General features: G+C 72.3%; 50 protein-coding genes and 2 pseudogenes (2 of these 52 only partly in view). 21 read left to right on the top strand and 31 right to left on the bottom strand.

What is annotated here, in order from left to right; translation table 11 throughout:
- Both LG395_RS28795 and dxr read right to left on the bottom strand, forming a co-directional pair.
- Window positions 1-144, bottom strand: the 5' end (the start) of a protein-coding gene (locus LG395_RS28795) for a M50 family metallopeptidase (RefSeq protein ID WP_225811722.1). 1,158 nt of this gene lie to the left of the window's left edge; 144 of the gene's 1,302 nt are visible here — the first part of the coding sequence; it begins with the start codon at window positions 142-144; the stop codon falls past the left edge of the window.
- Window positions 141-1,412 (bottom strand): 1-deoxy-D-xylulose-5-phosphate reductoisomerase, encoded by a 1,272-nt coding sequence (gene dxr, locus LG395_RS28800; protein WP_171152351.1) that lies wholly within the window; start codon window positions 1,410-1,412, stop codon window positions 141-143. Before dxr ends, LG395_RS28795 begins: the two co-directional genes overlap by 4 nt.
- A 171-nt stretch (window positions 1,413-1,583) precedes the next feature.
- Here dxr and LG395_RS28805 point away from each other — a divergent pair, with 171 nt between their 5' ends.
- Window positions 1,584-2,042, top strand: a complete 459-nt coding sequence (locus tag LG395_RS28805) for a lamin tail domain-containing protein (protein WP_171152353.1) — start codon at window positions 1,584-1,586, stop codon at window positions 2,040-2,042.
- A 6-nt stretch (window positions 2,043-2,048) separates the two neighbouring features.
- Here the strand turns inward: LG395_RS28805 and LG395_RS28810 are convergent, their stop codons facing one another.
- Window positions 2,049-3,995 (bottom strand): acyl-CoA dehydrogenase family protein, encoded by a 1,947-nt coding sequence (locus tag LG395_RS28810; protein WP_225811723.1) that lies wholly within the window; start codon window positions 3,993-3,995, stop codon window positions 2,049-2,051.
- Window positions 3,996-4,250: 255 nt separating this feature from the next.
- On the opposite strand from LG395_RS28810, the gene LG395_RS28815 reads away from it, so the two are divergent.
- Window positions 4,251-5,264: a LacI family DNA-binding transcriptional regulator gene (locus tag LG395_RS28815; RefSeq protein WP_225811724.1), complete on the top strand. Its 1,014-nt coding sequence runs from the start codon at window positions 4,251-4,253 to the stop codon at window positions 5,262-5,264.
- Between the two features lie 298 nt (window positions 5,265-5,562).
- Here the strand turns inward: LG395_RS28815 and LG395_RS28820 are convergent, their stop codons facing one another.
- From LG395_RS28820 to LG395_RS28835, 4 genes are all read right to left on the bottom strand, one after another.
- A complete protein-coding gene (locus LG395_RS28820) occupies window positions 5,563-5,853 on the bottom strand; it encodes a hypothetical protein (RefSeq protein ID WP_225811725.1) in 291 nt (96 codons plus the stop codon).
- Window positions 5,854-6,005: 152 nt separating this feature from the next.
- Window positions 6,006-7,451, bottom strand: a complete 1,446-nt coding sequence (locus LG395_RS28825; RefSeq protein ID WP_225811726.1) for an aldehyde dehydrogenase family protein — start codon at window positions 7,449-7,451, stop codon at window positions 6,006-6,008.
- A 166-nt stretch (window positions 7,452-7,617) separates the two neighbouring features.
- Window positions 7,618-9,195 carry a PucR family transcriptional regulator gene (locus LG395_RS28830; protein WP_171152360.1) on the bottom strand — a complete coding sequence of 526 codons (1,578 nt, stop codon included), beginning with the start codon at window positions 9,193-9,195 and terminating at the stop codon, window positions 7,618-7,620.
- 107 nt (window positions 9,196-9,302) lie between these two features.
- Window positions 9,303-11,450 carry an ATP-binding protein gene (locus LG395_RS28835; RefSeq protein WP_225811727.1) on the bottom strand — a complete coding sequence of 716 codons (2,148 nt, stop codon included), beginning with the start codon at window positions 11,448-11,450 and terminating at the stop codon, window positions 9,303-9,305.
- A 278-nt stretch (window positions 11,451-11,728) separates the two neighbouring features.
- On the opposite strand from LG395_RS28835, the gene gabT reads away from it, so the two are divergent.
- Entirely contained in the window at window positions 11,729-13,063 is a 1,335-nt protein-coding gene (gabT, locus tag LG395_RS28840; RefSeq protein WP_171152361.1) for a 4-aminobutyrate--2-oxoglutarate transaminase, read from the top strand.
- A 401-nt stretch (window positions 13,064-13,464) separates the two neighbouring features.
- Window positions 13,465-14,100: pseudogene (locus LG395_RS41725) on the top strand (phosphatase PAP2 family protein); the annotation flags it as partial.
- Here LG395_RS41725 and LG395_RS28850 read toward each other — a convergent pair.
- From LG395_RS28850 to LG395_RS28885, 8 genes are all read right to left on the bottom strand, one after another.
- A complete protein-coding gene (locus LG395_RS28850) occupies window positions 14,042-15,850 on the bottom strand; it encodes a chitinase (protein WP_225811728.1) in 1,809 nt (602 codons plus the stop codon). The pseudogene LG395_RS41725 and the gene LG395_RS28850 overlap by 59 nt on opposite strands.
- A gap of 85 nt (window positions 15,851-15,935) precedes the next feature.
- Window positions 15,936-16,394 carry a hypothetical protein gene (locus LG395_RS28855; protein WP_171152363.1) on the bottom strand — a complete coding sequence of 153 codons (459 nt, stop codon included), beginning with the start codon at window positions 16,392-16,394 and terminating at the stop codon, window positions 15,936-15,938.
- A gap of 167 nt (window positions 16,395-16,561) precedes the next feature.
- Window positions 16,562-17,992 carry an NAD(P)/FAD-dependent oxidoreductase gene (locus LG395_RS28860; RefSeq protein ID WP_225811729.1) on the bottom strand — a complete coding sequence of 477 codons (1,431 nt, stop codon included), beginning with the start codon at window positions 17,990-17,992 and terminating at the stop codon, window positions 16,562-16,564.
- A gap of 55 nt (window positions 17,993-18,047) precedes the next feature.
- Window positions 18,048-18,848: an ABC transporter permease gene (locus LG395_RS28865; RefSeq protein ID WP_225811730.1), complete on the bottom strand. Its 801-nt coding sequence runs from the start codon at window positions 18,846-18,848 to the stop codon at window positions 18,048-18,050.
- Entirely contained in the window at window positions 18,849-19,778 is a 930-nt protein-coding gene (locus tag LG395_RS28870) for an ABC transporter permease (RefSeq protein WP_171152369.1), read from the bottom strand. It abuts the gene before it with no gap.
- Window positions 19,778-20,947, bottom strand: coding sequence for an ABC transporter ATP-binding protein (locus LG395_RS28875; protein WP_171152371.1), 1,170 nt, complete (start codon window positions 20,945-20,947; stop codon window positions 19,778-19,780). Before LG395_RS28875 ends, LG395_RS28870 begins: the two co-directional genes overlap by 1 nt.
- A gap of 5 nt (window positions 20,948-20,952) precedes the next feature.
- Entirely contained in the window at window positions 20,953-22,200 is a 1,248-nt protein-coding gene (locus LG395_RS28880) for a polyamine ABC transporter substrate-binding protein (protein WP_171152372.1), read from the bottom strand.
- A 50-nt stretch (window positions 22,201-22,250) separates the two neighbouring features.
- Window positions 22,251-23,786 carry a gamma-aminobutyraldehyde dehydrogenase gene (locus LG395_RS28885; protein ID WP_225811731.1) on the bottom strand — a complete coding sequence of 512 codons (1,536 nt, stop codon included), beginning with the start codon at window positions 23,784-23,786 and terminating at the stop codon, window positions 22,251-22,253.
- A 208-nt stretch (window positions 23,787-23,994) separates the two neighbouring features.
- On the opposite strand from LG395_RS28885, the gene ybiA reads away from it, so the two are divergent.
- Window positions 23,995-24,558 carry a riboflavin biosynthesis intermediates N-glycosidase gene (gene ybiA / locus LG395_RS28890; protein ID WP_225811732.1) on the top strand — a complete coding sequence of 188 codons (564 nt, stop codon included), beginning with the start codon at window positions 23,995-23,997 and terminating at the stop codon, window positions 24,556-24,558.
- Window positions 24,559-24,764: 206 nt separating this feature from the next.
- On the opposite strand, the gene LG395_RS28895 is transcribed toward ybiA, so the two are convergent.
- Entirely contained in the window at window positions 24,765-25,700 is a 936-nt protein-coding gene (locus tag LG395_RS28895; protein ID WP_225811808.1) for a DUF4190 domain-containing protein, read from the bottom strand.
- Between the two features lie 185 nt (window positions 25,701-25,885).
- On the opposite strand from LG395_RS28895, the gene LG395_RS28900 reads away from it, so the two are divergent.
- The 3 genes from LG395_RS28900 (at window position 25,886) to LG395_RS28910 (ending at window position 29,084) form a co-directional block, all read left to right on the top strand.
- Window positions 25,886-26,953: an adenosine deaminase gene (locus tag LG395_RS28900; RefSeq protein ID WP_225811733.1), complete on the top strand. Its 1,068-nt coding sequence runs from the start codon at window positions 25,886-25,888 to the stop codon at window positions 26,951-26,953.
- Between the two features lie 20 nt (window positions 26,954-26,973).
- Complete coding sequence (locus tag LG395_RS28905) at window positions 26,974-27,660, top strand: glycerophosphodiester phosphodiesterase (RefSeq protein ID WP_225811805.1); 687 nt, start codon at window positions 26,974-26,976, stop codon at window positions 27,658-27,660.
- Between the two features lie 272 nt (window positions 27,661-27,932).
- Complete coding sequence (locus LG395_RS28910) at window positions 27,933-29,084, top strand: serine hydrolase domain-containing protein (RefSeq protein WP_225811734.1); 1,152 nt, start codon at window positions 27,933-27,935, stop codon at window positions 29,082-29,084.
- Between the two features lie 29 nt (window positions 29,085-29,113).
- On the opposite strand, the gene LG395_RS28915 is transcribed toward LG395_RS28910, so the two are convergent.
- Complete coding sequence (locus LG395_RS28915) at window positions 29,114-29,647, bottom strand: hypothetical protein (protein ID WP_225811735.1); 534 nt, start codon at window positions 29,645-29,647, stop codon at window positions 29,114-29,116.
- 31 nt (window positions 29,648-29,678) lie between these two features.
- Complete coding sequence (locus LG395_RS28920) at window positions 29,679-30,323, bottom strand: nitroreductase family protein (RefSeq protein ID WP_171152382.1); 645 nt, start codon at window positions 30,321-30,323, stop codon at window positions 29,679-29,681.
- A gap of 87 nt (window positions 30,324-30,410) precedes the next feature.
- On the opposite strand from LG395_RS28920, the gene LG395_RS28925 reads away from it, so the two are divergent.
- The 6 genes and pseudogenes from LG395_RS28925 (at window position 30,411) to LG395_RS28955 (ending at window position 35,992) form a co-directional block, all read left to right on the top strand.
- Window positions 30,411-31,160, top strand: a complete 750-nt coding sequence (locus LG395_RS28925) for an IclR family transcriptional regulator (protein WP_225811736.1) — start codon at window positions 30,411-30,413, stop codon at window positions 31,158-31,160.
- Between the two features lie 227 nt (window positions 31,161-31,387).
- Window positions 31,388-31,672, top strand: a pseudogene (locus tag LG395_RS41920) (hypothetical protein); the annotation flags it as partial.
- Window positions 31,673-31,792: 120 nt separating this feature from the next.
- Window positions 31,793-32,773 carry a GNAT family N-acetyltransferase gene (locus LG395_RS41265; RefSeq protein ID WP_263983182.1) on the top strand — a complete coding sequence of 327 codons (981 nt, stop codon included), beginning with the start codon at window positions 31,793-31,795 and terminating at the stop codon, window positions 32,771-32,773.
- Window positions 32,774-32,850: 77 nt separating this feature from the next.
- Entirely contained in the window at window positions 32,851-34,155 is a 1,305-nt protein-coding gene (locus LG395_RS28945) for an extracellular solute-binding protein (RefSeq protein WP_225811737.1), read from the top strand.
- Window positions 34,149-35,108: a carbohydrate ABC transporter permease gene (locus LG395_RS28950; RefSeq protein ID WP_225811738.1), complete on the top strand. Its 960-nt coding sequence runs from the start codon at window positions 34,149-34,151 to the stop codon at window positions 35,106-35,108. Before LG395_RS28945 ends, LG395_RS28950 begins: the two co-directional genes overlap by 7 nt.
- Window positions 35,105-35,992: a carbohydrate ABC transporter permease gene (locus LG395_RS28955; RefSeq protein WP_225811739.1), complete on the top strand. Its 888-nt coding sequence runs from the start codon at window positions 35,105-35,107 to the stop codon at window positions 35,990-35,992. The genes LG395_RS28950 and LG395_RS28955 overlap by 4 nt, the downstream gene beginning before the upstream one ends.
- Before the next feature lie 28 nt (window positions 35,993-36,020).
- Here the strand turns inward: LG395_RS28955 and LG395_RS28960 are convergent, their stop codons facing one another.
- On the bottom strand, window positions 36,021-37,100 hold the full coding sequence (locus tag LG395_RS28960; RefSeq protein WP_225811740.1) for an ABC transporter substrate-binding protein: 1,080 nt from the start codon (window positions 37,098-37,100) through the stop codon (window positions 36,021-36,023).
- Window positions 37,101-37,159: 59 nt separating this feature from the next.
- Window positions 37,160-38,599 carry a gamma-aminobutyraldehyde dehydrogenase gene (locus tag LG395_RS28965; protein WP_225811741.1) on the bottom strand — a complete coding sequence of 480 codons (1,440 nt, stop codon included), beginning with the start codon at window positions 38,597-38,599 and terminating at the stop codon, window positions 37,160-37,162.
- 170 nt (window positions 38,600-38,769) lie between these two features.
- On the opposite strand from LG395_RS28965, the gene LG395_RS28970 reads away from it, so the two are divergent.
- The 7 genes from LG395_RS28970 to LG395_RS29000 all read left to right on the top strand — a co-directional run bounded on the left by LG395_RS28970 (window position 38,770) and on the right by LG395_RS29000 (window position 45,478).
- Window positions 38,770-39,291: an Lrp/AsnC family transcriptional regulator gene (locus tag LG395_RS28970; protein WP_132788813.1), complete on the top strand. Its 522-nt coding sequence runs from the start codon at window positions 38,770-38,772 to the stop codon at window positions 39,289-39,291.
- Window positions 39,292-39,310: 19 nt separating this feature from the next.
- The gene (locus LG395_RS28975; protein ID WP_171152395.1) at window positions 39,311-40,675 is read left to right on the top strand and encodes an aspartate aminotransferase family protein; all 1,365 of its coding nucleotides are present in this window, start codon (window positions 39,311-39,313) and stop codon (window positions 40,673-40,675) included.
- A gap of 191 nt (window positions 40,676-40,866) precedes the next feature.
- Window positions 40,867-41,607, top strand: a complete 741-nt coding sequence (locus tag LG395_RS28980; RefSeq protein WP_171152396.1) for an ABC transporter ATP-binding protein — start codon at window positions 40,867-40,869, stop codon at window positions 41,605-41,607.
- Window positions 41,589-42,932: a hypothetical protein gene (locus LG395_RS28985; RefSeq protein ID WP_225811742.1), complete on the top strand. Its 1,344-nt coding sequence runs from the start codon at window positions 41,589-41,591 to the stop codon at window positions 42,930-42,932. The genes LG395_RS28980 and LG395_RS28985 overlap by 19 nt, the downstream gene beginning before the upstream one ends.
- Window positions 42,933-43,028: 96 nt before the next feature.
- On the top strand, window positions 43,029-43,436 hold the full coding sequence (locus LG395_RS28990) for a VOC family protein (RefSeq protein WP_171152399.1): 408 nt from the start codon (window positions 43,029-43,031) through the stop codon (window positions 43,434-43,436).
- A gap of 35 nt (window positions 43,437-43,471) precedes the next feature.
- Window positions 43,472-44,596 (top strand): LOG family protein, encoded by a 1,125-nt coding sequence (locus LG395_RS28995; protein ID WP_225811743.1) that lies wholly within the window; start codon window positions 43,472-43,474, stop codon window positions 44,594-44,596.
- A gap of 177 nt (window positions 44,597-44,773) precedes the next feature.
- Window positions 44,774-45,478: an LAETG motif-containing sortase-dependent surface protein gene (locus tag LG395_RS29000; protein ID WP_171152402.1), complete on the top strand. Its 705-nt coding sequence runs from the start codon at window positions 44,774-44,776 to the stop codon at window positions 45,476-45,478.
- A 60-nt stretch (window positions 45,479-45,538) separates the two neighbouring features.
- Here the strand turns inward: LG395_RS29000 and LG395_RS29005 are convergent, their stop codons facing one another.
- The 11 genes from LG395_RS29005 to tsf all read right to left on the bottom strand — a co-directional run.
- Window positions 45,539-46,336, bottom strand: a complete 798-nt coding sequence (locus LG395_RS29005) for a maleylpyruvate isomerase family mycothiol-dependent enzyme (protein WP_225811744.1) — start codon at window positions 46,334-46,336, stop codon at window positions 45,539-45,541.
- Between the two features lie 24 nt (window positions 46,337-46,360).
- On the bottom strand, window positions 46,361-47,380 hold the full coding sequence (locus tag LG395_RS29010; RefSeq protein ID WP_225811745.1) for an ABC transporter ATP-binding protein: 1,020 nt from the start codon (window positions 47,378-47,380) through the stop codon (window positions 46,361-46,363).
- Entirely contained in the window at window positions 47,381-48,982 is a 1,602-nt protein-coding gene (locus LG395_RS29015; protein ID WP_225811807.1) for an ABC transporter permease, read from the bottom strand.
- A 47-nt stretch (window positions 48,983-49,029) separates the two neighbouring features.
- Complete coding sequence (locus LG395_RS29020; RefSeq protein WP_225811746.1) at window positions 49,030-50,103, bottom strand: thiamine ABC transporter substrate-binding protein; 1,074 nt, start codon at window positions 50,101-50,103, stop codon at window positions 49,030-49,032.
- Between the two features lie 211 nt (window positions 50,104-50,314).
- Window positions 50,315-51,421, bottom strand: a complete 1,107-nt coding sequence (gene rlmN / locus LG395_RS29025; protein ID WP_171152408.1) for a dual-specificity RNA methyltransferase RlmN — start codon at window positions 51,419-51,421, stop codon at window positions 50,315-50,317.
- A 352-nt stretch (window positions 51,422-51,773) separates the two neighbouring features.
- Entirely contained in the window at window positions 51,774-51,962 is a 189-nt protein-coding gene (locus LG395_RS29030; RefSeq protein ID WP_171152409.1) for a hypothetical protein, read from the bottom strand.
- A gap of 41 nt (window positions 51,963-52,003) precedes the next feature.
- The gene (locus tag LG395_RS29035; RefSeq protein WP_225811747.1) at window positions 52,004-53,500 is read right to left on the bottom strand and encodes a cytochrome P450; all 1,497 of its coding nucleotides are present in this window, start codon (window positions 53,498-53,500) and stop codon (window positions 52,004-52,006) included.
- 262 nt (window positions 53,501-53,762) lie between these two features.
- The gene (locus LG395_RS29040) at window positions 53,763-54,908 is read right to left on the bottom strand and encodes a phosphatidate cytidylyltransferase (protein ID WP_225811748.1); all 1,146 of its coding nucleotides are present in this window, start codon (window positions 54,906-54,908) and stop codon (window positions 53,763-53,765) included.
- Entirely contained in the window at window positions 54,908-55,465 is a 558-nt protein-coding gene (gene frr, locus LG395_RS29045) for a ribosome recycling factor (protein ID WP_014675285.1), read from the bottom strand. Before frr ends, LG395_RS29040 begins: the two co-directional genes overlap by 1 nt.
- Window positions 55,466-55,640: 175 nt before the next feature.
- Entirely contained in the window at window positions 55,641-56,399 is a 759-nt protein-coding gene (gene pyrH / locus LG395_RS29050; protein ID WP_171152412.1) for a UMP kinase, read from the bottom strand.
- 215 nt (window positions 56,400-56,614) lie between these two features.
- Window positions 56,615-56,959, bottom strand: partial view of a translation elongation factor Ts gene (gene tsf, locus LG395_RS29055; protein WP_103811156.1) — the final stretch only. The gene runs 492 nt beyond the window's last position; 345 of the gene's 837 nt are visible here — the last part of the coding sequence; its start codon lies beyond the right edge, outside the window — the gene reads right to left on this strand; its stop codon occupies window positions 56,615-56,617.

Genomic DNA, 56,959 nt, shown 5'->3' on the forward strand with positions numbered 1-56,959 from the left:
CGGGCCGAAGCCGACCATGTACTGCGGCACGCGGATGCCGAAGAGTTTGGCCGTGGACAGGTGCCCCAGCTCGTGCCACGCGATGGAGACGAGCAGGCCGACCGCGAAGACCACTATGCCGAGGATGAACATCAAGGTCGTCATGCACGCGCCTCCGCGGTCGCCGTCGTGGCTGTGAGTTCGCGGGCCCGGGCCCTCGCCCAGGTCTCCGCTTCGAGGACGTCCGACACCGTGAGTGAGGTTCCCGTGACCGGGGTGCCGTGCTCCTCCACCACCCGGGTGACGGTATCCATGATCCCGTTGAAGGGCAGCGCGCCGCTCAGGAAGGCCGCGACGCACTCCTCGTTGGCGGCATTGAACACCGCCGGGGCCGTGCCCGCGAGCCGCCCCACGTGCCGGGCGAGGTTCACCGAGGGGAAGGCCTCGTCGTCCAGCGGGAAGAACTCCCAGGTGGACGCCTTGGTCCAGTCGAACGCGGGGGCCGCGTCCGGGACACGTTCGGGCCAGCCCAGTCCGATGGCGATGGGCCCGCGCATGTCGGGGGGCGTCGCCTGGGCGATCGTGGATCCGTCGGTGAACTCGACCATCGAGTGGACATACGACTGCGGGTGCACGACCACCTCGATGCGGTCGAAGGGAAGGTCGTAGAGGAGGTGGGCCTCGATGACCTCCAGGCCCTTGTTGACCAGGGTCGCGGAGTTGACGGTGATGACCGGGCCCATCGCCCACGTGGGGTGCGCGAGGGCGTCCGCGACGGTGACGTGTGCCAGTTCGTCCCTGGTCCGGCCGCGGAAGGGGCCGCCGGAGGCGGTGACGACGAGCTTGCGGACGTCGGCCCGGGTGCCGGCGGCGAGCGCCTGGAAGAGGGCCGCGTGCTCGGAGTCCACCGGGATGATCTGGCCCGGCTTCGCGAGCGCGGTGACCAGCGGGCCGCCGACGATCAGCGACTCCTTGTTGGCGAGCGCGAGGGTGCGGCCCGCCTCCAGGGCGGCGAGGGTGGGCGCGAGGCCGATGGAGCCGGTGATGCCGTTGAGCACCGTGTGGCACTCGGAGGCGGCGACCTCGGTGGCCGCGTCCGGTCCGGCGAGGATCTCGGGCAGCGGCTCCGCGCCGCCGTACTCGGCGGCGAGCGCCTCGCGCAGCGCGGGGACGACGTCCTCGCGTGCGACCGCCACGGTCCGCACCCGCAGCCGGTGCGCCTGCTCGGCGAGGAGCGCCACCCGGCCGCCGTTCGCGGACAGGGCGGTGACCCGGAAGCGGTCGGGGTTGCGCAGCACGAGGTCGATGGCCTGGGTGCCGATGGATCCGGTGGAGCCGAGGACCACCACGTCCTTGGGGCCGCCGCCGGGGGCGGGGTCGTAGACGAGGTGCGGGTCGGCGAGGGGGGCCGGACGGGCGGGACTGTCGGTCATCCCCCCATTGTGGCGGCACGCGGTGACGGCCCGGACAGCGCGTCCCCCGCGCGGGTGCGTTCAGCGGATCGTGAACACATGGTGAAGATCATGTGATAACACTTCAGTCCGGGCCGGTCGCCGACCGGCCCGGCCACGACTTCGCGGACGACATCCTGGGGGGATCTCTCCATGCGTACTGTGCGCATACGCGCTGCCCTGCCCGCCCTCGCCGGCGCGGCCCTGCTCACCGGCACCCTGCTCAGCACCCCGGCCGAGGCCGCCGGGGGCGTGCGGATCCACCACGTGTGGTTCGACAGCCCCGGCACGGACAACCGGTCGAACAAGAGCCTGAACGCCGAGTGGGTGCAGCTGAAGAACACCGGCGGCTCGGCGGTCTCGCTCAAGGGGTGGGTGCTGAAGGACGCCTCCAACCACAAGTACGTCTTCGGCAACGTCAAGATCGGCGCCGGGAAGTACCTGAAGGTGCACACCGGCAGCGGCTCGGACACCGCGTCGGACAAGTACCAGGACCGCCGTGCCTACGTCTGGAACAACGACAAGGACACGGCGACCCTGACCAAGGCGAGCGGCAGCAAGGTCGACACCTGCTCCTGGACGACGCGGGACCCGAGCGACAAGTACTGCTAGGCCGTGTCAGTGGGCCTGGCTCCCGAAGGGACGCCGGGCGTTCTCGCGGGCCGAGGGGCCGGGGGCCGCGTCCGCGATCCACGGCCCCTCGCCCGACGGGTCGAGGATGCCCTCCTCCAGCCAGGTGTAGGCCCCGCCGAGGACGTGCCTGACCACCTTGCGGTCCAGGTCGTCGGTGTTGGTCCACAGCCGGGCGAAGAGTTCGTCCACCCGGATGCGGGCCTGGCGGCAGAAGGCGTCGGCGAGCTGGTAGGCCTCGCGGCCGTGCTCGCCCTCGCGCCACAGCCGCTCGGCGCGGACGCAGGCCGCGCTCATCGCGAACAGCTCGGCGCCGATGTCCACGATCCGGCCGAGGAAGCCCTGCTTGGTCTCCATCCGGCCCTGCCAGCGGGACATGGCGTAGAACGTGGACCGGGCCAGCTTGCGGGCCGTGCGCTCGACGTAGCGCAGGTGCCCGGAGAGGTCGATGCCGTGCTTGAACTCGCCGTACGCCGTCGGCAGCTGCCCCGGTCCGGCGACCAGCTTCGGCAGCCACTTGGCGTAGAACACGCCCGCGTTCGCGCCCGCCCTCGCCTTGGCGGACAGCGGCTTGTCGGGGTCGATGAGGTCACCGGCGACCGAGAGGTGGGCGTCGACGGCCTCCCGCGCGATCAGCAGGTGCATGATCTCCGTGGAGCCCTCGAAGATGCGGTTGATGCGCAGGTCGCGCAGGATCTGCTCGGCCGGCACCGCGCGCTCGCCGCGCGCCCGCAGCGACTCGGCCGTCTCGTAGCCGCGCCCGCCCCGGATCTGGACCAGCTCGTCGGCCATCTTCCAGGCCATCTCGGAGCCGTAGAGCTTGGCGAGGGCGGCCTCGATGCGGATGTCGTTGCGGTCCTCGTCGGCCATCTGCGAGGACAGGTCGAGCACGGCCTCCAGGGCGAAGGTGGTGGCCGCGATGAAGCTGATCTTGGCGCCGACCGCCTCGTGCAGCGCGACCGGCTTGCCCCACTGCTCGCGCTCGGCCGCCCACTCGCGGGCGATCTTCAGGCACCACTTGCCGGCTCCCGCGCACATCGCGGGCAGCGACAGCCGGCCGGTGTTCAGGGTGGTGAGGGCGATCTTCAGCCCGGCGCCCTCGGGGCCGATGCGGTTGGCCGCCGGGACCCGCACCCGGTGGAAGCGGGTGACGCCGTTCTCGATGCCGCGCAGCCCCATGAAGGCGTTGCGGTTCTCGACGGTGACGCCCTCGGACGCCGCCTCCACGACGAACGCGGTGATGCCGCCCTTGTGCCCCTCGGACTTCGGCACGCGCGCCATGACGACGAGCAGGTCGGCGACCACCCCGTTGGTGGTCCACAGCTTCACCCCGTCGAGCACGTAGTCGTCGCCGTCGGGTACGGCGGTGGTGGCCAGGCGCGCCGGGTCGGAGCCGACGTCCGGCTCGGTGAGCAGGAACGCGGAGATGTCGGTGCGGGCGCAGCGGGGCAGGAAGGCGTCCTTCTGCTCCTGGGTGCCGAACATCTTGAGCGGCTGCGGTACGCCGATCGACTGGTGGGCGGAGAGCAGCGCGCCGACGGCGGGGCTGACGGAGCCGACGAGGGCGAGCGCCTTGTTGTAGTACAACTGGGTGAGGCCGAGGCCGCCGTACTTGGGGTCGATCTTCATGCCGAGGGCGCCGAGTTCCTTCAGACCCGCCACGACCTCGTCGGGGATGCGGGCCTCGCGTTCGATCCGGGCGGGGTCGATCGCGGTCTCGCAGAACGCGCGCAGCTTGGCCAGGAACTCCTCGCCGCGCCGCACGGACTCGTCGTCGGGCAGCGGGTGGGGGTGGATGAGGTCGAGCCGGAAGCGCCCGAGGAAGAGCTCCTTGGCGAAGCTGGGCTTGTGCCAGTCCTGCTGCCGGGCGGCCTCCGCCACCTGGCGGGCCTCGCGCTCGGTGACGGTGGTGCGTGGGGTGGTGGTGGCGGACATACAGGCTCACCTCGCCGCGAAGAGGGACGAATGGGACCGTTCGTTACCGACCAGTGCTACTGGATCGTTGGTACCCGAAACGGGCCGACCCCACCACCCCTCGCGCGCGAACGGCCGAAGGGCCGGGCGGGGGTGTCGAAGCGCTTCAACAGCCTGTGGACACCCCGCCTGCCTGGGTCTACTGTCTGTCTCACCCTTACCCACCTTGTCCGCAATGCGCCCCGTTGAAGCGCTTCACAAAATCTGGAGAGCCGGATGGTCACCCTCGCCGAGGTCGCTCAGCACGCCGGGGTCTCGGCGAGCACGGTGAGCTACGTCCTCAGCGGCAAGCGGTCCATCTCCGCGGCCACCCGGCAGCGGGTCGAGCGGAGCATCCGGGAGCTGGGCTACCACCCGAACGCGGGTGCCCGCGCCCTGGCCGGCAAACGGTCCAACATCGTCGCGCTGATGGTCCCCCTGCGCACCGACATGTACGTGCCGGTGATGATGGAGATCGCCATCGCGGTGGCCACCACGGCCCGGGCACACGGCTACGACGTCCTGCTGCTCACCGGTGAGGAGGGACCCGACGCGGTGCGCCGGGTCACCGGCAGCGGTCTCGCCGACGCGATGATCCTGATGGACGTCCAGCTGGAGGACGAGCGGCTGCCGCTGCTGCGGGGAACCGGCCAGCCCTCGGTCCTCATCGGCCTGCCCGCCGACACCGCCGGGCTGACCTGCGTGGACCTGGACTGGAGCGCGACCGGCGCGCTGTGCGTGGAGCATCTGGCGGGGCTCGGGCACCGCGACATCGCCGTCATAGGCGAGGCCCCGGCGGTCTACGAGCGGCACACCGGCTTCGCCGAGCGCACCCTGGACGGTGTGCGCTCCCGCGCCCGGGAGACGGGCGTACGGGTGCTGCACCGGCCGTGCGAGGGCGGCTACGACGCCCTGGCGCTGACCCTGGCCCGGATCTTCGACGAGCGGCCGGGGACGACCGGGTTCGTGGTGCAGAACGAGTCGGCGGTCGAACCCCTGCTCGCGCTGCTGCGCCAGCAGGGCCGGGCCGTGCCGGAGGACGTGTCCGTGGTGGCGATCTGCCCGGACCAGGTCGCCGTCCAGGCCTCGGTACGGCTGACCTCGGTCGCCATCCCCGCCCCGGAGATGGGCCGGCAGGCGGTGGAGCGCCTGGTGGCCAAGCTGGACGGGCGGGGCGGCGACGAGGTCGTCCTGCTCACGCCCGAGCTGACCGTACGGGCGAGTTCGGGACCGGCGCCGGCCGCGCCCTGACACCCGCCGGGCCCGGCCCGTACGGGGCACACCTGCGCCCGTCCTCCCGTCCGCACGCCCTGCCCCCGGCCAAGGCCGGCCGCGGCCGGTGGCTGCACGCCCGGCGCGGCGGCCCGGCCCTGGCGGGGCGTCCAGGACGTCCGCCTCGCACCGCGCGGCCCGCCGTGGCTCGCGCACGTCGGCTTCCGCGGTCGAGGGGCCCGCGGAAGCCCGGCACCCGGAAGGGGCCCGGCACCGGAAGGCAGCGGCGCCGGGCCCCTTCGGGACGGCGGGGTGCGGCGGACGTGCCCTGTCACCGCTAGCGGACCACGATGATCACGTTGCCTTCGTCGTGATCGAAGCGGTGGTCGAAGCGATGATCGAAGCCGTAGCCGAAGCGATGACCGAAGCCGTGGTCGAAGCGGTGGTCGAAGCCCTGGTCGAAGCAGCTCCGGCCGTAGTGGCCCCAGCACCAGTCGTCGGTGACCCGGGTGGGCACGGCAGGGGCTGCCGCCGAAGCCGTGCCCGCTGCACCGATCGCGGCGCCGCCGGCCATGACCAGGCCGGCCGCGGACGCCGCGAAGAGGCGCCTCGCGCGTGATGCTCGCATGATGGCCCTCCTTCCTCCCTCAGGGGTGCGGCCCTGATAGGTGTACGTCCGCGGAGCCCTTCCGGATTGCCTCGGCGAGGCGGAACGGCGAACGGCCGCAGCCCCCGCACAGTGGGCTGCGGCCGTTCCGTTCCCGACCTGTCCGTGGCAGGTCAGAGCGCGAGACCGGTGAGGACCAGCACGCGCTCGTAGGTGTAGTCCTCCATCGCGAACCGCACACCCTCGCGGCCCACACCGGACTGCTTGACGCCGCCGTACGGCATCTGGTCGGCGCGGTAGGACGGGACGTCGCCGATCACCACACCGCCGACCTCCAGGGCGCGGTGGGCCCGGAAGGCGGCCTGGAGGTCGTGGGTGAACACGCCCGCCTGGAGGCCGTACTTGGAGTCGTTGACCGCGGCGAACGCCTCGGCCTCGCCGTTCACCTTCTGCACCGTGAGGACGGGCCCGAAGACCTCCTCGCAGGAGAGGGTCGCACCGGCCGGCACGTCGGTGAGCACGGTCGGCGCGTAGGAGGCGCCGTCACGGTCACCGCCGGTGAGCAGGGAGGCGCCGGCCCCGACCGCCTCCTTGACCCAGGACTCGACGCGCTTGGCCGCGTCCTCGCTGACCAGCGGGCCGACGTCGGTCTTCGGGTCGGACGGGTCGCCGGTGACCTGGGCCTCGACGGCGGCGACGATCCGCGGCACCAGCCGGTCGTACACGGAGGCGTCGGCGATCACCCGCTGCACCGAGATGCAGGACTGGCCGCCCTGGTAGTTGGAGAAGGTCGCGATGCGGGTGGCGGCCCAGTCCAGGTCGGCGTCGGAGGCGTAGTCGCCGAGGACGACCGCGGCCCCGTTGCCGCCCAGCTCCAGCGTGCAGTGCTTGCGCGGCACCGAGTCCATGATCGCGTAACCGACCTTCTCGGAACCGGTGAAGGAGATGACCGGCAGGCGCTCGTCCTGGACCAGGGCGGGCATCTTCTCGTTCGGCACCGGCAGGATGCTCCACGACCCGGCCGGCAGGTCGGTCTCGGCGAGCAGGTCGCCGATGATCAGGCCGGACAGCGGGGTGGCCGGGGCCGGCTTGAGGATGATCGGGGCGCCGGCGGCGATCGCCGGGGCGACCTTGTGGGCGCACAGGTTCAGCGGGAAGTTGAACGGCGCGATGCCGAGCACGACACCCTTCGGGAAGCGGCGGGTGAGCGCGAGCCGGCCCTGGCCGCCGGCGTCGGTGTCGAGCCGCTGGGCCTCGCCGCCGTTGAACCGGCGGGCCTCCTCGGCCGCGAACCGGAACACGGACACGGCACGGCCGACCTCGCCCCGGGCCCACTTGACCGGCTTGCCGTTCTCGGCGGAGATCAGCTGGGCGATCTCCTCGGTGCGCTCGGCCAGCCGCTTGCTGACGTGGTCCAGAGCGGCGGCGCGGACGTGCGCCGGGGTGGCGGCGAAGTCATCGCGGACGGCGTACGCGGCGGCCACGGCCTCCTCGACCTGGGCGTCGGTGGGCACGCTGACCTTGCCGACGAGCCGGCCGTCCCACGGGGAGGTGACGTCGAAGGTGTCCTCGCCGGTGGCCTGGCGGCCGGCGAGCCAGAAGGCATGGGTGGAAGTCATGTACGAGTCCCGGCCCTTCCGCGTTGGAGGTGTGTCGCTTGGCTTGCGTGGTCCACGGTAGGGCGGGGGCGGCCGGGGGGCGTTTGTCCGAGTCGTAGCAGTGGGCGGACCGGGCACTACTGATTGGACTACTCGGCGCTCCGCACCACCGCGGGCCGCTTCCGCGCTACTCCGTGGACGTCGCTTTCAGGGCGAGCCACAGCTCCATCCGCACGTCGGGATCGTCCAGGCTGCGCCCCAGGATCTCCTCGACCCTGCGCATCCGGTACCGCAGGGTGTGCCGGTGCACCCCCAGGTCGGCCGCCGCCGCGTCCCACTGCCCGTGCCGCGACAACCAGGCCCGCAGCGAGGCGACCAGGTCGCCCCGGCCGGTGGCGTCGTGCTCGTGCAGCGCCCGCAGCAACCCGTCGGCGAACGCCTTCACCGCGTCGTCGGCCAGCAGCGGGAGGACCGACCCGGCGGCCAGCTGCTCGTGCTCCACGAACACCCGCCCCCGCCGCCGCGCCACCGACAGCGCCTGCTCGGCCTGCTTGTACGCTGCCGCCGCCGCGATCGGCCCGGCGGGCGCGGACAGGCCGACGACCAGCGTGTCCTCCTCCGCCCGCCCCTGCTCGGCCGCCGCCCGGTCGGCCTCCCGCGCCGCCGCGTGATCGACGCACGCGGCCACCGCCGCGCCCCGGTCGGCGGCCAGCACCACCAGCCGCTCCCCCTCCGGGACGACCAGCACGGCCTCCCCCGCCCGCGCCGCCGCGCTCTCCACGGTCTCCGCGAGCTCGCCCAGCGCCTCGCCGGCCGGGCCGGAGCCGGACTCGGCGACGATCATCCGGAACGGGGCGTCCAGCAGCTCGCCGTACAGGTCCCCGGCGACCGCCCGGGCGTGGTCGGGCTCGCCCGCGAGGAGCATGCGCAGCACCGCCGCACCGACGCGCTGCTCGGCCGCGTGCAGCGAGCGGGAGCGTTCGGTGGTGAGGGTGAGCAGGGCGATGGCGGAGTGGACGGCGTACCGCTCGGCGGTACCGAGCGCGGCGGCCGTCCCCACGGCGAGCGCGGCGCGCGGGCGGCGGCCGGTGCCGAGGCTGTGCAGCTCCACCCGGTCCTCGTGTTCCGGGCCGCCGACGACGGAGGAGGCGGGGGCGGGCCGCTCCCGCAGCCGTTCCACCTCGGTGGTGAGCCGGGCGGCGCGGCGGCCGGCCCACTCCGGCGCGGCGGCGACGACGGCGCCCGAGGCGTCGTACAGCGCGGCCCAGCCGTCGACCTGGGCGGACAGCGCGGTGAGCACCCCTTCCGGGCCGGCGTTCAGCGCCTGTCTGGTCAGCTCGCGCTGGGCGGCGAAGCCCGCGGTGACGGCCCGGTACTGGTCGGCGGCTATCGCCGCGGAGACGGCCTTGCTGATGGCGAGGAAGGGGGTGCGGCGGGGCACCTCCAGCAGCGGCAGCCCCTCCTGCGCGCAGGCGTCGACGAGGGCGTCGGGGATCTGCTCGTAGTTGACCCCGACGGCGAACCCGAGTCCGACCACGCCCGCGCCGACGAGCCGCCGCACGTACCGCCGCATGGCCTCGGGGTCCTCCGCGTCCAGCTTGAGCGCGGTGATCAGCAGCAGCTCGCCGCCCTCCATGTAGGGGACGGGGTCGGCCAGCTCGCTGACGTGCGCCCATCGGACGGGCACGTCCAGACGGTCCTCGCCCGCGCGCACGGTCAGCTTGAGCGCGGAGTGGTGGACGAGCGAGGCGAGAGTCGGGGGCATGGGGCCTTCACGGTGAGGGAGATCCGTCGATCCCGGTGATCTTTTGGCCGCCGTGTATGAACGGCCCACGCCGATTCTGCCTCACCGTACGAGCCGGCGCTGGCCGCTCACCCCCGCAGATCCACCAGCAACGGCGGCGCGTGCTCGCCCTCCACGGTGGTCAGCGACAACACGGCGTGCCCCGGCGGCACCCCGTGAGCCAACTCGGAAGCCGACCACCGCTCCCGCTCGACCTGCCGCACGGTGACGGCACGGGCGGTGGGCGCCTGGCCGGTGATGACCCGGCGCAGCATGTGCACGGCCTTGCCGGCCGGGGTCTCGGCGATGATCTGCCGGTCGGTGACGTCCCGGGTCTCGGTCCACTCCTTGCCCCACACCTCGGCGAAGTCCTGCCCGTCCCAGGGGGTGAGCCCGGACAGCGCCATCCGGCAGCCCGTTGCGCCCAGCAGCGGACCGCGCAGCGGCCGGGGTACGTCGTCCAGGGTGCGCAGCGTGAGCACCGCGCCGGCGTTGGCGCTGCGCAGCCGCTGGATGCCGCGTACGGCCTCCGGCGTGACGACCCCGGAGGCGTCGTCGAGCAGCAGGCAGGCGAAGAGCGACCGGTCCTCCCGTACCGTCACGGAGGCCGTGAACTGGGCGAGCACCAGCCGGGCCAGGATCCGGGAGGCGTCGGCGTGACCACGCTGGGGCAGGTCGATCCGCACCCGGACCGGGTGGTCGAGGGCCTTCAGGGAGAACGGCCGGCTCTGTCCGGAGGTGTCGAAGAAGGCGGCGAAGGCGGGCCGGTCGAGCAGGGCGATCCGGTCGGCGAGGACCGTTCCGACGTCACCCGGGTGGGCCATCTGCCGCTCCCGGGCGTCCAGTTCCCTGAGCAGGGACGCGTGTCCGGTGTCGGTGAGGCCCTTGCGCAGCGCGGCCAGCGGGCCGGGGGCGCCGTCGAGCAGTTGCCGCAGCTCCGGTACGGAGGGGAAGCGGTCGTGGACGGCGCGGAACGGGCCGAGCAGCTGGGCGAGGACGGTGGTGGACCGGCGGCCGTCGCTGCCGGGGTGCGGGTCCGCGAGGTCGCCGACGAGGGCCTCGGCGAGTATGGCGGCGGCCTCGTCGGGGTCGGTGGTACCGCCGTAGAGGTCGAGGTCGTACACGGAGTCGGGGTGGCCGACGCGGACGACGACGTCGTAGGCCTCGGCCGGGCCGAGCCCGGCGCCGGCCGCGCCGACCACCACGACCGACGCCCGGCCGGCCAGGGCGTGCAGGCACAGGGACTCGGCGAGCGGGCGCACCACCGCGCCGGTCTTCCCTGAGCCCGCCGGGCCGACGGCGAGCAGGGAGGTGCCGAGCAGGTCGGGGCCCAGGGCGAGGCCGGCCCCGCGGTAGTGGTAGGGGTTGCGGGGGTCGTCGGCGGTGGTGCCGAGCCGGACCTGGCCGGTGAGCAGGTCGTGGCGGGCGTGCCGGGCGGGCAGGTCGCGTTCGCCGGAGGGGTGCGGGCAGGCGGCGGCGCCGTCCTTCAGTACGGCGCCGGTGAAGCCGGCCAGGCTGTGCCGGCCGGACCGCACGCCCTGCCAGGCCCTGCTGATCCGCGCGTGATCCACGTCCCGCATGAGCCCGGCCCTCGCCTCGCCGGCCAGCCGCTCGGCAGCCTCGTGAGCCCCCGCCTGCCGTAGCCGCGGCCATTCGGCGGGGTCTTGCTCGGGGGCGGGCGGGGGCGCGGCCGCGGGCGTGGCGGGACGCCAGGCGCGCGGCCCGTAGCGGAGCCAGACCTCGCCCCAGCGGCCCAGACGGCCGACGACGAACAGGATGGCGAGGGCGATGACGGTGTAGTACGAGTACCAGAGGATCGCGTTGCCCACGGCGTCGTTGCCCTGGCGCCAGGAGTCGGGTGTGAACAGCTCCAGCGGCAGCACCCACCAGGCGCCGAGGTAGCCGTTCCACAGCAGGGACCACACCAGCCAGCCCACGAGGAAGGCGATCAGCGCGCCGCTGAGCAGTTGCCGGGAGGGAATCTGCTCGGGCTCCTGCTCGGGGCGGGGGCGGTGTCCGAAGCGCCACACCCCCGGCGGTGCCTCCGGACGGGGGGTCCGCAGCCAGGCGAGGAAGACGGAGCCGTCCGGTTTCGGCGGTGCGCCGGGCGGCATCGGGGGCGCCGGCGGCACTCCGGGAGGCATCGGTGGCACCGCGGCCCCCTCCGGCGCCGCCATAGGCCGCGGTAGCGGGTTCGCGTGGGTGCCGCGGGTGTCGCGCGTCGCGTCGCTGTCCATCGACCTTGCCCCCTGACCAGCCGTTCCGTCCGTCGTCAGCGAGTCAATCTAACGCCCCGGCAGGGGGAGTTCACCGCTTACGCGGCCGGAAGGAGCCGTACCCGCCCCGCCGGGCTATGTCCACGGCGGACAAGGGGGGTCGCCGACAACGCCCACATGGAGCATGCCCACCCCCAGGAACCGGTCTTAGCCTGCGAGAAAAGAAGGTATGCGTCCGAAAACGCACCGCCCGGAACCGCCCGGGACCGCCCGGTACGCAAGATCATCAGGGAGCCCCCATGACCGCACTTCCGCAGGAGCGCCGCGTCGTCACCGCCATCCCCGGCCCGAAGTCGCAGGAGCTGCAGGCCCGTCGTACCGCCGCGGTCGCCCAGGGCGTGGGCTCCGTGCTGCCCGTGTTCACCGCGCGCGCGGGCGGCGGCATCATCGAGGACGTCGACGGCAACCGGCTGATCGACTTCGGGTCCGGCATCGCCGTGACGAGCGTCGGCGCCTCCGCCGAGGCCGTGGTGCGCCGCGCGAGCGCCCAGCTCGCCGACTTCACCCACACCTGTTTCATGGTCACCCCGTACGAGGGCTACGTGGAGGTCGCCGAGGCGCTCGCCGAGCTGACCCCGGGCGACCACGCCAAGAAGTCCGCCCTGTTCAACTCGGGCGCCGAGGCCGTCGAGAACGCCGTCAAGATCGCGCGTGCCTACACCAAGCGGCAGGCCGTGGTCGTGTTCGACCACGGCTACCACGGGCGGACCAACCTCACGATGGCGCTGACGGCGAAGAACATGCCGTACAAGCACGGCTTCGGCCCGTTCGCGCCCGAGGTGTACCGCGTGCCCGTCGCGTACGCGTACCGCTGGCCGACCGGCCCGCAGAACGCCGGCCCGGAGGCCGCCGCGCAGGCCATCGACCAGATCACCAAGCAGGTCGGCCCGGACAACGTGGCCGCGATCATCATCGAGCCGGTGCTCGGCGAGGGCGGCTTCATCGAGCCGGCCAAGGGCTTCCTGCCCGCCATCCGGCAGTTCGCCGCCGACAACGGGATCGTCTTCGTCGCCGACGAGATCCAGTCCGGCTTCTGCCGGACCGGGCAGTGGTTCGCGTGCGAGGACGAGGGGATCGTGCCCGACCTGATCACGACCGCCAAGGGCATCGCCGGTGGTCTGCCGCTCGCCGCCGTCACCGGCCGCGCGGAGATCATGGACGCCGCGCACGCCGGCGGCCTCGGTGGTACCTACGGCGGCAACCCGGTGGCGTGCGCCGGTGCGCTCGGTGCCATCGAGACGATGAAGGAGCTGGACCTCAACGGCAAGGCCAAGCGCATCGAGGAGGTCATGAAGGGTCGCCTCACCGCCATGGCCGAGAAGTTCGACGTCATCGGCGACGTGCGCGGACGCGGTGCCATGATCGCGATCGAGCTGGTCAAGGACCGCGCCACCAAGGAGCCGAACCCGGAGGCCACCGCCGCGCTCGCCAAGGCGTGCCACGCCGAGGGCCTGCTGGTCCTGACCTGCGGCACCTACGGCAACGTGCTGCGCTTCCTGCCGCCGCTGGTCATCGGCGAGGACCTGCTGAACGAGGGCCTCGACATCATCGAGCAGGCGTTCGCCCGCATCTGAGCGGCACCCGCGGACCCGCGCATCCGAGCGGGAGGTCCGCACGTCTGACGGCGCCTGCGGCAGGCCGTGTGAAGAAGGTGTGCGGGGTGGATGACGGGTGCGGGTTGCGTCTGCCCAAGCGCCGCAGCCTGCCGTAGGTTCTCCTCAGATGAGAGATACACCCGCCCACAGGGGACTGCGGGCGGACACCGGGCCGGGGCCTCCCCAGCTTCGACCTGGTCGTGCCCTCGCGCACACAACCGGCGCCTGACGGCTCCGGGATCTCCTCACCGATCGGACGGTCGCCGCCCCAAACCCCCCGGGGCGCGCGACGTTCCGGTCCGGACGGCCGCCTCGGAACCACCCCCCCTGTTCCGGGGCGGCCGACCTCCTTCTCCGCGCTCGTCTGCCAAGCTGGGGCCATGCTGCTCCTGGTCCTCCCGGCGGTCGTCCTCGCCCTCGTCACCTGGCAGGTCGTCGCCGACGGGCCGCTGCTCCGGCTGGACGCGGACGCCAGCCGGGCCCTGGTGCACCCTGACCGGTTCTCCCAGCTGCTCTCCGACCTCGGCAACGTCCAGGTCGCCCTGCCCGTGCTCGCCGTGGTCCTCGGGTACGTGGCCTGGCGGGGCCGGGCCGCCGGTGCCGGGCGGTGGTGGCTGCCGCCGCTGGCCGCGGCCGTGCTGATGGCGCTGGTCCCGGCGCTCGTCGTCCCGCTGAAGGAGTGGACGGCCCGGCCGGGGACACCGGTGGTGCCCCCGGGGACGGGCTACTTCCCCTCCGGTCACACGACGACGGCCGCGGTCGCGTACGGTTCCGCGACCCTGCTCCTCCTGCCCTGGCTCCGCTCCCCCGCCGCCCGCCGCGTCCTGGTGGCGGGGTGCGCGGCCCTGGTCCTCGGGGTGTCGTACGGCCTGGTCCGCCACGGCTGGCACTGGCCGCTGGACGTGGTGGCCGGCTGGTGCCTGGGCACGGTGCTGCTGGCCGCCCTGTTTCGCGTGCTCAGCCGAAGTACGCGTCGAAGTTCTTCTGGAACTCCCAGTTCGCGTAGCGGTCCCAGTTCACCGACCACGTCATCAGACCCCGCAGCGCGGGCCAGGTCCCGTGGGTGGCGTACGAGCCGCAGTTCGTCCTCTTCGTCAGGCAGTCCAGGGTCTTGGTGACCTCCGGCGGGGAGACGTAGCCGTTGCCCGCGTTCGTGGACGCCGGCATGCCGATCGCGACCTGGTCGGGGCGCAGCGGCGGGAAGACGTTGTTCGGGTCGCCCGCGACCGGGAAGCCGGTGAGGAGCATGTCGGTCATGGCGATGTGGAAGTCGGCGCCGCCCATGGAGTGGTACTGGTTGTCCAGGCCCATGATCGGGCCGGAGTTGTAGTCCTGGACGTGCAGGAGCGTGAGGTCGTCGCGCAGGGCGTGGATGACCGGGAGGTAGGCGCCGCAGCGGGGGTCCTGGCCGCCCCATTTGCCGGTGCCGTAGTACTGGTAGCCGTTCTGCACGAAGAAGGTCTCCGGGGCCATGGTGAGGACGAACTTCGCGCCGTACTTGGCCTTCAGCGTCTTCAGCGCGGAGATGAGGTTCACGATCACGGGGGTGGTCGGGTTCCTGAAGTCCGTGTCGTCGGCGTTCAGGGACAGCGAGTGGCCCTCGAAGTCGATGTCCAGGCCGTCGAGGCCCCAGGTGTCGATGATCTTCGAGACGGAGGAGACGAAGGTGTCGCGGGCCGCGGTCGTGGTGAGCTGGACCTGGCCGTTCTGGCCGCCGATCGAGATCAGGACCTTCTTGCCGGCGGCCTGCTTGGCCTTGATCGCGGCCTTGAAGTCGGCGTCGCTCTCCACGTTCGGGCATTCGGTGACCGGGCAGCGGGTGAACCGGATGTCCCCCGAGGTGACCGAGGTCGGCTCGCCGAAGGCCAGGTCGATGACGTCCCAGCTGTCGGGGACGTCGGCGAGGCGGGTGTAGCCGGCGCCGTTGGCAAAGCTGGCGTGCAGGTAGCCGACGAGGGCGTGGGCGGGCAGGTCGGACGGGCCGCCGCCCCCGCCGGTGCCGGTCGTCGCGGTCACGACGGCGGACTTCGCGGACTCCCCGGCGTCGTTCACCGCGGTGACCTGGAAGCTGTACGCCGTCGAGGCCGCGAGGCCGGAGACGGTGGCCGAGGTGCCGGTCACCGTCTGCACCCTGGTGCCGTCGCGGTAGACCGCGTAGCCGTTCGCGCCGGTCACCGCGGACCAGGACAGCCCGACGGAGGACGAGGTCACGGTGGTGGTCCGCAGGCCGGTGGGGGCGGCGGGCGGCTGTGTGGTGCCGCTGCCGCCGGGGCCGATCAGGGTGAGGTCGTCGGCGTTGTAGGCGCCGGTGCCGTACCAGCCGTGGGTGTAGATCGTGACCTTGGTGGTGGCCGCCCCGGTACGGAAGGTGGTGCTGAGCTTCTGCCAGTCGGGGGCGGACTGGGTCCAGGCGGAGACGTCGGTGGTGCCGGTGCCGCTCGCGCCGAGGTAGACGTAGGAGCCGCGGACGTACCCGGACAGGGTGTACTGCGCGTTCGGCTGGACGGTCACCGTCTGGGAGCACTGGGCGTTGTCGCTGCCGGCCGGGGTGGCCTGGAGCGCCGCGCTCCCGCTGTGCACGGGTGAGGTGACGGTGGTGCCGGCGGTGCAGGTCCAGCCGGTCAGGCCGGACTCGAAGCCGCCGTTGACCGCGACGTCGGCGTCGGCCGCGCGGGCGGCCGACGAGAGCGCGGTGATGCCGGGCACGGCCAGCAGTGCGGCGGTGAGCACGGCGAGGACGGATCTGGGGCGTCTGGCGCGGTCCACAAGGGCCTCCGGTTGCCGGGGAGTTGGAGGAGCGGAGCGCACACAACTTGGTCCAGACCAATCGCGTTGTCAAGGTGCCGGGGCGTCAGCGGTTCCCCCCTGACTCCCCCGCGGCCCTCGCCGCCGCCTCGTGCATCGCCAGTTCCAGCAGTGCCGGGTCGGTCAGCGTCCCCGAGCCGTCCGGCGGCACCAGCCAGCGCACGCCCCGGGTCACCCGGCCCGGATACGGCACGACGATCCAGGTGCCGGCCCCCGCGGTCCTGATCCCGGTGCCGAGCCAGCGGGCAGCGGTGCCCGGGGGCACGAGGAACCCGACCCGGTTGTCGCCGAAGTCGACGAGCACCGGGCCGAGTTGATCGAGGACGCGGGTGAGCACGTCGAGGGTCGGGTAGCCGAGGGCACCCGGCAGGATCAGGACGTCCCACGCCTTGCCCGCGGGCAGCAGCGCGACCCCGAGGGGGTTGCGCTCCCACTGCCGGCGGCAGGCCTCGGGGTCCGGTGCGACGGATGCCAGCCAGTCGACCGCCGTCTTCGCCCCAGTCATAGAAGGCCTCCCTTTCTCCCGTGGTTACCGCGGACGCGGTCGCGTCCGTCACGAGGGAGAGGGAGGCCCTCCGGGGAGCATTACGCGGGTTCGGCCGACTTGTTGCGCCGGTCCGGGCAGACCCCGGCCAGGGCCCCGCGAGCCCGGCCTGATCCAAACGAGAGGTTCTAACTGTCGAAGCCCAGTCCCAGCCGGTCCATCGTCCGCAGCCACAGGTTCCGGCGGCCCCCGTGGGCGTCCGCGCGGGCCAGCGACCACTTGGTCAGGGCGATGCCCGTCCAGGCGAAGGGCTCCGGCGGGAACGGCAGCGGCTTCTTGCGGACCATCTCCAGCTCGGTCCGCTCGGTGCGCTCCCCGTCCAGCAGGTCCAGCATCACGTCCGCCCCGAACCGGGTCGCGCCGACGCCGAGGCCGGTGTAACCCGCCGCGTAGGCCACGCGGCCCTGGTGGGCGGTGCCGAAGAACGCCGAGAAGCGGGAGCAGGTGTCGATCGCGCCGCCCCAGGCGTGGGTGAAGCGGACGCCCTCCAGCTGCGGGAAGCACGTGAAGAAGTGCCCCGCGAGCTTGGCGTACGTCTCGGGCCGGTCGTCGTACTCGGCCCGGACCCGGCCGCCGTAGGGGTAGATCGCGTCGTAGCCGCCCCACAGGACACGGTTGTCGGCGGACAGCCGGAAGTAGTGGAACTGGTTCGCCGAGTCCCCGAGACCCTGTCTGTTCTTCCAGCCGATCGAGGCGAGCTGCTCGGCGGTCAGCGGCTCGGTCATCAGGGCGTAGTCGTAGACGGGGACGGTGTAGGAGCGCACGCGGCGCAGCAGGCTCGGGAAGATGTTCGTGCCGAGCGCGACCTTGCGGGCGCGGACGGCGCCGTACGGAGTGCGTACGGCCATCCCGGCGCCGTAGCTCCTCAGGGACAGGGCGGGCGTGTGCTCGTACACCCGCACCCCGAGCTCCAGGCAGGCCTTCTTCAGGCCCCACGCCAGCTTGGCCGGGTGGAGCATGGCCACGCCCCGGCGGTCCCACAGGCCGGCCTCGAAAGTGGGCGAGTTCACCTGCTCGCGCACGGCGTCGGCGTCCAGGAACTCGATGTCGTCCGCGAGGCCCCTCTCCTGGAGTTCCCGGTGCCAGTCGCGCAGTTCCCAGGCCTGGTAGGTCTCGGTGGCGACGTCGATCTCGCCGGTGCGTTCGAAGTCGCAGTCGATGCCGTGCCGGGCGATCGCCGCCTCGATCCCGTCGAGGTTGCGCCGGCCCAGTTCCTGAAGCCTGTGGATCTCGTCGGGCCAGCGGGCCAGGCCGTTGGGCAGGCCGTGCGTGAGGGAGGCGGCGCAGAAGCCGCCGTTGCGGCCGGAGGCGGCCCAGCCCACCTCGCGGCCTTCCAGCAGCACCACATCGCGCCGCGGGTCGCGCTCCTTGGCGTTCAGCGCGGTCCACAGCCCGCTGTAGCCGCCGCCCACGACCAGCAGGTCGCACGTCTCGGTGCCGGTGAGGGCGGGCTCGGCGGGTGGCTTGCCGGGGTCTTCCAGCCAGTACGGGACCGGCTGGGCTTCGGAGAGAGAGGCGATCCAGTTGTCTTTGCCACGGCTCATGGCGCTTGGGGCCATGATTTCAACTCCCTACAGAGGACGTTTCCCTACACAGGACGTTCCGGGAAAGGGCTTATGCCTTTTGCTTGTTCCGGCGGTTGCCGACGACCATCGACGTCAGCACGAACAGGACGGCGATCAGGAACATGGCCGTGCCGATCACGTTGATCTGGACGGGCGTTCCACGCTGGGCCGAGCCCCACACGAACATGGGGAAGGTGACGGTCGAGCCCGCGTTGAAGTTGGTGATGATGAAGTCGTCGAAGGAGAGCGCGAACGACAGCAGCGCGCCCGCGGCGATCCCGGGGGCCGCGATGGGCAGGGTGACCCGCAGGAAGGTCTGCACGGGACCGGCGTACAGGTCCCGGGCGGCCTCCTCCAGACGCGGGTCCATCGACATCACACGGGCCTTGACCGCGGTGACGACGAAGCTCAGGCAGAACATGATGTGGGCGATGAGGATCGTGAAGAAGCCCAGCTGGGCGCCCATGTTCAGGAACAGGGTGAGCAGCGAGGCGGCCATGACGACCTCGGGCATCGCCATCGGCAGGAAGATCAGCGAGTTGACGGCGCCCCGCGCGCGGAAGCGGTAGCGGACCAGCGCGAAGGAGATCATCGTGCCGAGGATCGTGGCGCCGACCGTCGCCCACACGGCGATCTGGAGGCTGATGGACAGCGAGCCGCACATGTCGGCGACACCGCAGGGGTCCTTCCAGGCGTGCGTGGAGAACCGCTGCCATTCGTAGTTGAAGCGCCCCTTCGGTTTGTTGAAGGAGAACACCGTGACGATGACGTTCGGCAGCAGGAGATAGGCGAGGGTCAGCAGTCCGGCGATGACGACGAGATGGCGCTTGAGCCAGGTGACGAACGGCATTTAGACCAGGTCCTCCGTCCCGGACCGGCGGATGTAGAACGTGACCATGGCCAGGATCGCGGCCATGAGGATGAAGGAGAGGGCCGCGGCCGTCGGGTAGTCGAGGATGCGCAGGAACTGCGTCTGGATGACGTTGCCGATCATGCGGGTGTCGGTGGAGCCGAGGAGTTCGGCGTTGACGTAGTCACCGGCCGCCGGGATGAAGGTCAGCAGCGTCCCGGAGACCACGCCCGGCATGGACAGCGGGAAGGTGACCTTGCGGAAGGTGGTCCACGGCTTGGCGTACAGGTCGCCGGCCGCCTCGTGCAGCCGGCCGTCGATCCGCTCCAGCGAGGTGTACAGCGGCAGGATCATGAACGGCAGGAAGTTGTACGTCAGGCCGCACACGACCGCGAGCGGGGTGGCCAGGACGCGGTCGCCCGCCGTCCAGCCGAGCCAGTTGGTGAGGTCCAGGACGTGCAGTGAGTTCAGCGTGTGCACGACCACGCCGTTGTCGGCGAGGATCGTCTTCCAGGCCAGGGTGCGGATCAGGAAGCTGGTGAAGAACGGCGCGATCACCAGGATCATGATCAGGTTCTTCCAGCGGCCCGCGCGGAAGGCGATGAGGTAGGCCAGCGGGTAACCGAGCAGCAGGCACAGCACGGTCGCGGCGGCGGCGTAGAACACGGACCGCAGGAACTGCGGCCAGTACGCGGACAGGGCGTCCCAGTACGTCGCGAAGTGCCAGGTGACCTTGTAGCCGTCCTCCAGGGAGCCCTGCTGCACGGAGGTGGAGGCCTGGTAGAGCATCGGCAGCGCGAAGAAGACGATCAGCCACAGGATGCCCGGAAGCAGCAGCCAGTACGGGGTGAACCGGCCACGCCTGCGCGGGGGCTTCTTCTCCGGGGCCGCGGGCGCGAGAGGCGGTGGCGCCTCGGTGAGGGTGGACATCAGGCGGCGGCCTCTTCCTCGGTGCCCGCGGAGCCCACTGTCCCAGCGAGCAGGGACTGAGCGGCGTCCAGGCCGAACGTGTGCGCCGGGCTCCAGTGCAGGACCACGTCGGCGCCGGGGACGAGCCGGCCGTCCCGCTCGACGTTCTGCACGTACACCGCCAACTCGTCGCAGACCGGGCTGTCGATGACGTACTGCGTGGAGACGCCGATGAAGCTGGCGTCGGCGATCGTGCCGGTGAGGCGGTTGCGGCCGTCCGGGATCTCCCCCGCGTCGTCGGCGTGCGTGAGCGAGATCTTCTCCGGGCGGATGCCGACCAGCACCTTGCCGCCTGCCGTCGTCGGGGCGGAACAGCGCGCCTCGGGCAGCACCAGCTTGCCGCCGCCCGCCTTGAGCACGATGTCGTCGCCGTTCTTCGTGTCGACCTCGGCCTCGATGAGGTTGGAGGTCCCGAGGAAGTTCGCGACGAAGGTGCTCCGCGGGTTCTCGTACAGGTCGGCCGGCGAGCCGAGCTGCTCGACCCGGCCGCCGTTCATCACGGCGACCGTGTCGGCCATGGTCATGGCCTCCTCCTGGTCGTGCGTGACGTGGACGAAGGTGATGCCGACCTCGGTCTGGATGCGCTTGAGCTCCAGCTGCATCTGGCGGCGCAGCTTGAGGTCCAGCGCGCCGAGCGGCTCGTCCAGCAGGAGCACCTTGGGGTGGTTGATCAGCGCGCGGGCCACGGCGACGCGCTGCTGCTGGCCGCCGGAGAGCTGGTGCGGCTTCTTGCGCGCCTGCTCGCCGAGCTGGACCAGCTCCAGCATGTCCTCCACCTGCTTCTTCACGCTCTTGATGCCGCGCCGGCGCAGGCCGAAGGCGACGTTCTCGAAGATGTCGAGGTGCGGGAAGAGGGCGTAGGACTGGAAGACCGTGTTCACCGGCCGTTTGTACGGCGGCAGGTGAGTGACGTCCTGCTCGCCGAGCCGGACGGTGCCCGTCGTGGGCTCCTCCAGGCCGGCGATCATGCGCAGGGTGGTGGTCTTGCCGCAGCCGGAGGCGCCGAGCAGGGCGAAGAAGGAGCCCTCGGGCACGGTCAGGTCCAGCGGGTGCACGGCGGTGAAGGACCCGTACGTCTTGGAGATGCCGGAGAGGCGGACGTCGCCGCTGTTGTCTGGTGTCGTCTTCATCGTCGTCACGCCCCTGTGAGCTTCGCGAACTTCTCTTCGTAGGCCGTCTCTTCCTTCTGGCTCAGGGAGCGGAAGGCGTGGGACCTCGCCTGCATGGCCTTGTCGGGGACGATCAGCGGGTTGTCCGCCGCGTCCTTGTCGATCTTCGCAAGGTAGGGCTTCACACCGTCGACGGGCGTCACGTAGTTGATGTACGCGGCGAGCGCGGCGGCCTGCTGGGGCTCGTAGTAGAAGTCGATGAGCCGCTCGGCGTTCGTCTTGTGCCGCGCCTTGTTGGGGACGCACAGGTTGTCGGTCGACGTCATGTAGCCGCTGTCGGGGATGACGAAGTCGACGTCCGGGCTGTCCGCCTTGAGCTGGACCACGTCGCCCGCCCAGGCGACACAGGCCGCGAAGTCGCCCTTGGTCAGGTCGGAGGTGTAGTCGTTGCCGGTGAAGCGGCGGATCTGGCCCTTGTCGACGGCCTTCTGGAGGCGGGCGATCGCCGCGTCGAAGTCGTCGTCGGTGAACTTCGCCGGGTCCTTGCCCATGTCCAGCAGGGTCATGCCGACGGAGTCCCGCATCTCCGACAGGAAGCCCACGCGCCCCTTCAGCCTGGGGTTGTCGAGCAGGTCGGAGACCGACTTCACCTCGATGCCGTCGAGCGCCTTCTTGTTGTAGGCGATCACGGTGGAGATGCCCTGCCAGGGGTACGAGTACGCCCGCCCGGGGTCCCAGTCGGGGTTACGGAACTGGGGCGAGAGGTTGGTGTACGCGTGCGGGAGGTTCGACGGGTCGAGCTTTTGCACCCAGCCCAGGCGGATCAGCCGGGCGGCCAGCCAGTCGGTGAGGACGATGAGGTCCCGGCCGGTGTCCTGGCCCGCGGCGAGCTGCGGCTTGATCTTGCCGAAGAACTCGTTGTTGTCGTTGATGTCCTCGCTGTAGTTGACCGTGATCCCGGTCCGCCGGCGGAAGGTCTCCAGGGTGGGGTGGTGCTTGCCGCTGTCGTCGACGTCGATGTACTCGGTCCAGTTGGAGAAGTTCACGACCTTCTCCCGGGCCGAGTGGTCCTGGGCGGAGGTGCCGCCCTGGGTCTTGCCCGCGGCGGGGATCCCGCAGCCGCTCAGCGCCCCGAGGCCGCCGGCGGCGAGCGCGCCGCCCGCGGACGCCCGCAGCAGCGACCGGCGGGTCAGAGCGGCCCTGCCGCCCAGCAGGCTGCGCCGCATGGCGGCCGCCTGGGGCGGAGTGAGGCGGTCGGGCTCGTACTGCTCCATGCGCGTGGTGCCCTTTCGGAGGATCGGCCTGGTCGGTGGCCTGGTCGTCGCTAGCGGTCCCCGAAGATCGTGCGGTGCCAGTCCTTCGCGGCCACCGCGGTGTTGTCGAACATTACGTGTTTGACCTGCGTGTACTCCTCGAAGGAGTACGCCGACATGTCCTTGCCGAAGCCGGAGGCCTTGTAGCCGCCGTGCGGCATCTCGCTGATGATCGGGATGTGGTCGTTGATCCAGACGCAGCCCGCCTTGATCTCACGGGTGGCCCGGTTCGCGCGGTAGACGTCGCGGCTCCACGCGGAGGCGGCGAGGCCGTACGGGGTGTCGTTGGCCAGCCGGATGCCCTCATCATCACTGTCGAACGGAAGGACGACCAGTACCGGACCGAAGATCTCCGACTGGACGATCTCGCTGTCCTGGGCCGCGTCGGCGATCAGCGTGGGCCGGTAGTAGGCGCCGTCCTTCAGGTCGCCCTGGGGGGCCTCGCCGCCCGTCACCACGCGCGCGTAACCCCGCGCGCGGTCCACGAAACCGGCGACCCGGTCGCGCTGGACGTGCGAGATCAGCGGCCCGAGGTCGGTGCCAGGCGCGAACGGGTCGCCGAGCCGCACGGTGCCCATCAGCGCGGCGGTCCGCTCCACGAACGCCTCGTACAGCGGGCGCTGCACGTACGCGCGCGTGGCCGCCGTGCAGTCCTGCCCGGTGTTGATGAGCGCGCCGGCGACCGCGCCGTGCACGGCGGCCTCCAGGTCGGCGTCGTCGAAGACCACGAAGGGCGCCTTGCCGCCCAGTTCCAGGTGCAGCCGCTTGACGGTGGCGGTGGCGATCCGGGCGACGCGCTTGCCGACGGCGGTGGAGCCGGTGAAGGAGGTCATGGCCACGTCGGGGTGCCCGACCAGGTGCTCACCGGCCTCCTTCCCGGTCCCGGTGACGATGTTGACCACGCCCTGCGGGATGCCGGCGTCCGTGGCGGCGCGCGCGAACAGCAGCGAGGTCAGCGGGGTCGGCTCGGCGGGCTTCAGCACGATGGTGTTGCCCGCGGCGATCGCCGGGAGGATCTTCCAGGCGGCCATCTGGAGCGGGTAGTTCCAGGGTGCGATGGAGCCGACGACCCCGATGGGCTCGCGCCGGACGTACGACGTGTGGTCGCCGGAGTACTCACCGGCGGACTGCCCCTGGAGGTGCCGGGCCGCGCCCGCGAAGAACGCGGTGTTGTCGACGGTCCCCGGAACGTCGAACTCGCGGGTGAGCTTGAGCGGTTTGCCGCACTGGAGCGACTCGGCGCGGGCGAACTCCTCGGCGCGGTCGGCGAGCACGGCGGCGAACCGGTGCAGCGCGTCCGAGCGCTCGCCCGGGGTGGCGGCGGCCCAGCCGGGGAAGGCGGCGCGCGCGGCGGCGACGGCCGCGTCGACGTCCTCTGTACCGGCCAGCTCGTAGGTGTACACCTCGGCGCCGGTGGCCGGGTCGACCACGGAGTGCGTACGGCCCGAGGTGCCCCGGGCGGGCCGGCCCGCGATGAACTGCGCGCCGTCCGCGAGGCGGTCCTGTGCGGGGAATCGTTCCGGGGTGGCGGTGCCCGGGTTGTGCATGTCGCTCTCCTCCGCCGTGCGCCCGTCCCGAGGGGCGGGGGGCGTGGCTCCAGCTCGATTTGAGTGCCGATCCTGACAGAGGGACCGGACGCCAACAAGTGATTCCGTTGTTGCCTTTTGGTTACGCGACGGAATCTGTCGACCAGGTGTCGAGTCGGGGCGGAAAAGGACGGACGGTGTGTCAGTGGTGCGTGCCACACTCGCGTGCATGGGGAAGATCGACGGGGTGGACGCCCTGCTCAGGGAGGTCCGGGCGGGGTCCCGGATCAGGTTTCTGCACTTCTGGGGACACCGGCCGCGGCCGGACGGCCGGATCGGCGCGAGCTGTCTGAGCCAGTGGTGGCCGTCGCCGTTCGTGGTGGACGGCGTGCGGTACGCGACGGCGGAGCACTGGATGATGGCGGGCAAGGCCCGGCTGTTCGAGGACGCCGACGCCGAGCGCCGGGTGCTGGCCGCGGAGCATCCCGCGGAGGCGAAGAAGGCGGGCCGGCTGGTGCGGGACTTCGACGCGGCGGTGTGGGAGCGGGAACGCTTCCGCCTGGTGGTCGAGGGCAACGTGCACAAGTTCGCCGCCGACGACGACCTCGGGATGTTCCTGCTCGGGACCGGTGAGCGGGTGCTGGTGGAGGCGAGCCCCGTGGACCGGATATGGGGCATCGGCCTGTCGGCCGACGACGAGGCGGCCTTCGACCCGGAGCGCTGGCAGGGCCTGAACCTCCTGGGCTTCGCCCTGATGGAGGCCCGGGAGCGGCTGGCGGGGGCCGGCGCGTAGGCCTGCGGCGCTTGGGCGGGGTCGTCGGCCCGTGGACCCTCGGCGGGGTCGCCGGCCCCTGGACCCTCGGCAGGGTCACCGGCCCCTGGACCCTCGGCGGGACGGCGTGTGCCGGGCGGTGCCTTCGGACGGGTCTTCCCGGCCGACTCGGACGGGCCGGCCGGGACCGGGCGCGCTCGCCGGGACCGGGTACGCCGGCCGGTGCGTCAGGCGCCCGTCGCTATCAACAGGGCGAACAGGACCAGCACCAGCACGATCCCGGCGGCGCCGCAGATGACGCCGGCCAGGGCCACGCCGGGGTTCGTCGCCTCGCCCCGGTTGGCCCTGCCCCGGCCCAGCCCGCCGAGGATCACGGCCAGGATGCCCATGGCCAGGGCGACCGGCCACAGGACGAAGCCGACCGTCGCCACGATCCCCAGCACCAGCGAGGCCGTACCCAGACCGTTGCTGGGGGACGGCTGCATGCCGGGCCAGGCGTGGCCGTGCGCGGCGGGATAGGGAGCGACACCGCCGTACGGGGCCTGTTGCGGGCCCGGGTAGCCGTACGCGGGCCCCGGACCCGGGTAGCCGTACGCCGGCGCCGCGCCCGGATAGCCGTACGGCACCTGGCCGGGGCCGTCGGGGGCGATGGGAGGCGGCGGCACCGGCTCCGCGCCCCCGTGCGGGCCCGCGGGGGGCGCCGGCGGGGCGAAGGGGTTCCCCGGGGGCGGGTAGGAGCTCAGCGGTGGCGGGGCGGACAGGTGCGGCACCGCGGTGGCGGCCGGCGGGGCGAACGGGTTCGGCTGGGGAGCCGGAGACGGCGGAGCGGACAGGTGCGGCACCGCGGTGGCGGCCGGCGGGGCGAACGGGTTCGGCTGGGGGGCAGGGGCCGTGGAGGTGGGGCCCCCGGCCGGCGCGGTCCAGGGCGCGGGTGCGGCGTCGGCGGGCGTGACCGAACCCGGGAACGCCGGCGGCGACGTCACCGTCCGCCGGTCGTGTACGGGGCCGGGGTCGGGAGGGGGGTCCTGGACCCCTGCCCCGTCCGTTCCCCGCGCGGCCGGCGCCGTCCGCTCCGGTTCCTTGTCGAAGGAGACCCGGGGGGTCGCGGAGTGGTGCCCGTCGCTCTGTTCCCCCGGCGTGGACTGCGGCACCTCGTCGGACATGGTCGGCACACCCCTCGGCTGGACGTCCCGTCATGCTACGGGCAGCGCGGGGCACCGCGGCCCGGGGCCTACGATGATGCGGCGCAACCCGATCAGCCGATCACCGCGCCCGCACCACGGACCGCGTCCGCCGCACGACGTGCCGGGGACCACGTGCCGCGGGCGCCCGTCCCGGGGAGGACCCCTTGACCGACAGCTCCGTACCCGCCACCGGTACCGCCGACCGCGATCTGCGCGCCTTCATCGCCGGACTGCCCAAGGCGGAACTGCACGTCCACCACGTCGGCTCCGCCTCCCCCCGCATCGTCTCCGAACTGGCCGCCCGGCACCCCGACTCCAGGGTCCCCAGCGACCCCGAGGCCCTGGCCGACTACTTCACCTTCACCGACTTCGCGCACTTCATCGAGGTGTACCTGTCGGTCGTGGACCTCATCCGCACCCCGGAGGACGTCCGGCTGCTCACCTACGAGGTGGCCCGCGACATGGCCCGGCAGCAGGTGCGGTACGCCGAACTGACGCTCACACCGTTCTCCTCCACCCGGCGCGGTATCGACCCGCGGGCGTTCATGGACGCGATCGAGGACGCCCGGAAGACCGCCGAGGCCGAGTTCGGGACCGTGCTGCGCTGGTGCTTCGACATCCCCGGCGAGGCGGGTCTGGAGTCGGCCGAGGAGACGGTGCGACTGGCCACCGACGACCGCTTCCGCCCGGAGGGCCTGGTGTCTTTCGGGCTCGGCGGGCCGGAGATCGGCGTGCCCCGGCCGCAGTTCAAGCCGTACTTCGACCGGGCCATCGCGGCCGGTCTGCACTCCGTCCCGCACGCCGGGGAGACGACCGGCCCGGAGACGGTGTGGGACGCGCTGACCGAGCTGCGCGCCGAGCGGATCGGGCACGGCACCAGCTCGGCGCGGGACCCGAAGCTGCTCGCCCACCTCGCCGAGCACCGCGTCCCGCTGGAGGTCTGCCCGACCTCCAACATCGCCACCCGCGCGGTCCGCACGCTGGAGGAGCACCCGGTCAAGGAGTTCACGCGGGCCGGGGTGCTGGTCACGATCAACTCCGACGACCCGCCGATGTTCGGCACCGACCTGAACAACGAGTACGCGGTGGCCGCCCGGCTCCTGGACCTCGACGAGCGGGGCGTGGCGGAGCTGGCGAAGAACGCCGTGGAGGCCTCCTTCCTCGACGCGGCGGGCAAGGCGCGGATCACGGCGGAGATCGACACGTACACCGCCGCCTGGCCTGCCTGCTGACACCGGCCACAATGGGGGCCATGCAGACGCTGACCGCCGTGGCCCACCGCGGCGACCCCTACCGTTTCCGTGAGAACACCCTCGCCTCACTGCGGTCCGCGCTCGACCGGGGCGCGGACGCCGTGGAGGTGGACGTACGGCTCACCCGCGACGGCGTCCCCGTGCTGCTGCACGACGACACGCTGCGGCGGCTGTGGGAGGTCGACCGGCCGCTGGCCGCGCTGTCCGCCGACGAGCTGCGCGGGCTCACGGCGGGCGGTGTGCCGACGCTGGCGGAGGCGCTGGCCGCGACCGGGGACAGCAGGGTGATGGTGGACCTGTGCGGGCCGGTCGGCCGTCGCACGGTGGCGCGGATCCTGGACGTGGTCCGGCAGTGCGGGGCCGGGGAGCGGGTCTACTACAGCGCGCACGCGGAGGCGATGCTCGCCGTCCGCGCCGCCGACCCGGCCGCCGAGATCGCCCTGACCTGGACGACCCTGGCACCGCCCCGGCCCGCGCTGCTGGCCGCGGTCCGCCCGCGCTGGCTCAACTACCGCTTCTCCCTGGTGAGCCGGGAGCTCGCGGCCCGGGTGCACCACGACGGTCTGCTGCTGTCGGTCTGGACCCCGGACACCCGCCGTTCCTTGAGCCGTCTGCTGGACCTGGGCGCCGACTCCATCACGACGAACCGGATCGACGTCCTGCACGCCCTGCGCACCGCGGCCTAGGGTCTCTCGTTCGGTCGTCCCGGGACCGCGAGGTCGGCCACGCGCGTTCGAGCACGGCGACGAGGTGACGGCCGCGCGGGAGCACTCCACCCGCGCGGGGCGGTCCGTAGGGGTGATCCCGGGCAACTCCCCCAGAAAATCGGCTGGTTGATCAGGGACGAGCAAGGGTCGCAGGGCCTCCTCGGTGAGGATCCGCCTCCCGGCCCGGCGCCCGAGGATGATCACGCACCGTCTTCCAGGTGCCCGACGTCCGCCCCCCGAAGGAGTCCCGCATGCCCCGCACCAGCCGTTCGGCCCTCCTGGCCGCCGTCCTCGTCACCGCGGTGGCCGCCGGCCCGTTGGCCGGCTCCGCCCTCGCCGCGCCCGCGCGGTCCGCCCGCACCACGACCACCCCCGCCACGACCGCCACCGGCCCCGACACCGAGGCCCTCGCGGCCGCGATCGCCGGGCTGCCCGACCACGACGCCACCGCCGCGCTGCTCCGCGTCGGCGGTGACGGGACCTGGCGCGGGACGGCCGGGGTGCGGGACGTGCGCACCGGAGCGCCGGCCCTGGAGGACGCGCGCTTCCGGGCCGGTTCGGTCACGAAGGTGGTGACCGCCTCGATCGTGCTGCAACTGGCCGCGGAGGGCCGGATCGACCTCGACGGAACCGTGCAGCACTATCTGCCGGGCCTGCTCACGGCGGACTTCGCGCCGGTCACGGTAAGGCAGTTGCTGAACTACACCAGCGGACTGCGCCCGGGTTCGTCCCTCGGTGACACGGTCGAGGAGGGCTACCCGCACCGCTTCGAGACACTGACACCCCGTCAGGTCGTGGCGGACGCCGTGGCGGGGGGCCCGGCGTACGCGCCGGGCACGCGGCAGACCTACGGCAACATCCACTACACCGTGCTCGGCATGCTCATCGAGAAGGTGACCGGCGACTCGTACGCGCACCAGGCCGAGGTGCGCGTCTTCCGGCCGCTCGGCATGCGGCACAGTTCCTTCCCGGTCGGCGCGGACCCCCGGATCCACGGCCCGCACAACCGGGGCTACGACTGGATCGACGGCGAACTGGTCGACGTGACCGAATGGAACATGTCCGACCGGTTCGCGGCCGGCGACATGATCTCCACGACCGCCGATCTGGAACGGCTGCTGGTCGGGCTGTTCCGCGGCCGGGTGGTGCCGAGGCCGCAGCTGAAGGAGATGTTCACGCTGCCGGACGTGCCCGGGGCGCGGTACGGCGCGGCGCTGGAGCGGTTCGAGGTGAACGGCAGGGTGATCTGGGGCAAGACCGGTTCGCGCCCCGGGTACGCGACGGTGATCGCCGCGACCCCGGACCTGTCCCGCACGCTGGTCTACTCGGTCGAGTCCACGGACGCGAAGGGCGACGGGCTGTCCGTCGCCCAGCGCTTCGCCTTCCCGGCGTTCAACCGCTGACCGGAGCCGGCCCGTTCGCCGCCGACGGTTCAGCCCGCGGCGGTGGCGGCCGGGAGGCCGGACGGCGCGCCGCCGAGCGCCTGAAGCCGCTTGGTCTTCTTCCGCACGACGTACAGCGGGACGATCCCGAAGACCCCGAACGACATGTCGATGACGCTCCACCAGAAGGGGATGCCGCGGACCGGTCCGCAGACGAGGGCGAGCGGGATGATCCCGGCACAGGCGATCATCCCGAACTCGACCACCCAGATGTTGCGGACGGGGTCACGGTAGGGGCCGTAGAACGCGACCGCGATGACGAGGTGGGCGAAGGCGAGCCAGTCGGTGCCGTACAGGACGAAGGGCTGCTCGGCGTCGACGGTGTCCAGCCCGTCGCGCACCCGGGAGATCCACGCCATCAGCCCGGGCAGGTGCTCCGGCACGGACAGCGCGCGCAACGCGTCCTCGGTCCAGCGCAGTTCGTGCACCAGCGGGAAGGCGGTCGCCCCGCTGAGGGCGAGGCACACGACGAAGAGGGCCAGCCACACGCGGATGCCCTTGAGCAGGGCGGCTCTGTCGCTCATGGCAGCAGCGTACGCCCGGAATTGAACATGTTCAAAACTCTTCCCAGTGCAGCACCCGCTCCCGCGGAATGCGGCCGGCCGGGCGGAAGTCGGTGCCGAGGGTGTACGCGACGGGGATGAGGGCGGCCTGCATGACGTCCTCGTACGGGATGCCGAGCACCCGGGCCGACTCCCGCTCGTGGACGAGGTTCCCGGTGGTCCAGCAGGTGCCGAGGCCCCGGGCGCGGGCGGCGAGCATGAAGCTCCAGACGGCCGGGAGGATGGACCCCCAGGTGCCGGCCTGGCGCAGCACGGGCGCGTCGTCGGTACGGCCCTCCACGCACGGGACGACGAGCGCCGGGACCTCGTGGAGGTGCTCGTAGAGGTGCGCGGTACCGGAGTAGACCCGGTCCATCCGGGCCACGCTCGCGCGCCGCACATCGCGTGCCGGCAGCGGCTCACTGGCGCCCGGCGCGCTCACACCGGCGCGCCACACGTCCGCCAGGGCGGCCCGCCGGTCCGGGTCGGTGACGATGACGAAGTGCCAGCGCTGCCGGTTGCGCCCGGTCGGCGCCTGGACCGCCAGGTCGACGCATTCCTCCAGCAGCCGGCGGGGCACCGGCCGGGTCAGGTCGAGACGGTGGCGGACGGCGCGCGTGGTGGACAGGAGTTGGTCGGAAGAGAGGCCGAGAGTCATGTGTTGACCATGACGGGCGGGGGCGTACGACGCCAACGCCCGGGTTTCACTGGGCGAAAACGAGGGCTGCGGAGGCGGAGGAACGGTATGGCCGAGAGCGTGGCCGGGCGGGTCCTCTCCGTACTGGACGCGTTCGGGGACGCGCCGGACACCCTGCGCCTGACGGACATCGCCCGCCGCACGGGGCTCCCCGTGCCGACCGCGCTGCGCATGGTGCGCGAACTGGTGGCCTGGGGCGGGCTGGAGCGGGCGGCCGACGGCTCCTACCGCCTCGGCACCCGTCTCCGCACCCTCGGCGCCGCCGCGCCCTGTCCCCGCGGACTCCTCGCCACGGCCCTGCCGGCCCTGCGCACCCTCACCAGCCGCACCAGCGGCCACGCCGACGTGACGATCCCGGCCGACGGCGCGGCCCTCTGCCTGGTCACCGGCGAACGGCTGCCGCTGCACGCCACGGCGGCGGGCAAGGTGCTGCTGGCCTACGGGGTCGGGTCCGGGTTCGGCGGCGGGCACGGGAACGGCGGCGCGCCCGGCCGGATCGCCGGCCACGGCCCCCGTACCGCGGCCGGCCCGTCCCCGAGCGCCGTCCGCCACACCCCCTACACCGTCACCGCCCCCGGCGCCCTCGGTGCCCAGTTGGCCCGGGTGCGCGCGACCGGACTGGCCGAGGCGCACCAGGAGTACCGCCTCGGTGAACTCTCCCTGGCCGCCCCGGTGTTCCGGAACGGCACCGCCGTGGCCGCCGTGTCGGTGACGGCCGCGACGACCGCCCGCCCCGACCGGCTGGCCCCGGCCGTACGCCAGGCGGCGGCGACGGTGGGCCGGGCGCTGGACCGCTGACGGGCCCGCGGCGCGCATGCCCGCGTCACCGTTCCGGGGTCGCACCCGGGCGGCGCGCGGGCCGAACCGGAACCGGGGGACGGTCCCGGCGCCGGTAAGGGCGCCGCCGCCGGCGAAGTCGGGGTCCGTGGCGCCCCCGTCGCGTCCGGCGGGAACGTTTTTCCGCAGACATCCCTTTCCAGCATGAACAGCTATTTCGCCGTATACCGCCCTGAATCATTGCAGAGTTGCCGGACATACCAGTAAATTGCGCCCCACCCTTCGAGACGTCACCTGCAGACGGGGCAACGGATGAGCACGGACGACCGCGTCGCGGTGACGACCGGGATCGCACGGCTGCACGCGTCTCCCGGGCTCGCCGGGCCCGGCCGGCCGGGACTGGTGACCCACCACACCGGCGTCCTCCCCGATCTGCGCCCCGCCGCACCCGCGCTGCTCGCGGCAGGCGCGCCGCCGGCACCTGCCTGTCCGAGGGGACGGACCTCTCCGAGGGCCGGGACACCACGCGGCCCTTCGAGATCGTCGGGGCGCCGTACCTCGACGCGCGGTTCGCGCCCGCGCTGCGCGCCCCACCGGCACCGCCCCCCGACTGGGCCGTCGCCGCACCCGCGCGGGGAAGGACACCACCGTCGATGACCGACCGCACGACGACCTCCGGGGCCGGGACGCGCGGGTTCCGCGTGGGTGACGGGCCCCGGCTGGTGGAGGCGTGGCGGCGCAGCGCGCCGGCCGATCCCCTCACCCCGGACCGGTTCCGCTCCCTGGTGCTGCTCGACGCCAACTTCGATCCGGACGGGCTCCGGGTCGCCGTCGACGGCGACCGGGTTCTCGGCGCGGCCTACGCGGTGCGCCGCCTGACGCCGATGAGCGGCACCGACCTGGAGCCGGAGCAGGGCTGGATCCCGTTCTTCTTCGTCGACCCGGCCGCCCGTGGGCTCGGCCTCGGCCGCCGGCTGCTGACCGAGGCCCTCGACTGGCTGCGCGGTCACGGCCGCACCCGTGTGGACTTCTCCTCGTACACCCCGAACTACGTGCTCCCCGGGCTGGACGCCGAGACGTACCCGGAGGCGGCGAAGCTCCTCGACTCGCTGGGCTTCCGGACCCTGTACGAGGCGGTGGCGATGGACCGCCGCCTGGCCGGCTACCGCTTCCCCGACGTGGCCGCGCGCCGCCGGGACGAACTGACGGCCCGCGGCCACCGGTTCGCCACCCCGTGCGACGACGACCTGGTGGACCTGCTCGCGCTCGCCGGGCGTCACTTCAACCCGGACTGGGCGCGGGCGATCCGGGAGTGCCTGGCCGCCGGCACGCCGCTGGACCGGATCGTCGTCGCCCGGGACCCGTCGGGCCGCCTGGCCGGCTGGGCGATGCACGGCGCGTACGCGTCGGCGGACGAGCGGTTCGGGCCGTTCGGCGTGCTGGAGGAGATGCGCGGCACCGGGCTCGGCACGGTCCTGCTCCACCTGGTCCTGGAGCGGATGCGGGCACGCGGCGCGCACTGCGCGTGGTTCCTGTGGACCGGCGAGCGGTCACCGGCGGGCCGGCTGTACCGCGCGGCGGGCTTCACCACGACCCGGGTGTTCCGTGTGCTGCGCCGGGAGGCCACCCGGTGACCCGGCCCCGCCGCACCGACGGCCCGCCCGACCGTCGGCCACCCCACGGCTCACCGCGTCCGAGCCGCCGTCACTTCGTGCTCGCGCTCCCTGCGGCCCTGCTCGCCACCGGCTGCGCGGCGCCGCACCGGGGCACCGGGCGGCCCGGTGACCCCATCGTCCTCACCCTGCTCTCCCACTACGCGAGCGGGGAGCTCAAGGAGGCGCTGCGCGGCCCGGTGGACGAGTGGAACGCCACGCACGACCGGGTCAAGGTGCGCACGACGGCGGTGGAGTTCACGGACCTGCTGACCACGTTCATGGTCCGGCAGGCCGCCGGCCAGGGCGCCGACATCCTCCACCCGTACTGCCTGTGGAACGGCCAGCTCGTCCGGGCCGGCGTCCTGCGGCCCGCCCCGGCCGAGCACGCGGAGGAGATCCGACGCGGCTACAGTGCCGCCGCGGTCGGCGCCGCCTCGGTGGGCGGCAGGGTGTACGGCTACCCCACCGAACTCCAGACGTACGCCCTTTACTACAACAAGCGGCTGCTGCGCGCGGCCGGCGTCGACGGCCCGCCGCGCACCTGGCGGGAGCTGGAGGAGACCGCCTACCGCACCACCAGGCGGGACCGGTACGGCAACACGCTCGTCCAGGGGTTCGGGCTGTCGACATACGACGACTCCACCACCGTCGGCCAGACGCTCGCGCTGCTCAACGCCGCCGGCGGAGCGTTCGTCTCGGCGGACGGCAGGAGCACCGGCATCGACTCACCGGCCGGCCGGGCCGTGTTCGGCCTGGAGGACCGCCTCGTCGCCAGGGGGGCGAGCTGTCCGGGTGTCAACGTCTACCGCGCGTTCCCGTCCGGGCAGGTGGCCATGGTGATCAGTGCCGGCTGGTGGACCGGCAGCCTGAGGAGCCAGATGGGCGCGGACTACCGGGATGTCGGCGTCGCGCCGCTGCCCCTGCCCGAGGCGGGCGGCACACGCGCCACGCTCTGCACCGGCTTCATGCTCGGGGTCAACACGGCCAGTCGGCACCCGCGCGAGGCCTGGGAGTTCCTGCGCTGGCTCAATACCGAGCGGACGGCCGCCGGGAAGGGTGCGGTGGCGACCCGGATGAGCGCCCTGCAGGTGTCGGCCGGCTCCCTGACCGGCCGCGCCGACGACATGCGGGCGCTCCTGGGCGCGGGCGGCGGGAAGGGCGCGGCCCGCGATCCGAACCTGCGGCCGTTCCTGGACGCGCTGGCCTACGCGGTGCCGGAGCCGAACGTGCCGGGCGCCCAGCGGGCCAAGTCGCTGCTGCGCACGAACATCGAGGCGCTGTGGACCGGCCGGCGGTCGGTCGAGGAGGCACTGCGCCTGACCCGCCGTCAGGTCGATCAGGAGGTGGCGCGCGCATGGTGAACGCCCTGGTACCCGAGACGGCCGAACGGACCCCCCGGGCCCGGGCCGTCCGGTCCGCCGTCGCCGGCCGCGTCCGCCACCGGCGCCGCCAGACCGTCGTCGCCTACCTCTTCCTGGCGCCGGTGCTGCTGTTCTTCGCGGTCTTCCTGCTCCTGCCGCTCGGGTTCGCGCTGCTGCTGTCGACGTCCCGCTGGTCCGGGTTCGCCCTCGGCGACATCGAGCCGGCCGGCCTCGACAACTTCACCGGCCTGTTCGCGGACGGGTCGACGTTCCTGACGCCGATCCTCACCAACACGCTGCTGTTCGCCCTGGGCACCGTCGCCCTCGCCCTCACGGGCTCGGTGCTCGTCGCTACCTGCATCGACAGGTTGCGGTTCCAGGGAGTGTGGCGCACCCTGTACTTCCTGCCGATCGTCACGACCGTCGTCGCCGTCGGCAACGTGTGGAAGTACATGTACGAGCCGGGCGGTCTGGTCAACGGCGTCCTCAACGCCGTCGGACTGGACTCGGTGGCGTTCCTCGCGGACCCGGACACCGCGCTGCCCTCGGTCGTGGTCGTCCAGGCCTGGGCCTCGCTCGGCTCGGCGGTCCTCGTGCTGACCGCCGGGCTGAAGTCCGTCCCGGAGTCGTACTACGAGGCCGCCGCGCTGGACGGCGCCGGGCCGGTCACCGTCTTCCGGAGGATCACCCTGCCGCTGCTGCGGCCGTCCCTGCTGTTCGTGTGCGTCACCCAGTTCCTCACCGGTCTGCAGTCGTTCGCGCTGATCACCGTGATGACCAGGGGCGGACCGGGGGACGCGACCGACGTGGCCGCGCTGGAGATGTACCGGCTGGCCTTCGGCTACGGCGACTGGGGCACCGCGAGCGCCGCCGCGTTCGTGCTGTTCGCGGTGGTCCTCGCGATCACGCTGGCGCAGTTGTGGTGGTTCCGGCGCACGGGGGAGGACGCGTGACGCGGGGAAGGAGCACCGGCCGCCGTGGCGTGCCGTGGCTGTCGTACCTCGTGGTCGCCACCGGCGCCGTGCTCACGGTGGTGCCGTTCTGCGACATGGTGATGACGTCCTTCAAGGGCCCCGGCGAGGCGGGCACGCTGCCGTACCGCTTCCTGCCCCGGGCGTTCGACCTCGCCAACTACCGGGCGGCGATCCGGCAGTTGGACCTGCCGGCGCTCTTCCGCAACAGCGTGGCCGCCACCGCGCTGATCACCGCTTCCGTGCTGCTCACGTCGTCCCTCGCGGGCTACGCGCTCGCCAAACTGCGCTTCCCCGGCCGGGACTTCGTCTTCCGCCTCGTGCTGGCCACGATGATGTTCCCGCCGTTCCTGTTCTTCGTCCCGCACTTCCTGATCCTGGTGCACTGGCCGCTGGCGGGCGGCAACGACCTGTCCGGGCGCGGCGGCGCCGGCCTGACCGTCAGCATCGCGGCGCTCGCCGTGCCGTTCCTCGTCAACGGCTTCGGGATCTTCCTGACCCGCCAGTTCATGGTCGCGATCCCGGACGAGGTCCTGGAGGCGGCGCGCATCGACGGCGCCGGGGAGTTCGCTGTGTGGTGGCGGATCGTGGTGCCGCAGACCAAGCCGGTCCTGGTCACGCTCGGACTGCTGACCTTCGTCGACGCCTGGAACGAGTACATCTGGGCGCTGCTCGTCTCGACCGCCAACCCGGACGTGATGACCCTGCCCGTCGGCATCCAGCTGCTCCAGGACCACGTCGACCCGGCCCGCACGACGCCCATCGTCATGGCCGGCCTCGTCCTGAGCGTCCTGCCGGTCCTGCTGCTGTTCCTGCTGCTCCAGAAGTACTACGTCAGGGGCGTCATGCTCAGCGGCCTGAAGTGACCCCGCCCCGCCGCCGGCCGGCCACGCGCTAGAAGCCCACGATCCCGTTCCACCGCCGGGTGAACTCCGGGCGTTCCGCGGAGGTGATGTCGCGGGCGACGGCGAGCCGGCGGCGCATGCCGGAGTCCGGGAAGATCAGGGGGTGGCCGGCGAGGGCCGCCGTGTCCTTGTCCTCGGCGGCGGCCAGGACCTCGCGGGCCGCCGGGACCGGGCAGACGTAGTTCACCCAGGCGGCGAGCCGGGCGGCGGCCTCGGGGGCGTAGTAGTAGTCGATCAGGCGCTCGGCGTTGGCCTTGTGGCGGGCCCGGTCGGGGATCATGAGGGAGTCCGACCACAGTTCGGCGCCCTCCTCGGGGACGACGAAGCGGATGTCGGGGTTGTCCGCCTGGAGCTGGATGACGTCGCCGGAGTACGCCTGGCAGGCGAGGACGTCCCCGCTGACCAGGTCCTTGGTGTAGTCGTTGCCGGTGAACCGGCGTATCTGGCCGCGGCGGACCTGCCGCTCCACCTGGTCGCAGGCCCGGTGGAAGTCGTCCGCGGTCCACCGGGTGATGTCCACGCCGTCGCCCTGCATGAGCAGCGCGAACGACTCGTCCAGGCCGGACAGCAGGGTCACGCGGCCCTTGAGGTCCTCGGCCCACAGGTCGGAGACGGCGCGTATCTCGCGGCCGAGCGCACGGCGGTTGTAGGCGATGCCGGTGATGCCGGACTGCCAGGGCACGGTGAACCGGCGGCCCTTGTCGAAGGCGGGCGTGCGCAGCAGCGGGTCCAGGTACCGCGCCACGTTCGGCTGGCGGGCGCGGTCCATCTCCTGGACCCAGCCGAGCCGCACGTACCGGGCGCACATCCAGTCGCTGATGACGATCAGATCGCGGCCGGTAGACCGGTGGCCGGGGTCGTCGTTGTCGGTGTCGATGTACAGCGGCCAGTTCGCCCAGGTCAGCTTGTTGTCGCGGGCGGACTCGTCGGCCACGGCACGGTCACCGGGTGCCACGTACGCCGCGGGCACCCCGCAGCCGGCGAGGGCACCGAGCGCGGCGGTGCCCCCGAGGGCGGCGAGGAGGGAACGGCGGGACAGCGGGGGCCTGCGGGAAGCGGTCTGGAGCACCCCGGAAGCATGCCGTCCCACCGTGTCCACGGACGATCGGCCCCAGCAGCCGTCAGCCGTCAGCCGTCGAGCGACGTCATCACGTGCTTGATGCGCGTGTAGTCCTCGAAGCCGTACGCCGACAGGTCCTTGCCGTAGCCGGACTTCTTGAAGCCGCCGTGCGGCATCTCGGCGACCAGCGGGATGTGGGTGTTGATCCACACGCAGCCGAAGTCGAGCTTCTTGGACATGCGCATCGCGCGGGCGTGGTCCTTGGTCCAGACGGAGGACGCGAGGGCGTACTCCACGCCGTTGGCCCACTCGACGGCCTGCTCCTCGTCGGTGAAGGACTGGACGGTGATGACCGGGCCGAAGACCTCGTTCTGGATGATCTCGTCGTCCTGCTTCAGGCCGGAGACGACGGTCGGGGCGTAGAAGTAGCCCTTGTCGCCGACCCGCTGGCCGCCCGCCTCGACCTTGGCGTGGGCGGGGAGGCGCTCGATGAAGCCGGAGACCTGCTTGAGCTGGTTGGGGTTGTTCAGCGGGCCGAACAGCACGTCCTCGTCGTCCGGCTGGCCGGTCTTCGTCTCGGACGCGGCCTTGGCGAGCGCGGCCACGAACTCGTCGTGGATGGACTCCTGCACGAGGACGCGGGTGGCGGCCGTACAGTCCTGGCCGGCGTTGAAGAAGCCCGCCACGGAGATGTCCTCGACGGCCTTGGCGATGTCGGTGTCCTCGAAGACGACGACCGGAGCCTTGCCGCCCAGCTCCAGGTGGACCCGCTTGAGGTCCTTGGAGGCGGACTCGGCGACGGACATGCCGGCGCGCACGGAACCGGTGATGGAGGCCATGGCCGGGACGTCGTGCTCGACCATCATGCGGCCGGTGTCGCGGTCGCCGCAGATGACGTTGAAGACGCCCTTGGGCAGGATCGAGCCGATGATGTCGGCGATCAGGACGGTGGAGGCCGGGGTGGTGTCCGACGGCTTCAGGACGACCGTGTTGCCGGCGGCGATGGCCGGGGCGAACTTCCACACCGCCATCATCATCGGGTAGTTCCACGGCGCGACCTGCGCGCAGACGCCGACCGGCTCACGGCGGATGATCGAGGTCATCCCGTCCATGTACTCGCCGGCCGAGCGGCCCTCCAGCATCCGGGCCGCGCCCGCGAAGAAGCGGATCTGGTCGACCATCGGCGGGATCTCCTCGGAGCGGGTGAGCCCGACCGGCTTGCCGGTGTTCTCCACCTCGGCCGCGATCAGCTCCTCGGCGCGCTCCTCGAAGGCGTCGGCGATCTTCAGGAGGGCCTTCTGCCGCTCGGCCGGCGTGGTGTCGCGCCAGCCCGGGAAGGCACGGGCGGCGGCCTCCATGGCGGCGTCCACGTCCGCCTGCCCGGACAGCGGCGCGGTGGCGTACGCCTCGCCCGTCGCGGGGTTGACCACCTCGGTGGTCCGTCCGTCGGCGGCGTCCCGGAACTCACCGTCGATGTAGTTGCGCAGACGACGCAGCTCGGTGCTCACTGCCGGCCTCCTGATCTGGTTCAAGCTGTCCGATCTCTGAGACACCCACCCTAGTCGGCGCGCCGACGTTTTCAACACCCCTACCGCGACCAGTTCTGCGAAATCCGCAAGGCGAGGTCTCGCAAACAACGAATTTCATCGATCGGGCCTTGCGAAACTGTCGAGACGTCGTGCACAGTGAGGCCGTGGCCAGTCGAAGCGCAGACCAGAGGGACCCGTCCCGCGAGTCCAGGAACGGCGGCAGTCCCCAGCTGGACGCCGTCTCCCTCGCCATCATCCAGCAGCTCCAGGAGGACGGCCGCCGGCCGTACGCGGCGATCGGCAAGGCCGTCGGCCTGTCCGAGGCGGCTGTGCGGCAGCGCGTGCAGAAGCTGCTGGACCAGGGCGTGATGCAGATCGTCGCCGTCACGGACCCGCTCACCGTGGGCTTCCGCCGGCAGGCGATGGTCGGGATCAACGCCGAGGGCGACGTCGAGAAGATCGCGGACGCGCTGACTGACATGTCGGAAGTCGAGTACGTGGTGATGACCGCGGGCTCGTTCGACATCCTCGCCGAGATCGTCTGCGAGGACGACGACCACCTGCTGGACGTCATCAACAAACGCATCCGGTCCCTGCCCGGAGTGCGCTCCACCGAGAGCTTCGTCTACCTGAAGCTCAAGAAGCAGACCTACATGTGGGGAACCCGATAACCGTGAGGACCCGATAACCGTGAGCAGCAAGGACCTCAGCCGCACCGCGTACGACCACCTGTGGATGCACTTCACCCGCATGTCCTCGTACGAGAACTCCCCCGTCCCGACCATCGTCCGGGGCGAGGGCACCTACATCTACGACGACAAGGGCAAGCGCTACCTCGACGGTCTCGCGGGTCTGTTCGTGGTCCAGGCCGGACACGGCCGCACGGAACTCGCCGAGACCGCCTTCAAGCAGGCCCAGGAGCTCGCCTTCTTCCCGGTGTGGTCCTACGCCCACCCCAAGGCCGTCGAGCTGGCCGAGCGCCTCGCCGACTACGCCCCGGGCGACCTGAACAAGGTCTTCTTCACCACCGGCGGCGGCGAGGCCGTCGAGACCGCCTGGAAGCTCGCCAAGCAGTACTTCAAGCTCCAGGGCAAGCCGACCAAGTACAAGGTCATCTCCCGCGCGGTCGCCTACCACGGCACCCCGCAGGGCGCCCTGTCGATCACCGGCCTGCCGGCCCTGAAGGCCCCCTTCGAGCCGCTCGTCCCGGGCGCGCACAAGGTGCCGAACACCAACATCTACCGCGCCCCGATCCACGGTGACGACCCGGAGGCCTTCGGCCGCTGGGCCGCCGACCAGATCGAGCAGCAGATCCTCTTCGAGGGCCCGGAGACCGTCGCCGCGGTCTTCCTGGAGCCGGTGCAGAACGCCGGCGGCTGCTTCCCGCCGCCGCCCGGCTACTTCCAGCGCGTGCGCGAGATCTGCGACCAGTACGACGTGCTGCTCGTGTCGGACGAGGTCATCTGTGCCTTCGGCCGCCTCGGCACGATGTTCGCCTGCGACAAGTTCGGCTACGTCCCGGACATGATCACCTGCGCCAAGGGCATGACCTCGGGCTACTCCCCGATCGGCGCGTGCATCGTCTCCGACCGGATCGCCGAGCCGTTCTACAAGGGCGACAACACCTTCCTGCACGGCTACACCTTCGGCGGCCACCCCGTCTCGGCCGCGGTGGGCCTCGCCAACCTCGACCTGTTCGAGCGCGAGAACCTCACCCAGCACGTGCTGGACAACGAGGGCGCCTTCCTGCGGACCCTGCAGAAGCTGCACGACCTGCCCATCGTCGGCGACGTCCGCGGCAACGGCTTCTTCTACGGCATCGAGCTGGTGAAGGACAAGAACACCAAGGAGTCCTTCAACGAGGAGGAGACCGAGCGCGTCCTGTACGGCTTCCTCTCCAAGGCGCTGTTCGACAACGGCCTGTACTGCCGTGCCGACGACCGCGGCGACCCGGTCGTCCAGCTCGCCCCGCCGCTGATCTCCGACCAGGGGACCTTCGACGAGATCGAGCAGATCCTGCGGGCCACCCTCACGGAGGCGTGGACCAAGCTCTGATCATCCGACAGGATGACCGAACCCGGCCCCGGTGCCCTCCGTTCGAGTGAGAACGGCGGCCCGGGGCCGTGTGCCGTCCGGGCTCCCGTCCGGGACCTGCCTAGCGTGCCAGTGACCGATCGGCCCTGCCTTCGTTCCCCCGGACGGGGGAACAGGCACGGGAAAACGGATCTGAACCGAGGTGTACGCCCATGGAGGCTCCGCCGGACAACGACGTGCTCTGGGCACGCTCCCTGCACTTCAGCCACCGCGACGGCTCCCCCGGACTCGCCGGGATCTCGCTCGGCGTACGGCAGGGCGAGATCCTCGCCGTCAGCGGCCCCCGCGGCAGCGGCAAGACGACCCTGCTGCGCTGCCTGTCCGGCCTGGAGCCGGTGCGGTGCGGCGAGGTCTGGTTCAACAGCTCCCCCGTGCACACGCTCGGCCCGATGGCCCGCGAACGGCTGCGCCGGGACCGCTTCGGCTGGATCGACCCGGAGCCGTTCCTCGTCCCCGAGCTGAACGTCTGGGAGAACGCCGCGCTCCCGCTGATGCTGCGCGGCGCCGGGCGCCGCCGGGCCAAGGTGGCCGCGCTGGAGTGGCTGGAGCGGCTGGACGTCGGCGAGAAGGCCCGCAGCCGCCCCCGCGACCTCCAGCACGCCGAACGCCAGCGCGTCGCCATCGCCCGCGCGCTCGCCCACGGGCCCACGGTCCTCTTCGCCGACGAGCCCACGGCCCCGCTGCACCGCGCCGACCGCGCCCACGTCCTGCGCACGCTCACCGCGGCTGCCCGCTCGCACGGCATCACGGTCGTCCTCGCCACCCACGACGCCGAGACCGCCGCCCTCGCCGACCGTACGGTGGCCCTGCTGGACGGGCGGCGCGTGCACACCGTGCACCTGCCGGACAGCCCCGACACGGAAGGCCGGGCCGCGTGCTCGCTCTCCGCCTGACCCGTGCCGCCCGGCCCGCCGTCCAGCTGCGCCGCCTGCTGGTGGCCGCGGCCTCGGCGGGCACCGGTTTCCTGCTGCTGTCCTGCCTCGCGCACGCCCTGGGGCACCCGGAGGCCGCGAGCGCCTCCGCGCAGCGCCTGGCCTGGTGCGCGGTGCCGCTCGCCGCCACGGTGTACCTCGCGCTCGCGGTCGCCCGCACCGACCCCGGCACCCGGCCGCGCCCCGGCCTGTCCGCCGTGGGCCTGGGCCCGGCCCGCCTCATGGCCGTCTCCGCGCTGACGACGGCCCTGTCCTGCACCCTGGGCTCACTGCTGGCCCTGCTGGTCTTCCTGCACCTGCGCGGCGACCTGACGGGCATGCCGTTCGACGGCGCGGCCGCGGGCATGCTGGCGTCGGACCGCTCCCTCCCCCTCCCGGCGGCCCTGACCCTCCTCGCCGTGCTCCCGGCCACGGCGACGACGGCGGTGGCCCTGGCCCTGCGCCCGAGGGATCCGGTCCCGCCGCCCCGGACCGTCCGGGGTTTCGGCCGCTTCGGCGCGTACGGGGGGTCGCCGAGGAAGGAGACGTTCGGAGCGGCGGGACGCTTCAGGGGAGGGGCGGCACAGCCGAAGGCGCCGGCCCCGGCGGATCCGCGTCCGACGGGCGGTCGTGCCGCCGGGACGACGGTCGCGGACGGCGACGCGCCGGCGCCGGGTACCGGAGCCGACCCCGAGCCCCCCGCGCCGGCACCGGCACCGGACACCGAGGTCGAGCCCCCGTCCGGCCTGCCCTGGGGCGTGGCCCTCGTCACCGCCGGACTGGCCGTCCAGGCCTATGCCGGCCGCACCGCGCCCGCCCCCGCCCTCGCCGTGCTCCTCGGCTGGCTCCTCACCGCCACCGGTCTCGTGCTGGCCGCCCCCGGCCTCACCCATCTGTGCGGGCGGCTCCTGCAGTCCACCCGCCCGGGCGCGCTGAGGCTGCTCGCCGGCCGGGTCCTCATGGCGGAGGCCGCCCGGATCGGCCGCCCGCTGGGCGTGGTGTGCGCGGTGGCGTCCGCCGGCTACGCCACGACCGCCCTGTACGACGGCACCGGCCCGGCTCCCGCCTCCGGCCCGCTGTCCGCCCTCGGCGTGCTCGTCGTCGCCGGCTCCACGCTCGCCACCCTCCTCACCGCGGCCGTGGAGGCCCGGCAGTGCCGCGCCGAGACCGTCGCCGCGCTGCTCCGGCTCGGCGCGCCCGCCGGGATGCTGCGCGGTGCCGCCGTCCTCCGCGCGGCCGCCCTGCTGGCCCTGTTCGGCCCGCTCACCCTGGGGATCGCCGCGCTCTCGGCGCTGCCGCTCCGCTGAGAAGAAGTCCGGCGGTCACCGATGAGTCCGGTGCGGGCCGCCGGTCTACCCACCGAACGCGACGAACCGCGCACCACCCGGACGGGAGAGGCCCGCATGTACCAGCAGATGATCTTCGTGAACCTGCCCGTGAACGACCTGGACGCCTCGAAGAAGTTCTTCACGGAACTCGGCTACTCGATCAACCCGCAGTTCAGTGACGACAAGGCGGCCTCCGTGGTGATCAGCGACAGCATCGTCGCGATGCTGCTGACCAAGCCGTTCTACGCGACCTTCACCAAGAAGGAGATCGCCGACGCGACGACGACCAGCGAGGTGCTGCTCTGTCTGAGCGCCGAGAGCCGCGAGAAGGTGGACGAGCTGGTCGACAGGGCCATCGCCGCCGGCGGCACGGCGAGCGGCCAGACCCAGGACCACGGCTTCATGTACGGCCGCGCCTTCGACGACCTCGACGGCCACACCTGGGAGGTCGTGTGGATGGACCCGGCGGCCGTCCAGGGCTGATCCCGCGGCCCGAACATCCGTGCCAGCATGGGCGGGTGCAACCGACACCCGCCCAGCCGCACCGCGCCGCCCACGACCGCGAGATAGAGTCGCTCGCCGAGTTCGACGAGGCCGTCGCCGAGCACGGCTCACTCGCCCGGTTCCGGGTCCAGGCCGTCGACCTGACGAGCCGTACGGACGTCCTGCTCCGCCTCGACACCACGGGAGCCGTCTTCCTCGGCTGCCCGATGGACCCGGAGGCCGCCGCCCGTGTCCGGGCGTCCGGGGCCCTGGTGTTCCCGCCGGTGCCCGGGCTCCCGTTCGACCCGTACCGCGCCTTCGTCTACACGCCCGGCGAACTGTTCGAGTCGCTGGACACGGGGTACGAGGTGACGCCGGACGCCCGCGCCTACGCCTGGTTCCAGCGCACGAAGGCCGACGGCGACGTCTTCTCCTCGATGCTCCGCGCGATCCACGACGACGCGGTCTCCGACGCCCTGGACGAACTCCTCGCCGACGCCCGGGTGGTGGGCGTCATGGGCGGCCACGCGATGGCCCGTGGGACCGACGCGTACGCCGGTGCCGCCCGGCTCGGCCGCGAACTCGCCCGCGCCGGCTACACGGTCGCCACCGGCGGCGGACCGGGCGCGATGGAGGCCGCGAACCTGGGCGCCTACGCCGCCCCGTTCGCCGACGGCATGCTGGACGACGCGCTCCGGCTGCTGGCCAAGGCGCCCTCGTTCCGGCCGTCGGTCAGCGAGTGGGCGCGCGCCGCGTTCGAGGTGCGCGAGCGCTGGCCGGGCGGCGGGGACTCGGTGGGCATCCCCACCTGGTTCTACGGCCACGAGCCGCCGAACGCCTTCGCCGCGCACATCGCCAAGTACTTCGCCAACGCCACCCGCGAGGACGGCCTGCTGGCCCGCTCCACCGCCGGGGTGGTCTTCCTGCCGGGCGCCGCCGGGACCGTGCAGGAGGTCTTCGACAACGCGACGCCCAACTACTACGAGTCGCGCGGCGAGCCGACCCCGATGGTGCTCGTGGACGGCGGGCACTGGACGCGGGAGCTGCCGGTCTGGCCGCTGCTCCGGTCGCTGGCGCGGGGGCGGGCCATGGAGTCCCGTATCGCCCTCGTTGACCGGATCGAGCAGGCTCCGGACGCGCTCAAACGTCTGGGCGGTTAATAAGCAGGCAAAGTCAACGACCGTTGACGGCCTGCGCGTTGACACTTCTTATGGAGCGCTTATAAACCTGGGAGCCTCCCGGGGTTGCTGGGGCCTCAGCTGTCCGTCGTCTCGTCCGACGCCCCAACTCCCCCGTCACCCCCCGCAATTGCACTCCGTAAAGGACAAACGTTGTCCATGACTCTCCGCGGCGTACGCCGTTCCGCACACGTTCTGGGTGTCGCCTCCGGGTCGGCGGCGCTGGTGCTCGGACTGGCCGGCTCCGCTCTCGCGTGCAACATCAAGGACTTCTCCGCCGAAGCCAAGTGCGACGGTGACAAGGGCGTCATCGTCGTCACCGACACGGACGCGTCCGCCAAGGACGCCACCGTCAGCGTCTTCCTCAAGGGCGTCGGCGGTGTCGAGACGAAGGTCGGCGAGCAGCCGGTCACGGGGTCCAAGGAGGGTGCCCGGATCACCTTCTCCGAGGACTGGAAGCCGAGCGCCACCTACCGGATCCACGTCAAGGCCGGGAACATCGTCGACGAGGACGTCCAGCCGGACCTGGTGACCCCGTCCACCGCCTGCAAGGCCGAGAGCGAGAGCCCGAAGCCGACGGCCAGCGCGACCCCGTCGCCCGCGTCGTCGCCGTCGTCGTCGCCGAGCGAGTCCGCCCCGGCCCAGCCGGCCACGCCGGCTCCGTCGGCCTCCGAGTCGAGCTCCGCCCCGGCCGGCACCTCCCAGAACGCGCCGTCCCCGGCCGCCGGCGAGTCCAACCTCGCCGAGACCGGTGCGAACTCCAACACCGGTCTGATAGCCGGCGTCGCGGCGCTCCTGGTCGTCGCCGGCGGTGGCGCCGTCTGGTTCGGCATGCGCCGCCGCGGGGCGAGCCGCAACGGCTGACCGCGCCTCGGTACCGCATCCGGCCCGTCCCCCGCACCCAGGGGGGCGGGCCGGGTCGCGTCAGCCGAACGAGGTCCGCTCCAGCCAGAACTCCAGCACCTCGCGGTCGCCGAGCACCTCCAGGCCGGTCGTGTCCGGCGGCAGCCGGCGGTAGAAGGCGAGCAGCACCTCGGTGAGCGGGCCGCGCAGGGCGACCGTCGCCTTCTCGTGCCCGCGCCGCCAGCTCATCCCCTCCTCGCCCAGCTCGACGAGCCACTCGGCGTCCAGGGCCGGGTCGGTGTCGGTGGCGTGCAGATGGATCGAGCGCCGCGGGCCGCGCAGGTCCCGCGCCGTCTCGCGGGGCGTGTTGCCCTGCACCCACTCCACGAGCTGGAGCCACTCGTCCAGCGCGTCCGCCGCGATGTCCGGCGCCACCTCGTAGGGCAGCCCGGCGGCGAGCGTGGCGTCGGCCCGGTGCACGGTGATCTCGCAGGTCATACGGCGGGCCCAGAAACCGGCGTTCAGCACCCCGGACCACGCCCACACCTTGGTGTGGGGGCCGGCCTCGCGCAGCGCGCCGACGACCAGCTCACCGGTGTCGGCGAGCCACCGGTCCAGGGCCACCGCGTCCCCGCGCTCGCGCGGACCGGCGCCCAACGGCACCTTTTCCCAGGGGATGTTCTCCTGCGCCCGGGCGCGCACCAGGGTGTCCACCCAGCGCAGGGCGCCCCCCATATGGCGTACGAGGTCTTCCAGCGACCAGTCGGGGCAGGTGGGGACGGTGGCGGACAGGTCGGCGCCCGAGGTCACCACTGCCCTCAACTGCTCGACCTGCTGGGCGATCTCGTCACAGTAGCGGTCATGCGTGAGCCAAGGCATGGCCTCACCCTAGGGTCGCGTCGATCAGTCGAGCACGACCGTTTCGGCCACGTCGAACTCCACGCCGACCGACGCGCCGGGCTCCGGCGCGTCCCGGAGCGGGCAGGCCGCCTCCACCCGGGGGCCGTCCGCCGGCTGGAGGTGGACGGCCACATGGGTGCCCTTGAAGGTGCGGGCGGTCACCGTGCACGCCAGGCCCTGGTCGGCGGACACGAGCCGGACGCCGGCCGGGCGGACGAGGACCGTGCGGCGGCCCTGCGCGGACCCGTCGGGGACCGGCAGCTTGCCCCACGGGCTGTCGGCGGCCGTGCCGGCGACGGTCGCCGGGACCACGTTCTCGAAGCCGAGGAAGCGGGCCACGAACGCGTCGGCGGGCCGCTGCCACACCTCGAGCGGCGTCCCGGACTGGGCGATCCGCCCGTCCCGCATCACCACCACCCGGTCGGCCAGCGCGAACGCCTCCGACTGGTCGTGGGTCACGGCGAGCACGGTCGTCCCCAACCGGCCGAACAGCTCGCGCAGTTCGACCACCAGCCGCTCCCGCAGCGACCGGTCCAGCTGGCCCAGCGGCTCGTCCAGCATCAGCAGCCGCGGCCGGGGCGCGAGCGCCCGGGCGAGGGCCACGCGCTGCTGCTCCCCGCCGGACAGCGAGGCCACCGCCCGCCGGGCGGCGCCGGGCAGCCCGACCAGCCCCAGCAACCGGCTCACCTCGGCGTCCCGTTCGCCCTTGGCGACGCCGTGCATGCGCAGACCGAACGCCACGTTCGCGCCGACGTCCCGCTGCGGGAACAACTGGTGGTCCTGGAACATCAGTCCGACACCCCGCCGGTGCGCGGGTACGCCCGCCTGGTCCCGTCCCCCGAGCACGACGCGACCGCCGGACAGAGGCTGGAGCCCGGCCACGGCCCGCAGCAGGGTGGACTTGCCGCTGCCGCTGGGGCCGAGGACGCACACCACCTCGTGTTCGGCGACATCGAGGGCGACGGCGTCGAGCACGGCCCGCCCGCCGAAGCGCACGGTCGCTTCATCCAGGCTCAGCAGCATCTAGAACTCCCCCGTCCGGTCGGTCCGCAGCCGCTCCAGGACGAGCAGCGCGGCGGCGCACACCACCATGAGAATCGTCGAAAGGGCCATCGCCTGGCCGTAGTTGAGTTCGCCGGGACGGCTGAGCAGCCGGGCCACCGCGACCGGGAGGGTCGGGTTGTCGGGCCGGGCGATGAACACGGTGGCCCCGAACTCGCCCAGCGACACGGCGAACGCGAACCCGGACGCGACCAGCAGCGCCCGCCTCACCAGCGGCAGATCCACCTCCCGCCACACCCGCCAGGGCGAGGCGCCGAGCACGGCCGCCGCCTCCCTGAGCCGGACGTCCACCGCGCGCAGCACGGGCAGCATGGTCCGTACGACGAACGGGGCGCCGACCAGCGCCTGGGCGAGCGGCACCAGGATCCAGGACTGGCGCAGGTCCAGCGGCGGTCTGTCGAGGGCGATCAGGAAGCCGAAGCCGACGGTCACGGCGGAGACGCCGAGCGGCAGCATCAACAGCGCGTCGAAGCCCCGCACCAGCCGTCCCGCGTCCCGCCGGGCCAGCGCGGCGGCGGCGAGAGCGCCGATCACCACGGCGATGGCGGTGGCCGCGACCGCGTACTGCAGCGAGGTCCACACCGCGTGCACGGGCGCCACCAGGAACGTACCGCCGTCCGCGCGGGTCAGCGCCCGGTAGTAGCCGAGACCGGGCGCGTCCAGGGAGCGGCGGACGAGGACGGCGAGCGGCAGGACCAGCAGCAGCGCGACGACGACGAGGACCGAGGCGAGCAGGGTCCACTGTCCGGCGCCGCGCGGACGCCGGGCCGTCACCGTCGGGTCCACGAGCCGCAGCGCGGTCTCCCGGCGCCGTACCGTCCAGGCGTGCACGGCGAGGACGGCGCCGACCGCCGCGAACTGGACCAGGGTGAGGACGGCGGCCGTGGACAGGTCGAAGACCTCGGAGGTCTGCCGGTAGATCTCCACTTCGAGGGTGGAGAAGGTGGGGCCGCCGAGGATCTGCACCACACCGAAGGAGGTGAAGGTGAACAGGAACACCATCAGGGCGGCGGCGGCCACGGCGGGCGCGAGCGCGGGCAGGGTCACCCTGCGCCAGGCCGTCAGCGGGGAGGCGCCCAGCATCCGGGCGGCCTCCTCCTGCCGGGGGTCGAGCTGCGCCCACAGGCCGCCCACGGTCCGCACGACGACCGCGAAGTTGAAGAAGACATGGGCCAGCAGGATCGCCCACACCGTGGTGTCCAGCCGTACCCCCGACAGCTCGTCCAGCAGCCCGCCCCGGCCGAGCAGTGCCAGGAAGGCGCTTCCCGCGACGACGGTGGGCAGCACGAACGGGACGGTGACGACGGCCCGCAGCAGCTGCTTGCCCGGGAAGTCGAGGCGGGCGAAGACGTAGCCGGCGGGCAGGGCGAGCAGCAGGGTGAGCGCGGTGGAGGCGAGCGCCTGCCAGGTGGTGAACCACAGCACGTGCCGGATGTCCGGCCGGGTGACGACGTCCGCGATCCGGCCGAGGTGCCAGGCACCGTCCGTCTCCAGCCCGCGCGCGACGATCGCGGCCACGGGCCAGGCGAAGAACAGCGCGAAGAACGCGACGGGCAGGGCCATCAGGCCGAGCCGCACCGCGCTCCCGCGCCTGTCCCTCACACGGGCGGTCACCTCAGTACGAGTGACGTCCACGACTTGACCCACTGGTCGCGGTTGGCGGCGATCCTGTCCGGGGCCAGGGTCGCGGGATCCTTGGCGGCCGGCCCGTACTTCGTGAAGTCGGCGGGGACGGCCGCCCCCTGTACGACCGGGTAGACGAACATGTTCAGCGGCATGTCCTGCTGGAACTTCTTGGTCAGCAGGAAGTCGAGGAACGCCTTGCCGCCCTTGGTGTTCTTCGCGTGGCTCAGCAGCCCGGCGTACTCGGTCTGCCGGAAGCAGGTGCCGTACGACACCCCGGTCGGGGCGGTGGCGGGCCGTTTCTTGGCGTAGATCACCTCGGCGGGCGGGGAGGAGGCGTACGACACCACCAGCGGCCGGTCGCCACCCGCCTTCTTCCCCTCGGAGGAACCGGAGAACTCCTGGTAGTAGGCCTGCTCCCAGCCGTCGACGACCTTGACGCCGTTGGCCTTGAGCTTCTTCCAGTACTCCTGCCAGCCGTCGTCCCCGAACCGCGCGGCGCTGCCGAGCAGGAAGCCGAGGCCCGGCGAGGAGGTGGCCGCGTTCTCGGTGACGAGGAGGTTCCTGTACGCGGGCTCGGCGAGGTCGGCGAAGGACTGCGGCGGGGTCAGCTTGTGCGCGCTGAACCAGGCCTTGTCGTAGTTGACGCAGATGTCGCCGGTGTCGACGGGCGTGACGCGGTGCTTGTCCTGGTCGACGCGGAACTCGGGCCGGACCGTGTCGTAGCCCTTGGCCCGGTACGGCTGGAACAGCCCGTTGTCGAGGGCTCGGGAGAGCAGGGTGTTGTCGACGCCGAAGAAGACGTCGCCCTGTGGGTTGTCCTTGGTCAGCACGGCCTTGTTGACGGCCTGTCCGGCGTCGCCGTCCTTGAGGACCCTGACCTTGTACCCGGACTGCTTCTCGAAGTCCTTCAGCACGTTCTTGGAGACGGCCCACGAGTCGTGGCTGACGAGCGTCACGGTCTTGGAATCCGCGGCCGGTCCGCTCGTGCCGGAACCGCACGCGGACAGGCCGACCAGGCCGAGCCCGACCGCCACGGCCACGAAGGTCTTGTGGTGCACTGGATGTCCTCCTGGGGTTGGCCAGGAAGAGGCGCGGCCCCGCCCGGGCTCCGCTGGGGAGACCCGGACGGGGCGCAACAGCTTGAGTGATGACCGAACTTCCTACCCAGAATGACCTGGGCGAGGTTCAGAGGGTCTGCGGCCCGGTGCCGCACTCTCAGCGCTGTGGCGCTCCCCTGTCGGAATATGAAGATATGTGGACGGGGTCAGGTTACCGCTCGGTGGCCGCGAGCTGACCGCAGGCCCCGTCGATCTCCTGTCCGCGGGTGTCCCGGACGGTGACGGGCACCCCGTGCGCGGCGATGGCCTCTACGAACGCCTTCTCGTCCTCCGGCCGCGACGCGGTCCACTTCGACCCCGGCGTCGGGTTCAGCGGGATGAGGTTGACGTGCACGGGCTTGCCCTTCAGCAGCCGCCCGAGCCTGTCGCCCCGCCACGCCTGGTCGTTGATGTCACGGATGAGCGCGTACTCGATGGACAGCCGGCGCCCGGACTTCTCGGTGTACTCGAACCCGGCGTCCAGGACCTCGCGCACCTTCCACCGCGTGTTCACGGGGACGAGGGTGTCGCGCAGCTCGTCGTCGGGGGCGTGCAGGGAGATCGCGAGCCGGCACTTCAGTCCCTCGTCGGCGAACCGGTGGATGGCCGGCACGAGCCCGACGGTGGAGACGGTGATCCCGCGCTGCGAGAGGCCGAGCCCGTCCGGAGCGGGGTCGGTGAGCGCCCGGATGGCGCCGACGACCCGCTTGTAGTTGGCGAGGGGCTCGCCCATCCCCATGAAGACGATGTTGGACAGCCGCGCGGGCCCACCGGGCACCTCACCGTCCCGCAGCGCCCGCATGCCGTCCACGATCTGGTGGACGATCTCCGCGGTGGACAGGTTCCGGTCCAGCCCGGCCTGCCCGGTCGCACAGAACGGGCAGTTCATACCGCACCCGGCCTGCGAGCTGATGCACATGGTGACCCGGTCCGGGTACCGCATGAGCACGGACTCGACCAGCGTCCCGTCGAACAGCCGCCACAGCGTCTTGCGCGTGGTCCCCTCATCGGTGGACAGGTGCCGGACGACGGTCATCAGCTCCGGGAACAGCGCTTCCTGAAGCTTGGCGCGGGAACCGGCGGGGATGTCGGTCCACTGCTCCGGGTCGTGCGCGTACCGCGCGAAGTAGTGCTGCGAGAGCTGCTTGGCACGGAACGGCTTCTCTCCGATCCCGGCCACGGCGTCCTTGCGCTCGGCGGGCGTGAGGTCGGCGAGATGCCGCGGCGGCTTCTTGGCTCCGCGCGGCGCGACGAAAGTGAGTTCTCCGGGCTTGGGCATGGTGCATCCAGTGTCGCAGATCCAATCGGGTGGCCTGCCCGGGCCAATCGACCACGCGCCGACGCTCCGGGTGCATGCGCACCTGACGCCGTTCAGTCAGGAGCGCAAGCGGAAGGCTGGGGACCGCGTGTTCCTGCCGGTACCGCCGGGCACGCGCGAGGAATGACCCCTTACTACGCGGCATCGGTTGAACTGGCAGAGCGCTGGCAAGGCCCTCCGTGGCTCAGATGGGCCTTCCTGGTCGTGTGGGTGCTCTGCGGAGTGTTCGTCCTCTTCAAGCTGCGCCGGAACGGGTGGAAGTTCCCCCGACGGCGCTGAGTTCCCCCGACGGCGCTGAGGCGGCCCGTTGTCGTCAGTCGCCGTCGGCGTCGCCGTTGAGGCCTCGTCTGCGGCTCTTCTGGGCGGTGCTCAGCAGTTCGCCCGCGCCGCGTGTGAGGGCCGCCACGATCCGGACCCAGCGCGGGCCGCCGCGCTCCGCCCAGACCACGCAGACGCAGCCGCCGACGGCGAGGGCCAGGACGCCGAGCAGGAGCAGGATCATGTTTCCCCCTTGTGTTCCCCCGTACCTTGCCACGCGACGTCTCACCACGTCACGGGCAGGGTCCTCGGCCCGCGGATCAGCCCCTGCGTCTGGAACCCGACGTCCTCGGGCGGCACGGCCAGGCGGATGCCGGGGAAGCGGGCGAGCACGGCGCCGATCATGACCTCGGCCTCCATGCGGGCCATGACGGCGGCCAGGCAGTGGTGCGGGCCGTGCCCGAAGGCCACGTGGGCGAGGCCGGCGCGGTCGAAGTCCAGGGCGTCCGGGTCGGGGAAGACCGCGGGGTCGCGGTTGGCGGCGAGATAGGCGTTGTAGACGACGTCACCGGCCCGTATCAGCCGGCCGCCGACCTCCACGTCCTCCGTGGCGATGCGCGGGATGCCGACGCCGTTGCGGTGCGGGACGTAGCGGAACAGTTCCTCCACGGCCCGGGGCAGCAGCTCCGGCTCCCGGCGCAGCCGGTCCAGGTGCCCCGGGTGGGTGAGCAGCGCGTACATCATCGAACCGCTGTTGTTGCGGACCGCGTGACCGCCGCTGACCTGGACGGCGATGGCCAGGGACAGCGCCTCGTCGTCGGTGATCTCGCCGGCCTCGGCGGCCCGTGCCAGCACGCCTGCCAGATCGTCTCGGGGGTCCTCTCGGCGCCTGTGGAGCAGTTCGGTGATCCGCGCCCGGGTGATCAGGGCCGCCTCCCTGGCCCGCTCCTCCGCACCCGCTCCCGCGGACAGCAGGGCCTCGCCGGTCGTGGCCCAGCGGTGCCAGTCCTTCTCCTCCACGCCGAGGAAGTCGCGGAGCACGGCGAGCGGGAAGGGGCCGTGCAGGTGTTCCATGAGGTCGGCCGGGGCTCCGGCGCGTTCCATCCCTTCGAGCAGGACGGCGGCCCTGTGCTCCGCGAGCGGACGCAGCCGCCGCATGCTCCGCCCGGTGAACGCGCGGGCGACGACCCGGCGCAGCCGGGTGTGCCGGGGCGGATCCATGTACTGCAGGCCCGCCGTCTGCGAGGCCACCGGCACCGGGCGCATGGTGGTGACGGCTCGGCCGACGACCCGTGCCCGGGAGAAGCGCGGGTCCGAGGTGACGAACCGGACGTCGTCGTACCGCGTGACCAGCCAGGCGCACCCCTCCCCGTACGGGAGCCTGATCCGCGCGACCGGTTCCTCACGCAGCAGCACGTCCAGGAAGGGATCGGGGACGAGCGCGGGCAGATCCTCGACGGGCCAGGACCGGACGGGCGGGGCCGGCGAGCCGGCGACGAGGCCGGGGCCGGGGTTGGCGGAGGCGGGGGCTGGGCCGACGGGTGTGCGAGCGGAGGTCCGGCCGGCGGGGGCTGACGAGAGGCCGGCAGATGCAGCGGCAGAGGCAGGGGCGGCGGACTCGGTAGCGGCCGAGGCGGCGGGCGCGGGGGCGCCCGGCGTACGGGCGGGGTCGGCGGGGGTGGACGCCGGGCCGGCCGGGGCAGGCGGCCGGCCCGGGTCCGGCACCGGATCGGCGGAGGCGGGGGCCGGGTCGTACGGGGTGGGCGTCGGGTCGAGGGGCATCGGCTCACTCCCTGCTGCGTCGCCGGGCGGTGGTGGAACGGCCGTCCTCTGAGGGAGTCTGCCGTGCGCCGGCGCCGGCCGCCGATTCGTGATGCGGCATCCGGGTGCTGTGGAGGGAGGGGCCTGGCACGACCCAGGCCACGGACCGTCGTCATCGCTCCCGGAGCCACCGACAGGTCCGGGTACGGCAACGGCCCCCGCCCTGTTTCCAGGAGGGGGCCGAAGAAGACGTACCGCTACCGCTACCGCTGGCGCCCCCCGCTCACGCGGAGCCGACGAAGATCACCATCAGCAGCCACACCACCGGCGCCGTGGGCAGCAGCGAGTCGAGGCGGTCCATGATGCCGCCGTGCCCGGGGAGCAGGGTGCCCATGTCCTTGATGCCCAGGTCCCGCTTGATCATGGATTCGCCCAGGTCGCCCAGCGTGGCGCTGGCCGCGACCGCGAGGCCCAGCAGCAGGCCCTGCCACCAGCGGCCGCCCTCGATCAGGAACTGCATGCACAGCGCGCCGGCGACCATCGCGAACAGCACCGCGCCCAGCAGCCCCTCGCGGGTCTTGCCGGGGCTGATGCGCGGCGCGAGCTTGTGCTTGCCGAAGCGCCAGCCGACCGCGTAGGCGCCGGTGTCGCTCACGACCGTCAGCAGCAGGAACGTGAGCACCCGCCAGGGACCGTCGTCGGCGGTGAGCATCATCGCGACGAACGTGGCCAGGAACGGCACGTAGAACGCGGCGAAGAGGCCGGCCGTGACGTCCTTGAGGTAGTTCTCCGGCGGCTCCGTCATCCGCCAGACCAGCGCGGCCAGCGCCGTCAGCGCCATGGCGACCCACGCGCCCTCGGCCCCCCGCACGTACCCGGCGACGACCATCGCCGCGCCGCCGACCGCGAGCGGCACCAGCGGCGCCTTGATGCCCTTGCGCTCCTGGAGCCTGCTGGTCAGCTCCCACAGGCCGACGACGACGGCGACCGCGATCACGCCGACGAACACGGCCTTGACGATGAACAGGGACGCGATGATCACCACACCGAGCCCGACGCCGACGCCTATGGCCGCGGTCAGGTCACGGCCCGCGCTCTTCTTCTGCGGCGCTGGCGCCGGCTGCGGGACGTCGGGCATGGGCTCCGGGTTCTGGGTCTCGGCCGGGAGTTCCCGGGCCTGATACGTCTCGTCTCGGAACAAGGGGCCGCTCAGCCGAGCGGCCCCCCGGTCGTCGTCCTGGTCTCCTCCGCCGTACACGGGGGCGTCGGGCACCACGGGCATGGGGCGAGTCTGCTGCGCCTCAGGCGCATCGTATGCGGGACCCGCCGGGCCGGCCCCCGGGGCAGAATGGGCGGGCCCACCTGCGGTGGGTCCCCAGTACCCGGCCTGCCCCGCCGATGGCGGCGCCCCCCAGGAAGAGTCGCTCATCAGACTTCGAGCAGCTCCGCTTCCTTGTGCTTGAGCAGCTCGTCCACCTGGGCGACGTACTTCGCCGTGGTGTCGTCGAGCTCCTTCTCCGCACGACGGCCCTCGTCCTCGCCGACCTCGCCGTCCTTGATCAGCTTGTCGATGGCGTCCTTGGCCTTGCGGCGCACCGAGCGGATCGAGACCTTCGCGTCCTCGCCCTTGCCCTTGGCGACCTTGATGTACTCGCGGCGGCGCTCCTCGGTGAGCTCGGGGAACACCACCCTGATGATGTTGCCGTCGTTGCTGGGGTTGACGCCCAGGTCGGAGTCGCGGATGGCCTGTTCGATGTTGCGCAGAGCGCTCTTGTCGAACGGGGTCACGACCGCCATGCGCGGCTCCGGCACGGAGAACGAGGCCAGCTGGTTGATCGGCGTCGGGGCACCGTAGTAGTCGGCCACGATCTTGTTGAACATCGCCGGGTGCGCACGGCCGGTGCGGATCGCGGCGAAGTCCTCCTTGGCGACCACGACGGCCTTCTCCATCTTCTCCTCGGCTTCGAGGAGGGTCTCTTCGATCACCACTTGCTCCTGCGTGTCTTGAGTAAGGCCCGGCTGCGGTTCCTGAAGTCGGTCGGCGGCCGGCTGCGTCGCGTCTTCTTCCTGCACGGTTCCCGACCGGCAGGACATTGTCCATCCCCCGGCCGGGGTCCGGCCCCCTCACAGGGCCGCACATCACCGGCCGGGTTGGTCCAGGTCAGTCGCGGCTGTCCTGGTCACCCACCAGCGTGCCGATCTTCTCACCCTTGACGGCGCGGGCGATATTGCCCTCCGCGAGGAGCTCGAAGACGAGGATCGGGAGCTTGTTGTCGCGGCACAGCGTGATGGCGGTGGCGTCGGCGACCTTCAGGTCGCGGGTGATGACCTCGCCGTAGCCGAGGGCGTCGAACTTGACGGCGTCGGGGTTGGTCTTGGGGTCGGAGTCGTAGACCCCGTCCACGCCGTTCTTGCCCATGAGCAGCGCCTCGGCGTCGATCTCCAGGGCGCGCTGGGCGGCGGTGGTGTCGGTGGAGAAGTAGGGCATGCCCATACCGGCGCCGAAGATGACCACGCGCCCCTTCTCCAGGTGGCGCACGGCACGCAGCGGGATGTACGGCTCGGCGACCTGGCCCATCGTGATGGCCGTCTGCACGCGGGACTGGATGCCCTCCTTCTCCAGGAAGTCCTGGAGGGCGAGGCAGTTCATCACGGTGCCGAGCATGCCCATGTAGTCGGAGCGGGCGCGGTCCATGCCGCGCTGCTGGAGTTCGGCGCCGCGGAAGAAGTTGCCGCCGCCGATGACGACCGCGATCTGGGCGCCGTCGCGCACGACGGCCGCGATCTCACGGGCGATCTTGTGCACCACGTCCGGGTCGACGCCCAGTCCCCCGCCACCGGAGAAGGCCTCTCCGGACAGCTTCAGCAGAAACCGGCCGCGTACTTTGCCGTCGTCGCTCTTCTGGGCCTTGGTGGTCATGGGGATCCCAACTCTTTCACGTGTTGCACATACGAAGAAGGCCATTGCCGATGGGGTTGCTTTTCGCTCCCATGCGCGGCAATGGCCTCCTCGTCAGATCTGCTGCCGTCCGCCCCACGCCGGGGTGTGGCGGTGTGCGCGGACGACTGCGGTCGACCCTATCGGGATTTCCTCGTGGATTTCTCCGGGGGTCGCGCGTCGATCGCGGTACGGACTCAGATGCCGACCTTGATGCGCGAGAAGCGCTTCAGGGTGACACCGGCCTCGTCCAGCACCTTCTGGACCGACTTCTTGTTGTCGAGCGCGTACGGCTGGCCGAGCAGCGTGGCGTCCTTGAAGAAGCCGTTGAGACGACCCTCGACGATCTTGCCGATCGCGGCCTCGGGCTTGCCCTCGGCGCGGGTGGTCTCCTCGGCGATGCGGCGCTCGGACTCGACGACGTCGGCCGGCACGTCCTCCTTGGAGAGGTACTTCGGCGCGAAGGCGGCGATGTGCTGGGCGACGCCCTTGGCGACCTCGGCGTTCGGCTTGTCGAGCTCGACCAGGACACCGATCTGCGG

Origin of the sequence: Streptomyces spinosus, assembly GCF_020400655.1 — a bacterium.
In the GTDB taxonomy this organism is placed as follows: domain Bacteria; phylum Actinomycetota; class Actinomycetes; order Streptomycetales; family Streptomycetaceae; genus Streptomyces; species Streptomyces argyrophylli.

Coding starts and splice junctions, on each gene's coding strand:
- dxr (WP_171152351.1), bottom strand. CDS start 1,412: ATGACCGACAGTCCCGCCCGTCCGGCCCCCCTCGCCGACCCGCACCTC.
- LG395_RS28805 (WP_171152353.1), top strand. CDS start 1,584: ATGCGTACTGTGCGCATACGCGCTGCCCTGCCCGCCCTCGCCGGCGCG.
- LG395_RS28810 (WP_225811723.1), bottom strand. CDS start 3,995: ATGTCCGCCACCACCACCCCACGCACCACCGTCACCGAGCGCGAGGCC.
- LG395_RS28815 (WP_225811724.1), top strand. CDS start 4,251: ATGGTCACCCTCGCCGAGGTCGCTCAGCACGCCGGGGTCTCGGCGAGC.
- LG395_RS28820 (WP_225811725.1), bottom strand. CDS start 5,853: ATGCGAGCATCACGCGCGAGGCGCCTCTTCGCGGCGTCCGCGGCCGGC.
- LG395_RS28825 (WP_225811726.1), bottom strand. CDS start 7,451: ATGACTTCCACCCATGCCTTCTGGCTCGCCGGCCGCCAGGCCACCGGC.
- LG395_RS28830 (WP_171152360.1), bottom strand. CDS start 9,195: ATGCCCCCGACTCTCGCCTCGCTCGTCCACCACTCCGCGCTCAAGCTG.
- LG395_RS28835 (WP_225811727.1), bottom strand. CDS start 11,450: ATGGACAGCGACGCGACGCGCGACACCCGCGGCACCCACGCGAACCCG.
- gabT (WP_171152361.1), top strand. CDS start 11,729: ATGACCGCACTTCCGCAGGAGCGCCGCGTCGTCACCGCCATCCCCGGC.
- LG395_RS28855 (WP_171152363.1), bottom strand. CDS start 16,394: ATGACTGGGGCGAAGACGGCGGTCGACTGGCTGGCATCCGTCGCACCG.
- LG395_RS28860 (WP_225811729.1), bottom strand. CDS start 17,992: ATGGCCCCAAGCGCCATGAGCCGTGGCAAAGACAACTGGATCGCCTCT.
- LG395_RS28865 (WP_225811730.1), bottom strand. CDS start 18,848: ATGCCGTTCGTCACCTGGCTCAAGCGCCATCTCGTCGTCATCGCCGGA.
- LG395_RS28870 (WP_171152369.1), bottom strand. CDS start 19,778: ATGTCCACCCTCACCGAGGCGCCACCGCCTCTCGCGCCCGCGGCCCCG.
- LG395_RS28875 (WP_171152371.1), bottom strand. CDS start 20,947: ATGAAGACGACACCAGACAACAGCGGCGACGTCCGCCTCTCCGGCATC.
- LG395_RS28880 (WP_171152372.1), bottom strand. CDS start 22,200: ATGGAGCAGTACGAGCCCGACCGCCTCACTCCGCCCCAGGCGGCCGCC.
- LG395_RS28885 (WP_225811731.1), bottom strand. CDS start 23,786: ATGCACAACCCGGGCACCGCCACCCCGGAACGATTCCCCGCACAGGAC.
- ybiA (WP_225811732.1), top strand. CDS start 23,995: ATGGGGAAGATCGACGGGGTGGACGCCCTGCTCAGGGAGGTCCGGGCG.
- LG395_RS28895 (WP_225811808.1), bottom strand. CDS start 25,700: ATGTCCGACGAGGTGCCGCAGTCCACGCCGGGGGAACAGAGCGACGGG.
- LG395_RS28905 (WP_225811805.1), top strand. CDS start 26,974: ATGCAGACGCTGACCGCCGTGGCCCACCGCGGCGACCCCTACCGTTTC.
- LG395_RS28910 (WP_225811734.1), top strand. CDS start 27,933: ATGCCCCGCACCAGCCGTTCGGCCCTCCTGGCCGCCGTCCTCGTCACC.
- LG395_RS28915 (WP_225811735.1), bottom strand. CDS start 29,647: ATGAGCGACAGAGCCGCCCTGCTCAAGGGCATCCGCGTGTGGCTGGCC.
- LG395_RS28920 (WP_171152382.1), bottom strand. CDS start 30,323: ATGACTCTCGGCCTCTCTTCCGACCAACTCCTGTCCACCACGCGCGCC.
- LG395_RS28925 (WP_225811736.1), top strand. CDS start 30,411: ATGGCCGAGAGCGTGGCCGGGCGGGTCCTCTCCGTACTGGACGCGTTC.
- LG395_RS41265 (WP_263983182.1), top strand. CDS start 31,793: ATGACCGACCGCACGACGACCTCCGGGGCCGGGACGCGCGGGTTCCGC.
- LG395_RS28950 (WP_225811738.1), top strand. CDS start 34,149: ATGGTGAACGCCCTGGTACCCGAGACGGCCGAACGGACCCCCCGGGCC.
- LG395_RS28980 (WP_171152396.1), top strand. CDS start 40,867: ATGGAGGCTCCGCCGGACAACGACGTGCTCTGGGCACGCTCCCTGCAC.
- LG395_RS28990 (WP_171152399.1), top strand. CDS start 43,029: ATGTACCAGCAGATGATCTTCGTGAACCTGCCCGTGAACGACCTGGAC.
- LG395_RS29000 (WP_171152402.1), top strand. CDS start 44,774: ATGACTCTCCGCGGCGTACGCCGTTCCGCACACGTTCTGGGTGTCGCC.
- LG395_RS29005 (WP_225811744.1), bottom strand. CDS start 46,336: ATGCCTTGGCTCACGCATGACCGCTACTGTGACGAGATCGCCCAGCAG.
- LG395_RS29010 (WP_225811745.1), bottom strand. CDS start 47,380: ATGCTGCTGAGCCTGGATGAAGCGACCGTGCGCTTCGGCGGGCGGGCC.
- LG395_RS29015 (WP_225811807.1), bottom strand. CDS start 48,982: ATGGCCCTGCCCGTCGCGTTCTTCGCGCTGTTCTTCGCCTGGCCCGTG.
- rlmN (WP_171152408.1), bottom strand. CDS start 51,421: ATGCCCAAGCCCGGAGAACTCACTTTCGTCGCGCCGCGCGGAGCCAAG.
- LG395_RS29030 (WP_171152409.1), bottom strand. CDS start 51,962: ATGATCCTGCTCCTGCTCGGCGTCCTGGCCCTCGCCGTCGGCGGCTGC.
- LG395_RS29035 (WP_225811747.1), bottom strand. CDS start 53,500: ATGCCCCTCGACCCGACGCCCACCCCGTACGACCCGGCCCCCGCCTCC.
- LG395_RS29040 (WP_225811748.1), bottom strand. CDS start 54,908: ATGAGCGACTCTTCCTGGGGGGCGCCGCCATCGGCGGGGCAGGCCGGG.
- pyrH (WP_171152412.1), bottom strand. CDS start 56,399: ATGACCACCAAGGCCCAGAAGAGCGACGACGGCAAAGTACGCGGCCGG.